General features: G+C 71.8%; 53 protein-coding genes, 1 tRNA gene and 1 riboswitch (1 of these 55 cut by a window edge). Of the genes, 30 read left to right on the top strand and 24 right to left on the bottom strand.

Features of this window, described 5'->3' with window-relative positions:
- Window positions 1-32: 32 nt before the first annotated feature.
- On the top strand, window positions 33-1,055 hold the full coding sequence (locus tag ACIP82_RS00520; protein ID WP_400649320.1) for an EamA family transporter: 1,023 nt from the start codon (window positions 33-35) through the stop codon (window positions 1,053-1,055).
- On the opposite strand, the gene ACIP82_RS00515 is transcribed toward ACIP82_RS00520, so the two are convergent.
- Both ACIP82_RS00515 and ACIP82_RS00510 read right to left on the bottom strand, forming a co-directional pair.
- The gene (locus ACIP82_RS00515; RefSeq protein ID WP_363606569.1) at window positions 1,024-1,173 is read right to left on the bottom strand and encodes a hypothetical protein; all 150 of its coding nucleotides are present in this window, start codon (window positions 1,171-1,173) and stop codon (window positions 1,024-1,026) included. The two genes, ACIP82_RS00520 and ACIP82_RS00515, sit on opposite strands and share 32 nt — an antisense overlap.
- A gap of 43 nt (window positions 1,174-1,216) precedes the next feature.
- A complete protein-coding gene (locus tag ACIP82_RS00510) occupies window positions 1,217-1,849 on the bottom strand; it encodes an AAA family ATPase (RefSeq protein ID WP_400649317.1) in 633 nt (210 codons plus the stop codon).
- Window positions 1,850-2,205: 356 nt separating this feature from the next.
- On the opposite strand from ACIP82_RS00510, the gene ACIP82_RS00505 reads away from it, so the two are divergent.
- Together ACIP82_RS00505 and ACIP82_RS00500 are read left to right on the top strand one after the other, a co-directional pair.
- Window positions 2,206-3,000: a phytanoyl-CoA dioxygenase family protein gene (locus tag ACIP82_RS00505; protein ID WP_400649315.1), complete on the top strand. Its 795-nt coding sequence runs from the start codon at window positions 2,206-2,208 to the stop codon at window positions 2,998-3,000.
- Window positions 3,001-3,093: 93 nt separating this feature from the next.
- Complete coding sequence (locus tag ACIP82_RS00500; protein WP_400649313.1) at window positions 3,094-3,696, top strand: DUF6309 family protein; 603 nt, start codon at window positions 3,094-3,096, stop codon at window positions 3,694-3,696.
- An 8-nt stretch (window positions 3,697-3,704) separates the two neighbouring features.
- Here ACIP82_RS00500 and ACIP82_RS00495 read toward each other — a convergent pair whose 3' ends face one another.
- The gene (locus tag ACIP82_RS00495) at window positions 3,705-4,454 is read right to left on the bottom strand and encodes an SDR family oxidoreductase (RefSeq protein ID WP_400649311.1); all 750 of its coding nucleotides are present in this window, start codon (window positions 4,452-4,454) and stop codon (window positions 3,705-3,707) included.
- A gap of 175 nt (window positions 4,455-4,629) precedes the next feature.
- Between ACIP82_RS00495 and ACIP82_RS00490 the strand changes: the two genes are divergently transcribed.
- Window positions 4,630-5,994, top strand: a complete 1,365-nt coding sequence (locus tag ACIP82_RS00490; RefSeq protein WP_400649308.1) for an aspartate aminotransferase family protein — start codon at window positions 4,630-4,632, stop codon at window positions 5,992-5,994.
- A gap of 52 nt (window positions 5,995-6,046) precedes the next feature.
- Here the strand turns inward: ACIP82_RS00490 and ACIP82_RS00485 are convergent, their stop codons facing one another.
- Window positions 6,047-6,610, bottom strand: coding sequence for an EF-hand domain-containing protein (locus ACIP82_RS00485; RefSeq protein ID WP_363606576.1), 564 nt, complete (start codon window positions 6,608-6,610; stop codon window positions 6,047-6,049).
- 154 nt (window positions 6,611-6,764) lie between these two features.
- Between ACIP82_RS00485 and ACIP82_RS00480 the strand changes: the two genes are divergently transcribed.
- Window positions 6,765-7,427 (top strand): NUDIX domain-containing protein, encoded by a 663-nt coding sequence (locus tag ACIP82_RS00480; RefSeq protein ID WP_363606577.1) that lies wholly within the window; start codon window positions 6,765-6,767, stop codon window positions 7,425-7,427.
- Window positions 7,428-7,527: 100 nt separating this feature from the next.
- On the opposite strand, the gene ACIP82_RS00475 is transcribed toward ACIP82_RS00480, so the two are convergent.
- The 6 genes from ACIP82_RS00475 to ACIP82_RS00450 all read right to left on the bottom strand — a co-directional run bounded on the left by ACIP82_RS00475 (window position 7,528) and on the right by ACIP82_RS00450 (window position 14,447).
- Window positions 7,528-7,920 (bottom strand): cytidine deaminase family protein, encoded by a 393-nt coding sequence (locus tag ACIP82_RS00475; RefSeq protein WP_400649305.1) that lies wholly within the window; start codon window positions 7,918-7,920, stop codon window positions 7,528-7,530.
- Between the two features lie 200 nt (window positions 7,921-8,120).
- Window positions 8,121-8,639 carry a hypothetical protein gene (locus tag ACIP82_RS00470; protein ID WP_363606580.1) on the bottom strand — a complete coding sequence of 173 codons (519 nt, stop codon included), beginning with the start codon at window positions 8,637-8,639 and terminating at the stop codon, window positions 8,121-8,123.
- A gap of 103 nt (window positions 8,640-8,742) precedes the next feature.
- The gene (locus tag ACIP82_RS00465) at window positions 8,743-10,440 is read right to left on the bottom strand and encodes a dipeptide ABC transporter ATP-binding protein (RefSeq protein ID WP_400649302.1); all 1,698 of its coding nucleotides are present in this window, start codon (window positions 10,438-10,440) and stop codon (window positions 8,743-8,745) included.
- Between the two features lie 29 nt (window positions 10,441-10,469).
- Window positions 10,470-11,462 (bottom strand): ABC transporter permease, encoded by a 993-nt coding sequence (locus tag ACIP82_RS00460; protein ID WP_363606582.1) that lies wholly within the window; start codon window positions 11,460-11,462, stop codon window positions 10,470-10,472.
- A 121-nt stretch (window positions 11,463-11,583) separates the two neighbouring features.
- Window positions 11,584-13,341 carry an ABC transporter substrate-binding protein gene (locus ACIP82_RS00455; protein WP_400649299.1) on the bottom strand — a complete coding sequence of 586 codons (1,758 nt, stop codon included), beginning with the start codon at window positions 13,339-13,341 and terminating at the stop codon, window positions 11,584-11,586.
- A 92-nt stretch (window positions 13,342-13,433) separates the two neighbouring features.
- Window positions 13,434-14,447, bottom strand: coding sequence for an ABC transporter permease (locus tag ACIP82_RS00450; protein WP_400649297.1), 1,014 nt, complete (start codon window positions 14,445-14,447; stop codon window positions 13,434-13,436).
- 305 nt (window positions 14,448-14,752) lie between these two features.
- Window positions 14,753-14,848: riboswitch (ZMP/ZTP riboswitch) on the top strand.
- A gap of 29 nt (window positions 14,849-14,877) precedes the next feature.
- On the opposite strand from ACIP82_RS00450, the gene ACIP82_RS00445 reads away from it, so the two are divergent.
- Window positions 14,878-16,350: a glycine hydroxymethyltransferase gene (locus tag ACIP82_RS00445; protein ID WP_400649295.1), complete on the top strand. Its 1,473-nt coding sequence runs from the start codon at window positions 14,878-14,880 to the stop codon at window positions 16,348-16,350.
- Window positions 16,351-16,400: 50 nt separating this feature from the next.
- Here ACIP82_RS00445 and ACIP82_RS00440 read toward each other — a convergent pair whose 3' ends face one another.
- Window positions 16,401-17,828, bottom strand: coding sequence for an aldehyde dehydrogenase family protein (locus ACIP82_RS00440; protein WP_400649293.1), 1,428 nt, complete (start codon window positions 17,826-17,828; stop codon window positions 16,401-16,403).
- Window positions 17,829-18,078: 250 nt separating this feature from the next.
- Window positions 18,079-18,585 carry a DUF6624 domain-containing protein gene (locus ACIP82_RS00435; protein ID WP_400649291.1) on the bottom strand — a complete coding sequence of 169 codons (507 nt, stop codon included), beginning with the start codon at window positions 18,583-18,585 and terminating at the stop codon, window positions 18,079-18,081.
- A gap of 406 nt (window positions 18,586-18,991) precedes the next feature.
- Between ACIP82_RS00435 and ACIP82_RS00430 the strand changes: the two genes are divergently transcribed.
- Window positions 18,992-19,993 (top strand): class I SAM-dependent methyltransferase, encoded by a 1,002-nt coding sequence (locus ACIP82_RS00430; RefSeq protein WP_400649288.1) that lies wholly within the window; start codon window positions 18,992-18,994, stop codon window positions 19,991-19,993.
- A gap of 89 nt (window positions 19,994-20,082) precedes the next feature.
- On the opposite strand, the gene ACIP82_RS00425 is transcribed toward ACIP82_RS00430, so the two are convergent.
- The 3 genes from ACIP82_RS00425 to ACIP82_RS00415 are packed head-to-tail and all read right to left on the bottom strand — an operon-like array spanning window position 20,083 to window position 21,010.
- Entirely contained in the window at window positions 20,083-20,280 is a 198-nt protein-coding gene (locus tag ACIP82_RS00425; RefSeq protein WP_400649286.1) for a hypothetical protein, read from the bottom strand.
- Window positions 20,277-20,561 (bottom strand): hypothetical protein, encoded by a 285-nt coding sequence (locus tag ACIP82_RS00420; protein ID WP_400649283.1) that lies wholly within the window; start codon window positions 20,559-20,561, stop codon window positions 20,277-20,279. Before ACIP82_RS00420 ends, ACIP82_RS00425 begins: the two co-directional genes overlap by 4 nt.
- Window positions 20,558-21,010, bottom strand: coding sequence for an ATP-binding protein (locus ACIP82_RS00415; protein WP_363611681.1), 453 nt, complete (start codon window positions 21,008-21,010; stop codon window positions 20,558-20,560). The genes ACIP82_RS00420 and ACIP82_RS00415 overlap by 4 nt, the downstream gene beginning before the upstream one ends.
- Window positions 21,011-21,321: 311 nt before the next feature.
- On the opposite strand from ACIP82_RS00415, the gene ACIP82_RS00410 reads away from it, so the two are divergent.
- The 5 genes from ACIP82_RS00410 to ACIP82_RS00390 all read left to right on the top strand — a co-directional run bounded on the left by ACIP82_RS00410 (window position 21,322) and on the right by ACIP82_RS00390 (window position 25,164).
- The gene (locus tag ACIP82_RS00410) at window positions 21,322-22,167 is read left to right on the top strand and encodes a helix-turn-helix domain-containing protein (protein WP_400649280.1); all 846 of its coding nucleotides are present in this window, start codon (window positions 21,322-21,324) and stop codon (window positions 22,165-22,167) included.
- A gap of 29 nt (window positions 22,168-22,196) precedes the next feature.
- Window positions 22,197-22,382, top strand: coding sequence for a DUF397 domain-containing protein (locus ACIP82_RS00405; RefSeq protein WP_400649277.1), 186 nt, complete (start codon window positions 22,197-22,199; stop codon window positions 22,380-22,382).
- A gap of 167 nt (window positions 22,383-22,549) precedes the next feature.
- Window positions 22,550-22,753, top strand: a complete 204-nt coding sequence (locus ACIP82_RS00400) for a DUF397 domain-containing protein (RefSeq protein ID WP_400649275.1) — start codon at window positions 22,550-22,552, stop codon at window positions 22,751-22,753.
- Window positions 22,754-22,875: 122 nt separating this feature from the next.
- Complete coding sequence (gene lysA / locus ACIP82_RS00395) at window positions 22,876-24,231, top strand: diaminopimelate decarboxylase (RefSeq protein WP_400649272.1); 1,356 nt, start codon at window positions 22,876-22,878, stop codon at window positions 24,229-24,231.
- A gap of 9 nt (window positions 24,232-24,240) precedes the next feature.
- Window positions 24,241-25,164 (top strand): LysR substrate-binding domain-containing protein, encoded by a 924-nt coding sequence (locus ACIP82_RS00390; protein ID WP_363611696.1) that lies wholly within the window; start codon window positions 24,241-24,243, stop codon window positions 25,162-25,164.
- A 72-nt stretch (window positions 25,165-25,236) separates the two neighbouring features.
- Here the strand turns inward: ACIP82_RS00390 and ACIP82_RS00385 are convergent, their stop codons facing one another.
- The gene (locus ACIP82_RS00385) at window positions 25,237-26,874 is read right to left on the bottom strand and encodes a M4 family metallopeptidase (protein ID WP_400649271.1); all 1,638 of its coding nucleotides are present in this window, start codon (window positions 26,872-26,874) and stop codon (window positions 25,237-25,239) included.
- A 563-nt stretch (window positions 26,875-27,437) separates the two neighbouring features.
- Here ACIP82_RS00385 and ACIP82_RS00380 point away from each other — a divergent pair.
- Entirely contained in the window at window positions 27,438-27,587 is a 150-nt protein-coding gene (locus ACIP82_RS00380) for a hypothetical protein (RefSeq protein ID WP_400649269.1), read from the top strand.
- A gap of 202 nt (window positions 27,588-27,789) precedes the next feature.
- On the top strand, window positions 27,790-29,046 hold the full coding sequence (locus ACIP82_RS00375; RefSeq protein WP_400649267.1) for an LGFP repeat-containing protein: 1,257 nt from the start codon (window positions 27,790-27,792) through the stop codon (window positions 29,044-29,046).
- 686 nt (window positions 29,047-29,732) lie between these two features.
- Here ACIP82_RS00375 and ACIP82_RS00370 read toward each other — a convergent pair.
- The 7 genes from ACIP82_RS00370 to ACIP82_RS00340 all read right to left on the bottom strand — a co-directional run bounded on the left by ACIP82_RS00370 (window position 29,733) and on the right by ACIP82_RS00340 (window position 37,298).
- A complete protein-coding gene (locus ACIP82_RS00370) occupies window positions 29,733-30,650 on the bottom strand; it encodes a serine hydrolase (RefSeq protein ID WP_363611704.1) in 918 nt (305 codons plus the stop codon).
- Window positions 30,647-32,287, bottom strand: coding sequence for an amidohydrolase family protein (locus ACIP82_RS00365; RefSeq protein WP_400649264.1), 1,641 nt, complete (start codon window positions 32,285-32,287; stop codon window positions 30,647-30,649). Before ACIP82_RS00365 ends, ACIP82_RS00370 begins: the two co-directional genes overlap by 4 nt.
- Window positions 32,287-33,051, bottom strand: a complete 765-nt coding sequence (locus ACIP82_RS00360; RefSeq protein ID WP_363611780.1) for an amino acid ABC transporter ATP-binding protein — start codon at window positions 33,049-33,051, stop codon at window positions 32,287-32,289. Before ACIP82_RS00360 ends, ACIP82_RS00365 begins: the two co-directional genes overlap by 1 nt.
- 23 nt (window positions 33,052-33,074) lie before the next feature.
- Window positions 33,075-34,100: an amino acid ABC transporter permease gene (locus tag ACIP82_RS00355; protein ID WP_400649261.1), complete on the bottom strand. Its 1,026-nt coding sequence runs from the start codon at window positions 34,098-34,100 to the stop codon at window positions 33,075-33,077.
- 8 nt (window positions 34,101-34,108) lie between these two features.
- Window positions 34,109-34,996 (bottom strand): ABC transporter substrate-binding protein, encoded by an 888-nt coding sequence (locus ACIP82_RS00350; protein WP_363611710.1) that lies wholly within the window; start codon window positions 34,994-34,996, stop codon window positions 34,109-34,111.
- A 210-nt stretch (window positions 34,997-35,206) separates the two neighbouring features.
- Complete coding sequence (locus ACIP82_RS00345; RefSeq protein WP_363611712.1) at window positions 35,207-36,865, bottom strand: APC family permease; 1,659 nt, start codon at window positions 36,863-36,865, stop codon at window positions 35,207-35,209.
- A 348-nt stretch (window positions 36,866-37,213) separates the two neighbouring features.
- A tRNA-Leu gene (locus ACIP82_RS00340) sits at window positions 37,214-37,298 on the bottom strand.
- A 360-nt stretch (window positions 37,299-37,658) separates the two neighbouring features.
- On the opposite strand from ACIP82_RS00340, the gene ACIP82_RS00335 reads away from it, so the two are divergent.
- On the top strand, window positions 37,659-38,144 hold the full coding sequence (locus ACIP82_RS00335) for an ATP-binding protein (RefSeq protein ID WP_400649257.1): 486 nt from the start codon (window positions 37,659-37,661) through the stop codon (window positions 38,142-38,144).
- A 7-nt stretch (window positions 38,145-38,151) separates the two neighbouring features.
- On the opposite strand, the gene idi is transcribed toward ACIP82_RS00335, so the two are convergent.
- Window positions 38,152-38,817, bottom strand: coding sequence for an isopentenyl-diphosphate Delta-isomerase (gene idi / locus ACIP82_RS00330; RefSeq protein WP_400649256.1), 666 nt, complete (start codon window positions 38,815-38,817; stop codon window positions 38,152-38,154).
- Window positions 38,818-39,141: 324 nt separating this feature from the next.
- Between idi and ACIP82_RS00325 the strand changes: the two genes are divergently transcribed.
- From ACIP82_RS00325 to ACIP82_RS00255, 15 genes are all read left to right on the top strand, one after another.
- The gene (locus tag ACIP82_RS00325) at window positions 39,142-39,897 is read left to right on the top strand and encodes a phosphocholine cytidylyltransferase family protein (protein ID WP_363611716.1); all 756 of its coding nucleotides are present in this window, start codon (window positions 39,142-39,144) and stop codon (window positions 39,895-39,897) included.
- Window positions 39,885-40,946, top strand: coding sequence for an iron-containing alcohol dehydrogenase family protein (locus ACIP82_RS00320; protein WP_400649253.1), 1,062 nt, complete (start codon window positions 39,885-39,887; stop codon window positions 40,944-40,946). The genes ACIP82_RS00325 and ACIP82_RS00320 overlap by 13 nt, the downstream gene beginning before the upstream one ends.
- A gap of 103 nt (window positions 40,947-41,049) precedes the next feature.
- Window positions 41,050-41,787, top strand: coding sequence for a CDP-alcohol phosphatidyltransferase family protein (locus tag ACIP82_RS00315; RefSeq protein ID WP_400650278.1), 738 nt, complete (start codon window positions 41,050-41,052; stop codon window positions 41,785-41,787).
- Window positions 41,788-41,843: 56 nt separating this feature from the next.
- Window positions 41,844-42,689 (top strand): glycosyltransferase, encoded by an 846-nt coding sequence (locus ACIP82_RS00310; RefSeq protein WP_363611787.1) that lies wholly within the window; start codon window positions 41,844-41,846, stop codon window positions 42,687-42,689.
- A gap of 186 nt (window positions 42,690-42,875) precedes the next feature.
- Complete coding sequence (locus ACIP82_RS00305) at window positions 42,876-43,817, top strand: ABC transporter permease (protein WP_400649252.1); 942 nt, start codon at window positions 42,876-42,878, stop codon at window positions 43,815-43,817.
- Window positions 43,810-44,619, top strand: a complete 810-nt coding sequence (locus ACIP82_RS00300; RefSeq protein WP_363611722.1) for an ABC transporter ATP-binding protein — start codon at window positions 43,810-43,812, stop codon at window positions 44,617-44,619. The genes ACIP82_RS00305 and ACIP82_RS00300 overlap by 8 nt, the downstream gene beginning before the upstream one ends.
- Window positions 44,620-44,940: 321 nt before the next feature.
- Window positions 44,941-45,861, top strand: a complete 921-nt coding sequence (gene hpnC, locus ACIP82_RS00295) for a squalene synthase HpnC (protein ID WP_363611724.1) — start codon at window positions 44,941-44,943, stop codon at window positions 45,859-45,861.
- Between the two features lie 41 nt (window positions 45,862-45,902).
- Entirely contained in the window at window positions 45,903-46,760 is an 858-nt protein-coding gene (gene hpnD, locus ACIP82_RS00290) for a presqualene diphosphate synthase HpnD (RefSeq protein WP_363611789.1), read from the top strand.
- Window positions 46,761-46,887: 127 nt separating this feature from the next.
- Window positions 46,888-48,321: a hydroxysqualene dehydroxylase HpnE gene (gene hpnE / locus ACIP82_RS00285; protein ID WP_363611726.1), complete on the top strand. Its 1,434-nt coding sequence runs from the start codon at window positions 46,888-46,890 to the stop codon at window positions 48,319-48,321.
- Between the two features lie 128 nt (window positions 48,322-48,449).
- On the top strand, window positions 48,450-49,538 hold the full coding sequence (locus ACIP82_RS00280) for a polyprenyl synthetase family protein (protein ID WP_400649247.1): 1,089 nt from the start codon (window positions 48,450-48,452) through the stop codon (window positions 49,536-49,538).
- A 7-nt stretch (window positions 49,539-49,545) separates the two neighbouring features.
- Window positions 49,546-51,639 (top strand): squalene--hopene cyclase, encoded by a 2,094-nt coding sequence (gene shc, locus ACIP82_RS00275; protein ID WP_400649244.1) that lies wholly within the window; start codon window positions 49,546-49,548, stop codon window positions 51,637-51,639.
- Complete coding sequence (locus ACIP82_RS00270) at window positions 51,636-52,337, top strand: 1-hydroxy-2-methyl-2-butenyl 4-diphosphate reductase (RefSeq protein ID WP_363611730.1); 702 nt, start codon at window positions 51,636-51,638, stop codon at window positions 52,335-52,337. The genes shc and ACIP82_RS00270 overlap by 4 nt, the downstream gene beginning before the upstream one ends.
- A gap of 2 nt (window positions 52,338-52,339) precedes the next feature.
- Window positions 52,340-53,365: an adenosyl-hopene transferase HpnH gene (hpnH, locus tag ACIP82_RS00265; protein WP_363611732.1), complete on the top strand. Its 1,026-nt coding sequence runs from the start codon at window positions 52,340-52,342 to the stop codon at window positions 53,363-53,365.
- A gap of 102 nt (window positions 53,366-53,467) precedes the next feature.
- Complete coding sequence (gene dxs / locus ACIP82_RS00260; protein WP_363611734.1) at window positions 53,468-55,378, top strand: 1-deoxy-D-xylulose-5-phosphate synthase; 1,911 nt, start codon at window positions 53,468-53,470, stop codon at window positions 55,376-55,378.
- On the top strand, window positions 55,368-56,544 hold the 5' portion of the coding sequence (locus ACIP82_RS00255) for an aspartate aminotransferase family protein (RefSeq protein ID WP_400649241.1). 230 nt of this gene lie beyond the right edge of the window; the window shows 1,177 of its 1,407 coding nt (coding positions 1-1,177); it begins with the start codon at window positions 55,368-55,370; its stop codon lies beyond the right edge, outside the window. Before dxs ends, ACIP82_RS00255 begins: the two co-directional genes overlap by 11 nt.

The following is a 56,544-nucleotide window of genomic DNA, read 5'->3' as shown; positions in this document are numbered from 1 at the left end:
TGTTTCGTCAGCACCGTCCAAGGGGGACACCCATGACAGCACCCGTCTCACCCAAGTCCGCGACGGACTCAGCCGCCCCCGGGGCCGCCCGGCTGGGCGGGGCGGTCTGGGGAGCGCTCGCCCTGGTGTACGTGGTGTGGGGGTCGACCTATCTGGCGATCCGGATCGCGCTGGAGACGATGCCCTCCTTTCTCTCCGCCTCGGCGCGCTTCCTCTGTGCCGGACTGCTGCTGGCCGTCTTCGTCCTGGTCCGCCACGGGCGGGCCGGCCTGCGGGTGAACCTGCGGCAGCTGGGCTCGTCCGCGCTGGTCGGCGGCCTGCTGCTGACCGGGGGCAACGGGCTGGTGGTGCTCGGCGAGAACTCCGTCCCGTCCGGACTGGCCGCCCTGCTGGTCGCCGCCGTCCCGCTCTGGATGGTGCTGCTGACGGCGGCGAGCGGCGACCGTCCGAAGCCCGCCGAACTGGCCGGTGTGCTGGTCGGCCTGGCCGGGCTGGCGGTGCTCTCCGCGCCCGCGATCGGCGGGGACATCGCGCCCGCCGGGGTGATCGTGGTCATCTGCGCCACGCTGGCCTGGGCGGCCGGCTCGTTCGCCGCCAAACGGATCGCGATGCCGGGCAACGTCCTCGCCGCGAGCGCGTACCAGATGCTCGCGGGCGGCCTGGGCAACCTGCTGATCGCCCTGGTCCGCGGCGAGCAGCGCGGCTTCGACCCGGGCGCCGTCTCCGGCCGCTCCTGGCTGGCGCTCGGCTACCTGGTGGTGGCCGGTTCGCTGGTCGCCTTCACCGCGTACGCCTGGCTGCTGCGGTCCGCGCCACTGACGCTGGTCGCCACCTACGCGTACGTGAACCCGGTGGTGGCGGTGCTGCTCGGCTGGCTGATCCTGGCCGAGCCGCTGACCGGCCCCACCCTGCTGGGCGGGGCGATCGTGGTCGCGGGCGTCTGCCTGGTGGTGAGCGTCAGCCGGGCGCCTTCTCCCCGCAGGCCGTCCCGCCGGACGCCCGCCGATCCCGCCGACCGGATGCCTACCGGTCGGACGCCTGGCCGCCGGCGGTGAGCTCCACCGCCGGGTCCGGGCCGGTGGTGAGGGAGCGGGAGGAGACGATCTGCCGCAGGTGGGCGTAGGGGCTGGTCAGGTCGACCACCGGCCCCGGGTCGTAGGTGTCGCGGCCCATCGCGACGGTGCCGAAGCAGTCGTTCGCGGCCTCTCAGCCGGAATCAGCCGAACCGGATCTGCCGGACCCCCGTCCACGCCCGGCGCAGCCTGCCACGGAGCTCGCCGTCCGTGTTGGGCGCGAGCGTCAGCCCGGCCGAGGCGGCGATGCGGTCGGCGACCCGCGCGACGGGGAGGTGGTCGGTGTGGAGGTGCTCGCCGAACGCGTCGCCGTTGAGCCGCTCCAGACAGTGGTCCAGCTTGGCGACGGCGAAACTCTCCCGGCGCAGCGGCGCGTCCTTGCCTCCGACCAGCCGGACGGCATGCCCGAAGTCGCGCTCGCGCAGCCGCCGCAGCACCGTCTCCCGCTCGGCCAGCAGGGCGAAGTGTCGTACGTCATGGCCGCGTTCGCGCAGCCGTCCGACGGTGTCGGCGAAGTACGCAGGCTCGACGACGGTCATCGGCACGATCACCGCCCCTCGGTACTCGGTCAGCGTGCGGTCCAGCACCTCGTACACGCCCTGCCGCCAGGCCGGCAGGTCCTGGAAGTCGCCCCGCAGCGGCTTCGGCAGCATCCGGTGCAGCCCGAACCCGACCTCCTCCGGGTCGCAGATCACGCTGCCGGGGAGCCGGCGCCGGAGCTCGTGCGCCGTCTGTGTCTTGCCGCCGCCGAAGGGCCCGTTGATCCACAGGAGCATGCCCGGCACCCTACGGGAGCCCGCCGGGTGGCGTCGGGGGGATTCCCGGCTGTCGTCTGCGCGGGCCAATTCCTTTGATTCGGCCGGGTTCGGCGTATCCGCGCAGACGGGATAGCGTCCGTATTCCGGAACATTCGGTCCGGTCCCGGCCAGAACGAAGCTATTCGGTCATTGTCCCGATTCATGGCATGGGCATGCAGGGTGTGGGATATTCCTAGTAGCTGTTCGGTTGACTCCAAGTAACGCCATGGTGCACGCGTCATGGCAAGACGTTCCCAGGGCCTCTCCGGGCAGCGGTCGCGGTCGCGGCCGACGGGGAGGTCGAACGGCACCGACAACCCTCTGGAGCCTGGAGAATGGACAACCACGGCACCACCATCGCGCTCGACACCGCACAGGTCACGCGGTTCTTCGAGCTCGGCTATCTCGTGCTCCCCGCCTTCCTGCCGTCGGATCTCGTCGCCCGACTGGAAACCGAGGTCGACCGCTGGGTCGACACCGGTCTCCGGGACCGCTCGATCGCGGCCTGCCTCGACCCGGAATCGGCCGGAACCCCCGCCGTCCTGGAGATCGAGCTGGCCGCCCACGGCGAACTGGTCGGCCACCCGCCGCTGCTCTCGACAATCTCCCGGCTGATCGGCCCGGATTTCGTCTTCCACCACATGCACAGCAATCGCCAGGCCCCGGGATCGGCCGGCAAGGAATGGCATCACGACTACGAGCAGGGCCCGCACGCCGACCGTTCGAAAGTCATGGTCCACGCGCTGCACTATCTCGGCGGACTCGACCCGACGGTGGGCGCGCTCGCGGTACTTCCCGGCTCGCACCGGGAACTGGCGGGAAAACGCGCCAGAGCCCATCTCGGCACCGCGGAACTCCCCGGCGAGGCGGTGATCGACGACCTGCCGCCGTGCTCCACCGTGCTCCTCCACTCGGCGCTCTTCCACGCCCGCCGTCCCTCACCCGCAGGTCAGCGCCGTGAGCGGTACATGGTGGACAGCTCGTACTGTCAGTGTGGTGTCAGCTGGCCGCCGGTCAAGCCCTACTGGCGCCACCTGCTCGCCCGGGGCAGGGCACTCGGGCTGGACGGCGGCCGGTGGCCCGAGCTGTTCGCCGAGCGGCACTTCACCGAGTACGTCAGGCCGAACTGAACCGGGCCGCCCCCGAAGCGGGCCACCCCCGCATCCGAAGGGAGCCACCACGAAACCGAACCGCTGCGCCCCGACCCCGAAGGGACCCGCCCGATGAGAATCGTCTCCAGGCTCGACTTCGAGACCGTGCTGCGCCTCTACCGGCAGGAGCACCCGGCGGACCGGGTACACGAGGAGAACTCCAACAGCGACGGCGACGCCCATCTGCTCAGCGCCGAGAAGCTGTTCGGCAGCTGGGGGAAGGTCCGGCTCGACCGGGCGGAGGTGCTGGACACCGTGCTGCCGTGGCACCTCGGCGAAGGCGGCGAGCTGGAGCTGGTCTCCCCGGCCGGGCTGACCGTCGCCGAGACCGTGGCCCGGCTGCGCGAGCTGGGCGACGGTTACGCCCGGTCGAACCCGTGCTGCTGGCGCAAGCTGCTCCGCCAGGCCGAGCAGCCCTTCACCCCGGTCTTCCTGAGCACCTCGGCCATCGGCAGCACCGACTACCAGGGACTGCTGCGACCGGACGGGCTCACTCATCTGGACGGACTGCACCGCATGATCGCCTGGGAGCTGTCCGGCCGGCTCGGCCCGGGCGTCGAGATCGAGGCGTACGTCGCGGGCCTGCCGGCCCCGGCCCCGGACCGGACCTCGCCCCTGGCCCCGGCCCGACCGGAGTCGGCCGAGGCCGGGTACGGCGCCCGACAGGGTCCGTAGGAGACGCCCTACCCCCGGCCGACGTACGGCATGGCGCTCGGCATCACGGTGACCGAGGGGATGTTCACCCCCAGGGGCAGGGCCGCCATCGCCACCACCGTCTCCGCGACGTGCCGCACGTCCATCGTCGGCTCGACCCGGAGGCTGCCGTCGGGCTGGCGGGCGGCGGGCTGCTCCCGGCCGACGGGCGTCACATTGCCGATGTCGATCTGGCCGCAGGCGATGTCGTGGCGGCGCCCGTCCAGGGAGAGCGACTTCGTCAGCCCGGCCACCGCGTGCTTGGCGGCGGTGAAGGCGATCGAGTCGGGGCGGGGGACATGGGCCGAGGGCGCGCCGTTGTTGATGATCCGGCCGCCGCGCGGCGACTGCTCCTTCATCATCCGGTACGCGGCCTGGGCGCAGAGGAAGCTGCCGGTGGCGATGGAGCCGAGGACGCGGTTCCAGTCCTCGACGGCGACGTCCTCGGTGGGGATGTACGCCATGGTGTCGGCCGCGTTGTTGAACAGCAGGTCGATCCGGCCGAAGCGGAGCGCGACCTCGCCGAACAGCTCACGCACGGCCGCCGGGTCGGTGATGTCCGTGGGCACCGGCACCAGCCGGTCCGCGAGGGAGGGGTCGGCGAGCCGGGCGGTCTCCTCCAGCGCGTCCTTGCGGCGGCCGGCCAGGACGACCGACCAGCCGTCCGCCGCCAGTGCCAGTGCGCAGGCCCGGCCCACACCACTGCCGGCTCCGGTCACCACGGAGATCTTCGCGACCACGGAATCAACCCCTTGTACATTCCAGGTGCATGACGAGAGATCAGTTTTTGGACGGCGGCCTTCGCCGTCAAGAGCGCCCATCAGGTCAACGAAACGCCGCACCACCGAGTGGTCCGGACCCTCCGGACCACGGGATCCGGGCCACCGGACCGAACCACATGGACAGGAACAGCGGATGACCACTCAGCACACCTTCGACGCCACCGACCCCGGCATGCCGGCGGGTCCGCGGACCGGCACCAGCCGCGCCCTGTTCGAGCGGGCGAACAAGTCCCTGGCAGGCGGGGTGAGTTCCTCCTCGCGGATCACCTCCACCGGCCCGCATCCGTATCCCCTGTACATCGAGCGCGGCGCCGGGGCGCACATCTGGGACGCCGACGGCAACGAGTACGTGGACTTCCTGATCTCCTACGGCAGTGCCGTCCTCGGTCACGCCGACCCGGCCCTGGCCCGGGTGCTCGGCGGGGTTCTGGCCACCGGCACGATGTTCGGCACCTGCAATCTGCCGGAGATCGAACTGGCCGAGCAGATCCAGAAGATGGTCCCCTGTGCGGACCTGGTGCGCTACGCCAACTCGGGCTCGGAGGCGATCCAGGGAGCGGTCCGGGCGGCCCGCGGTTTCACCGGGCGGTCCAGGATCCTGAAGTTCGAGGGGCACTACCACGGGTGGACGGACGTGCTCGCGGTCTCCAACCGGCCCACCGCCGCCGAGGTGGGCCCCTACGACGCGCCGTCGGCCCTCCCGCACTCTCCCGGCATCCCGGCGGGCGTCGTGGACGACGTGGTGGTCTGCCCGTGGAACGACCCGGCGGCGCTCCGTGCGGTACTGGACGCGCACCGGGACGAGATCGCGGCGGTGATCTGCGAGCCGATCGTCGCCAACAACGCCTGTACCATGCCGGATCCGGGCTTCCTGGAGACCCTGCGGGAGGAGTGCACCCGGCGCGGGCTCGTCCTGGTCTTCGACGAGGTCTGCACGGGCTTTCGCACCGGTCCCGGCGGCGCGCAGTCCCTGTTCGGTGTCGTCCCCGACCTGGCCGTCTACTCCAAGGCGCTGGGCGGCGGACTGCCCATCGCCGCCTTCGCCGGGCGCGCGGACATCATGGGCGAGGTCGCCGCCAACCGGGTCAAGCACGGGGGCACCTACAACGGTTCACCGCTCTGCGCCACCGCCGCCCTGGCCACGCTCACCCGGCTCGCCGACCCGGCGGTCACCGAGCGGATCGACTCGGCCGGCCGGCGCATCATGGAGGCGGTCCGCAGGGCCGCGCACGACCACCGCGTCCCGTGCGCGGTGCAGGGCGTCGGCGCGATGTTCCAGGTGGTGTTCACCGCCGACGGCTCGCCGACCCGGCAGTACCGCGACACCCTCGCGCTGGACCAGCGGCGCTACGACGCCTTCCGGCACGCCCTGTTGGTGCGCGGTATCCACGTCAACGCGTACGGGCTGGCCTGCTGGTTCGTCTCGGCCGCGGTGACCGACGAGGACGTCGAGGCCACCTGCGCGGCGATCGACGAGGCGTTCGCGACGATCCGCTGAGACCTGGCCGGCCCCCGCTCGTCCGCCCGGCACGGCCCGCGGACGCCCGGGACTACCCGGGGAACGGGGGCCGGCCCGCCCACCAGTTGCCGGGGGCCTGCGGGTCGCGGCCGGACCAGTACTCGATGATGCCGTCGGTGAACTCCGCCGCCGACAGGCTCCCGTCGCCGTCCCGGTCGAGCCGGCGGAACGCCTCGTCCGCGTCCTGGCGGTCGAGGCCGGGGAAGTGGCCGCGCTGGAAGAGGAAGAACTCGTCCGCGTCGACCGTGCCGCTGCCGTCGGTGTCGGCGATCGCGAGGAAGGCCTCGGCCAGCGCCCCGAGGCTCGCCCGCGCGGCGGCGGGGTCGTCGGCGAGCGTCCGGGTCGACTCGATGAACTGCGTCCGGGTGATGGCGGTCGTCCCCGCCGGCAGCTGCGCGAGGTGCAGGTCGTGCCAGATCGAGAGGTACGCGGCGACGATTCGCTGTTCGGCCTCCGACCTCTCCGGATACCCGAGCGACAGTGCCACGGACCGGCCCATCAGGATGTGGTCGTGCGCCGTCAACTGTCCGTCGCCGTCCGCGTCGAGATGGTCGAACCCGTGGCCGATCTTCGCGATGAGCAGTTCCTCGGACAACGTTCCCCCTTGCCTGCGGTAACACGACGCCTGCACGCTAACCCCTCCGGCGGGACGGGCGCAGCCGAACATCCGGCCCCGGGGCGCCGGGGAACCGCCGCTGACCGGCGCGGAGGCAGGCCCGGTTCCCCGCCGAATACCCCTGAAAGGATGAATGTCGAACACCTCCACCGCCGGTGGGGCGTTCACCCTTCAACGCATCCGGGAGCGGCCGCTCGGCACGGCGAGCGGCTGGCTCGACATCGCGTTCGAGCGGCGGGCGCCTTTCCGGACGGGAGGCCTCTTTCGTGTTCAAGTAGGAGTCGTGTCAAGCGCGCTGATGGTCAATCAACAGTTGGCGCCCTGGTACGTTCAGGAAACCTGTGCCAGATGTCCCATTACGGAAGAGGCCATGACCAGCGAGCCATATGTCCCGCCCAGGTTCCCGATCTCGATCAAGGGTGTTGTGCTCGACGACGAGGGGCGCGTCCTCCTGCTGAAGAACGAGCGGGCCGAGTGGGAACTGCCCGGCGGAAAAATGGAGTCCGGCGAGGCGGCACCGGACCGCGTCGCCCAGGAGATCCTCGAAGGGAGCGGGTGGCGGGCCGAGGCCGGCCCGGTCCTCGACGTGTGCACCTACCAACCCCTGCCCGGGCGCTACGTTTTCATCGTGACGTACGGATGCCATCGGCTCGACGGCGCCAGTGCCCCGCCGGTCGTCAGCGGCGAGCGCAGGGAGGCCAGGCTCTTCCGGCGGGACGAAGTGCCGAGCCTGGTCATGTCGGACGGCTACAAGGCGAGCATCGAGCGGTGGTACGAGCACTCCGACCGAAGGTGACGCGGGGATCCCGGTACCGTCCGCGCCCTGGTGTGGCCCCGCCCCGGGTCGGGGCCACGGAGGAGTCGGCGGCCGCCCCGGAGCGGGAGCGCGCTACGCGCTAGGCCTGGTGGTCCGCCCAGATGTACGCCTCGGGGAGCAGGTCGAGGACGGGGACGGTGCGCAGCGCGTCGTTCGGGCCGACGATGACGTTGATGGTGGGGAAGTAGTCGAGCAGCACCTGGCGGCAGCGCCCGCACGGGGAGATGACGCCCCGCTCCCCGTCGGCGACGGCGACGATCTCCGTCAGGTCGTACGCGCCCTGGGCCGCCGCCGCTCCGATGAGGACGAGTTCGGCGCAGGGGCCGCCGGTGAAGTGGTAGGCGTTCAGGGCGGTGACGATCCGGCCGTCGGCGTTGCGGGCGGCAGCCGCGACGGTGTGGTTGTCGGCCCGGGCGTAGGACCGGACCACCTGGGTGGCGGCGTCGACGAGTTCGTGGTAGGGGGCGGTCATGGCGGTCGGCTCTCCTCGGCGGTCGGGGGTGCGGCGGGATACGAGCATGACCCTTCAGCCCTTTGACGTGCCAACGATTAACGCCGGTGCCACCTTCGTTCTGCGTCCGTGACGGTTCGCCGGCCTCGGTCTGGTGGAGGAGGTGTCCGCGGACGCCTGCATTCCGCTGCCGGCCACCGACCCGCTGCCGTAGGCGTGGCTCAGCCCGCGTTCCGTAGTGCCGCCTGGGCGAGCCGTTCCGCCAGTTCGCCGAAGGCGGCGCCCAGTTCCTCGTCGGCGACGCCGGTCGCGTAGCCCTGGAAGGCCAGCGCCGCCTGGGCCTGGACGGCGGGGGTGGCGTAACCGGGGTCGATCGGGTAGGGCGCGTCGGGCTGCCAGGGGAGCGGCCAGTACTTGGGCCAGGGGATCGCCCGCTCGGGCGGGGTGGGGCACCAGTCGTCCCCGGCCTCGGTGAGGATGGCACGGGCGTTGCCGCCCGAAAGCCGGGCGGTGATGGCGGCGTTGGCCACCGCGCCGACGGTGGCGGCGACGGCGAACCGCAGCTCGGTCGCGCCGGGCGGGATCGGTTGCGGGTTGAGCGCCGGCTGGTGGTGTCCGGCCGGGTGGACGTGCCAGGTGGGGCCGAGGACGGGCAGGTGCGGGCGGATGCCGTCCAGGGCCTCCGGGTGGAGGCGGCCCAACAGCTGGATCAGGGTGGCGGATTGGCTGACGAGGGTCATCGGGAACCCCTTCCTTCCGGACGGACGACCACCCCGGAGGAGTGATCACTGCCGGTAGCCGATCGTAGGCGCAGCGGATCGGGGAAGGGGTGGCGACACACCCTCAGTGCGCGGCGGCCAGCAGCTCCCTGGTGTAGTCGGTGTGCGGGGCGGTGAACAGCTGGTCGCGGTCGGTGCTCTCGACCAGGCGGCCGCCGTGCATCACGGCCACCCGGTCGCAGAAGTGCCGGACCACGGCGAGGTCGTGGGAGACGAACAGGAAGGCGACGTCGAGGCGTTCGCGCAGCTCCATCAGTAGGTTGAGCACCTGGGCCTGCACCGAGACGTCCAGTGCGGAGACCGGCTCGTCGGCGATGATCAGGCGCGGCTCGGGGGCGAGCGCGCGGGCGATGCCGATCCGCTGGCGCTGGCCGCCGGAGAACTCGTGCGGGTAGCGGTCCAGATGGGCGGCCGGCAGGCCGACCTGCTCCAGCAGTTCGGCGGACCGCTCGCGGCGCTCGGGCGCGGACAGGGCGGTGTGCAGACGCAGTGGGGTGTCGAGGGTCTGGGCGACGGTGCGGCGCGGGTTGAGCGAGGCGTACGGGTCCTGGAAGACCAGCTGGATCTCCCGGCTGAGGCGCCGGCGCAGCGCCCGTTCGGGGGTGGTGGCGTCCACGCCGTCGTACCGCACCCGCCCGCCGGTGGGGTGCTGCAGTCCGGCCAGGACGCGGGAGGTGGTGGACTTGCCGGAGCCGGACTCGCCGACCAGGCCGACCGTCTCGCCGGGGGCGATCCGCAGGCTGACGCCCTCCACGGCCCGGACGGGCTCACCCGGGCGGATGCCGGGGAAGCGGCGGCGGCCGGGGAAGTGGACGCTGAGGTCCTCCACCTCGACCAGCCAGCGACCCGTTCCCGTCGGCCCTGCCGGCCCCACCGCCCCGGCAGGCCGCCGACCGGCGAACGAGAACGACGGTGACGGATCGTCAACCGTCGGCAGCGGCGTGCCCGGTACCGTCTCCAGCGTGAGCGCCGCGCCGACCAGGGCGCGGGTGTACGGCTGCCGCGGGGCGGCCAGCAGTTCGGCGGTCGGCGCGGACTCCACCTGCTCGCCGCCGCGCAGCACCAGCGTGCGGTCGGTGGTGCCCGCCACCACGCCCAGGTCGTGGCTGACCAGCAGCACGGCCGTGCCGTGCTCGCGCTGCAACTCGCCCAGCAGGTCGAGGACCTGCCGTTGGACCCGGGCGTCCAGCGCGGTGGTCGGCTCGTCGGCGATCAGCACGTCCGGGTCGTTCATCAGGGCCATCGCGATCATCACGCGCTGGCGCATGCCGCCGGAGAACTGGTGCGGGTAGTCGCGGGCCCGGCCGGCCGGGATGCCGACTCGGTCGAGCATCGCGGCCGCCCGCCGCCGGGCCTCGGCGCGGTCGGCGCCGGGGTGGTGCAGCCGGTACATCTCGGCGAGTTGGGCGCCGACGCCGTGGAACGGGCTGAGCGAGGTGAGCGCGTCCTGGAAGACCAGTGCCGCCCGGCCGCCCCGTACGCCGCGCAGGACGGACTCGTCGGCGTCCACCAACTCGGTGCCGCCCAGCCGGACGGAGCCGGTGACGGTGGTGGTGCGCGGGTCGTGCAGGCCGAGCACGGCGAGCCCGGTCGCGGACTTGCCGGAGCCGGACTCGCCCACCAGGCCCAGGACTTCACCCCGGGCGAGGTCGAAGGAGAGCCCGCGGACGGCATGCACGGGGGCGCCGCCGCGCGGATCGGCGAAGGTGACGGACAGGTCGCGGACGCTGAGCACCGGGTCGGGGGAGGAAGGGGCGTTCACGGTCGGGGACTCCACAACGTATGGGCGGGTCAGCTGAGGCGGATGCGGGGGTCGAGCCAGGCCACCACCAGGTCGGCCAGCGCGACGAACAGCACCACGAAGCAGGCGGCCAGCAGGACGGCGCCGACCACGGCGGGCAGGTCCTGCCCGGAGACGGCCTCCGCCGCGAAGGTGCCGACGCCGTTCAGGCCGAACACCGTCTCGGTGATCACCGCACCGCCCAGCAGCGCGCCGGCCTCCAGACCGAGCAACTGCACCAGCGGTCCGGCGGCGCCGCGCGAGGTGTACTTGAGGTGGGCGCGCAGCCGGCCGAGGCCCTTGCCGCGCGCGGTGCGGACGTACTCCTCGTTCATCGTCTCCAGCAGCTGGGAGCGGGAGAGCCGGGCGAACACGGCGGAGTTGACGAAGCCGAGGACCAGCCAGGGCAGCAGCATCCCGCCCGCCCAGGCGGCCAGGTCCTTCGCCGGCGGGGTGTAGGAGGGCAGTGGCAGCAGGCCGGTCGAGTAGACCAGCGCCCACTGGGCGACGTACCCGAGGAAGTAGATCTGCACGCTCGCGCCGACCAGGGTGAAGCCGGAGAGCAGCCGGTCGGTGCGGGTGCCGTGGCGCAGCGCGGAGACGAAGCCGGTGCCGAGACCGAGCACCATCAGGACGACGAGTGCGCCGGCGGTGAGCGAGAAGGTGACCGGCAGGTGGTCGGCCAGCGCCTCGGTGACGGGCTGGTGGAGCCGGTAGGAGTAGCCGAGGCACGGCGCGTCGCAGTGGATGACGGAGCCGTCGACATCGCTGATGTCCCGTCCGGCGACCACCCCGGCCAGGTAGTCGGTGTACTGGGTCAGCAGCGGCTGGTCCAGTCCCATGCTCTGGCGGACCGCCGCGACCTGGCCGGTGTCGCAGCGCGGGCCGCAGGCGGCGCGGGCCGGGTCGGCGGGGGCGGCGTAGAAGAGGGCGAAGGCGGCGGCGGAGACCGCGACCAGCACGGCGAGGGCCTGGAGGGTCCGCCGCAGGGCGAAGGAGAGCATGGCCGGTCCGGGGTCGAGGAGGAGGGAAACAGAGGGGGCAGGGGAGACGACGGAGACAGGGAGCGGGGAGGGGCCCCGCCCCGGCCCCCGCGCGGACGGCGGGGGCCGGGGCGGGCGAGGCTCAGGACTTCAGGTAGAGCCAGGCCAGGCTGACCGACCCGTAGATCGGGTGGATGAACGCCCCGCCGATGTTGCTGCCGCGCAGCTGGTTCATGTTGGGGTAGGCGAAGGGCAGCACCGGCAGGTCCTTCATCACGGTCTGCTCCAGCGCGTACAGCTCCTTGGCCTTCTGCCGGGGCTCGCCGATCTGGTTGATCCGGTCGATCTCCTTGTCCACCTCGGCGTTGTGGTACCGGGCGGCGTTGAGGTCGCTGTTGGCGCGGCCGTCGAAGGAGAACGGGATCAGCGTGGACGGGGTCGGCCAGTCCACCGAACTGGTCTCCTCGAACAGGTCGTACGGGGAGTCGGCGCGGTGTGCCTCGTCCAGCAGGGCCTTCGGGTCGACCGGCTTGGGCACGATGGTGATGCCGGCCTTGCCGAAGCCCTCGACCAGCACCTGGGCGACCCGCTGCCCGGTGGGCGTGTTGGCGTACGCGTAGGTCAGGCCGGCCGGCGGCTGCTTGGCCTCGGAGAGGGCCTGCTTGGCGGCCTCCGGGTCGCCCTCCGGCTTGGCCGGGTACAGGTCGTAGGTCTGCCAGTCGACCAGCGCGGGCGAGCTGAGCGTGCTGGCCAGCTCGCCGATCCGGGTGCCGCCCTGGACCTGGCGGGCCTGCTGGCGAGGGTAGGCGAGGTGGAGGGCCTTGCGGACCGCGACGTCCGGCACCCGCTCGTTGTTGATCATCAGCTGGGTGACGAAGGCGCCCTGGCGGCCGGAGACGACCAGTTCCTTCGCCTTCGGGTCGGTGTCGACGGTCTGGTACAGCTCGGGGGAGAGCTGGGTGGCGACCGTGGTGGCGTCGGCGCCGCCGTCGCGGCCGGAGAGGATCTCCTGGTTGAGGTTGAGCGCCTCCTTGCCGAAGGTGAAGACGAACTTCTCCGGGTACTGGTTGCGGATCGGGTCGGTCTCCGCCTTCCAGTGCGGGTTGCGCTCCAGCACCAGCCGGGTGTTCTGGACGTGCTCGGCGATCCGGTACGGGCCGCTGGCGAACGGCAGCCGGTCGTAGTCCGTACCGGTGTCCTTGTCCTTGCGCACCGGCGAGGAGGAGGACTGCGCGGCCATGTACGGGACGTCGGCCTGCGGCTGCGGGAAGTGGAAGACGACGGTGCGCTCGTCCGGGGTCTCGATCGCGGCGAGGTCGCCGTCCTGCGGGCCGGAGTACTTCTTGCGGGCGTCCTCGTAGCTGGCCTCGCCGGTCAGCCACTGCGGCCAGTACGGCGGGCCGACCTCGTAGCCCTTGCCGAAGCTGCGCTCGATGCCGTACCTGACCTGCTGGGAGGTGATCGGCTGGCCGTCCTCCCAGGCCAGGCCCTCCTTGAGCTTGTACGTCCAGGTGCGGCCGCCGTCGGCGGAGGTGCCGGTGTCGGTGGCGAGGTCGCCGACCAGCCTGGCCTTGCCGTCCACCACCTGGTACTGGGTCAGCTGGCGGCCCCAGAGCAGCGAGGTGTTGTAGGTGGCGCCCGCGTACACCTTCTGCGGGTCGAGGTGGCGGAAGTCGGTGGTGTTGTAGACGTTCACCGTGCCGCCCTGGCGGGCACCGGGGACGGCGGGGGCCGGGCCGGCGCTCTCCTTCTCGGTGCCGAGCGCGGCGGTCAGCGGGGAGGCGTCCTTGGCGGCCGGACCGCCGGCGGCGGCACCGGAGCCCGCGCCCGCCCCGGCCGAGCAGGAGGTCGCCAGCAGCGCGGTGGCGACGACGGCGAGGGACGGTTTGATCCAGCGCATGGCGAATCTCTCCTTGCCCCGGTGGCCGGGGCTGGTAGGTGACATGAGGAGCGGCGGGAAGAAGAAGACGGAGAAGGCCGGCGGGCCGGGTCTCAGCGGGCGGCGCGCGGATCCAGGGCGTCCCGGACGGCGTCCCCGAGCAGGTTGAAGGCCAGCACGAAGAGCAGCAGCGCCACGCCCGGGAAGAACATGTAGGTCGGGTCGGCCTGGAAGACCTCGGAGCCGCGGGCGATCATCCGGCCCCAGTCCGGGATCGGCTCGGTGATGCCGACACCGAGGAACGAGAGCACCGCCTCGGAGGCGACGAAGGTCGGCACCGCCATCGTGGCGTGCACCAGAAGCTGCGCCCGGACATTCGGCAGGAGTTCGCGGACGACGATATGGAATCCGCCGGCGCCGAGCGCCCGGGCGGACTGCACGAAATCCCTTTCCCGAAGCGACCGGACGGAGGCGCGCAGGGAAAGCGCGAGCGGAATCCAGCCGAACGCGGAGAAGACCAGGATCAGCACCAGGAACTGCATCCACTCCGGTTCCGCGGTGCCGGGATCGACCAGCCGGGACTGGATGATCGGGCTGAGCGCGAGCAGCAGGAGCAGGGTGGGGAAGGCCAGCAGCACATGGGAGAGGAAGCCGAAGAGCCGGTCGGTGACCCCGCCCAGGTAGCCCACGGCGACGCCGACCAGCACCCCGAGGGTGGTGGTGATGACCGCCGAGGCGAAGGCGATCAGCAGCGAGGTGCGGATGCCGTACAGCAGCTGGGTGAACACGTCCCGGCCGAGGCCCGGCTCCAGGCCGAACCAGAAGTCGCCGGAGATACCGCCGTTGGGCAGCATCGGCAGCCCGCCGTCGCTGAGCAGGCCGGGCGTGTTCTGGCCGTAGTGCTCGACCGGGTTCTTGCCGTACAGGGCGGCGATCAGCGGCGCGGCGAGCGCGAGCAGCAGGAAGAGCAGGACGACGGCGAGGGCGGCGGCGCCGACCCGGTCGCGGCGGATCCGGCGCAGCGCAGCGCGCAGCGGGCGGTCCTGCGGAGCGGGGGGCCGGGCCCGCGGCGCGTCCGGGGCGCCCGGAGCGTCGGGCGTGCCTGCGACTGTCTCGACCACTGCCATGAGAGGCGTACTCCCCGAATTCTCCGCCGCCCCGTGGGTGAGGGTGCGCTGGTGTGCATTTCCGGACCGGCCTACGGGGGTTTCCCGGCGGCCTGCCGAACGCCATCAGATCGGACACCACCGGACTTCCGCAAATCATTCCCGGCGGAACTCCGGGGCAATGTTTCGGGAATTGTGACGGCTTCATTCCGCTGCAATACTGCCGTTGCACTAGAACGCCCGTAAGGGGGCAAACCGGGCGATGTGCAGGGTGTCGTCCCGCATTCTGAGATCTCCGCCACACCCGCTGGGGCGTTGATACGATCCCAGGGAGCCGCGACTGGCGCGCACGGATGGAATCGACCATCGGGAAGCGGCTCCGTGCCGACGCACGTCAGTTGCCGAGCGCCTGGGCCGTCCGTACTCGTCCGCCTGCCACGAGGAGACCGCCTTGGCCACCCCTGCCACCCCCGCGACGCCGCACACCACCGCGAGCGCCGCCGCCAACACCGCGTTCCGCAGCGCCCTCGACGTCGTCCGCGACGTGGAGCCGCGGATCGCCGCCGCGATCGGCCAGGAGATCGAGGACCAGCGCGCCTCGCTCAAGCTGATCGCCAGCGAGAACTACGCCTCCCCGGCCGTCCTGCTCGCCATGGGCAACTGGCTCAGCGACAAGTACGCCGAGGGCACCGCCGGCCGCCGCTTCTACGCCGGCTGCCGCAACGTCGACACCGTCGAGACGATCGCCGCCGAGCACGCCCGCGCGCTCTTCGGCGCCGACCACGCCTACGTCCAGCCGCACTCCGGCATCGACGCCAACCTGACCGCCTTCTGGGCGGTGCTCTCCCAGCGGATCGAGAGCCCGGCCCTCCGGCGGGCCGACGTCCGCAACGTCAACGACCTCACCGAGCAGGACTGGGCCGAACTCCGCCACGAGCTCGGCAACCAGCGGATGCTCGGCATGTCCCTGGACACCGGCGGCCACCTCACCCACGGCTTCCGCCCCAACATCTCGGGCAAGATGTTCGAGCAGCGCAGCTACGGCACCGACCCGGCCACCGGCCTGATCGACTACGACGCGCTGCGCGCCACCGCCCGGGAGTTCCGCCCGCTGATCCTGGTGGCCGGCTACTCGGCGTACCCGCGGCTGGTGAACTTCCGGACGATGCGCGAGATCGCGGACGAGGTCGGCGCGACCCTGATGGTCGACATGGCGCACTTCGCCGGGCTGGTCGCCGGCAAGGTGCTCACCGGTGACTTCGACCCCGTCCCGCACGCCCACATCGTCACCACCACCACCCACAAGTCGCTGCGCGGCCCGCGCGGCGGCATGGTCCTCTGCACCTCCGAGCTGGCCGAGCACGTCGACCGCGGCTGCCCGCTGGTGCTCGGCGGCCCGCTGTCGCACGTGATGGCCGCCAAGGCGGTCGCCTTCGCCGAGGCCCGCCGCCCGGAGTTCCAGCTGTACGCCCGCCGGGTGGTGGACAACGCCCACGCCCTCGCCGAGGGCCTGCTGCGCCGTGGCGGCAAGCTGGTCACCGGCGGCACCGACAACCACCTCGTCCTCGCGGACGTCTCCGGCTACGGCCTGACGGGCCGTCAGGCCGAGGCGGCGCTGCTGGACTCGGGCATCGTCACCAACCGCAACTCCGTCCCGCAGGACCCGAACGGCGCCTGGTACACCTCGGGCGTCCGGCTCGGCACACCCGCGCTCACCACCCGGGGTCTGGGCGTCGCCGAGATGGACGAGATCGCCGGCCTGATCGACACCGTGCTGCGCGGCACCACCCCGGCCGTCGGCCGCACCGGCGCCTCCTCCAAGGCCCAGTACACCCTGGACGAGTCGCTGCGCGACGGCGTCGCCAAGCGCGCCGCCGATCTGCTCGCCGGCTTCCCGCTCTACCCGGGCGTCGACCTGTCCTGATGGGCGCGCGGGGGGTGCGGGCCCGGCCGGGCCCGCACCCCACAAATCGGCTAGTACTGAAGCGACTTGTACTGCAGGAACTCCTCCAGCCCGTGTCGCCCCAGCTCCCGGCCGAGCCCCGAGTTCTTGTAACCGCCGAACGGCGCCAGCGGGTTGAAGCGCCCGCCGTTGAGGTCCACCTGCCCGGTGTCCAGGCGGCGGGCGAACGCGGCAGCGGTGTCGGTGTCCGCGGCCCAGACGCCGCCGGCCAGTCCGTACTCGGTGCCGTTGGCCAGTTCGGCGGCGTGCTCCTCGTCACGGTAGGCGAGCACGGCCAGTACCGGGCCGAACACCTCCTCCTGGGCGACCGTCATGTCGGCGGTCACATCGGCGAGTACCGTCGGCCGGACGTAGAAGCCGGTGGCCAGGCCCTCGGGGGCGTCGGCGCCGCCCGCGACGAGCCGGGCGCCCTCGGCGAGCGCGCCGGTGATGTAGCCGCGCACCCGCTCCCGCTGGCGGGCGTTGACCACCGGCCCGATCCGGGTCTGCGGGTCCGCCGGGTCGCCCGGGGTGTACTTGGCGGCGGCCCGCTCGGCGATCGCCACCGCCTCCTCGTACTGGTCCTGGTGGACCAGCAGCCTGGTCCACGCGCTGCACGTCTGGCCGGAGTTGGCGAAGACGTTGGCCACGTTGACGTTGACCGCCCGGGTGAGGTCGGCGCCGGGCAGCACCACATTGGCGGACTTGCCGCCCAACTCCAGTGCCACCCGCTTGATTCCGCGCCCCGCGGTCTCGGCGACCGCCCGGCCGACGGCGGTCGACCCGGTGAACGAGACCACGTCCACGCCCGGGTGCCCGGCGAGCGCCGCCCCCGCGACCGCGCCGGTGCCGGTCACCAGGTTGAACACCCCCGCCGGGAAGCCCGCCCCGTGGACGAGCCGCGCGAACAGCCGGGCCACCAGCGGGGTGTCCTCGGCCGGCTTGAGCACCACCGGACAGCCGGCGGCCAGCGCGGGGACGACCTTGGCCACGATCTGGTGCAGCGGGTAGTTCCACGGCGTGATCGCCGCGACCACGCCGGCCGGTTCGGCGAGCACCACGGAGTTGCCGATCCGCTCCTCGAACGGGTACTCCGCGAGCAGCGTGAGGTAGGAGCCGGTGACGGCCAGCGGCAGCCCGGCGTGCACGGCGGTGGCGAAGCCGACCGGCGCGCCCAGCTCGGCGACCACCGTCTCGGCGATCTCCTCCTGCGCGGCGGCCAGGCCGTCCCGCAGCCGGGTCAGCGGCGCCAGCCGCTCCTCACGGGTGGTGGCGGCCCAGGCCCGGGCCGCCCGTCGGGCCGCGGCGACGGCGGCGTCCACATCGGCCGCGCCGCCGGCCGGGACGGCGGCGAGCGGCTGCTCGGTCGCCGGGTTCAGCACCGGGATCGACCCGGCGTCGAGGGAGGGCCGCCAGGCGCCGTCGATGTACTGGTCGCCGTACTCCGCGTACTGCTGCACCGGTTGGGTCCTCTCGTCTTCTCGGCCGCTCGATGGGCGGCGCTGGTCAGGTGCCAGTCAAGGCGGACCGGGTGCGTCGGCGCAAGAGTCGATCATGTGACCGACCGGCGTGCGGGCGGTGTTCGCACGCCGGCCGGGCGCCGTTCGTACCGTGGCCGGGCAGGGTTCGCACCCGGACCGGCCGCGGTGGTGTCCTCCCTGGTCGGGCCAGGTGTCGGCGCGGCCGTCGGGGGCGCCCCCGGCCGGGTGCTCAGCGCGGTGCGAACCGCGCGGTGTACTCCTCGAACGGCTCGATCCCGACCTCCGCGCGCCGCTCGTCCAGCCGCTCCGGGTCCTCGCACGGCCAGGGCACCGGCCGGCCGTCCGCCACCGCGCCGATCTGGGTGCCGTACCGCTGCTCGCGGCCCTCGTTGACGGCCAGCCGGTCGGCCAGGAAGGCGAGGTCCCGCGCGCTCGCCGCGCCGGCCGCGACCGCCTCCGTCATCAGCGCCACGGCCCGCCGCTGCACGTCGAGCTGGCGGTCCGCGTGCTGTGCGACCAGCCAGGCGGCGCGGGCGGCGTCCGTGCCGACCAGCGGTTCGGACGGCCAGCCGTGCTCCGTCATGATCTCGTTCAGCCGGTCGCCGTGCCGGGCGGTCAGCCGCCGCCAGACCGCCTGCTCGGCGAGGTCCGGGCTGTTGGCGAGGTGGGCGGCGCCCTGGTCCTCGGCCGCCATCCGCAGCAACTCCTCGGCCAGTGCCCGCTCCGGTGCCTTCATCCGCTCCGCTCCCAGCTCTCCGGGCCCCTTCCGGCGGGGCCGCCCGCCACCACCGTAGGCGCGGCCGGCGCGACGAAGATCGTTCCCGTTGATGGTGACAGCCCGGGCACCGGGGCGGCAGGATGGAGGAACCGGTCCCGCCGGATGATGCGTTCACCACGCGGCCATGAAGTGGCGAGTTGCGAAACTCTTCTGTCCGAAACCTCCTCACGGCTGATCAGTCGGCGGTAGATTGCAGCGAACTCGGGCGCGCGGGAATACCGTTGGCAACCGGTCCGAGCGGTGTGCCCGTGTCGGGCCGGAGGCTGCCCCGGACGGCCGGCGGGGAGAGCCTCCCCGCCGACCCGTGGATCCGCGTCAGAGAGATCGTTCGCAAGGGTCGTCCGTACCGCGTAAGGAGCATCCCGTGACCGACGCCGCGTTGACCGCCGAGCAGCAACGGCCCGCAGAGCCGGCCTCGCTCAATGACGTGCCCGGCTGGTTCTGGGAGCACGACCGGCACCTCTTCGAGTGGTTCCTGAACCGGCAGGAGAAGGCCGGGGTCACCGGTGACCTGCTGGAGATGGGTGCCTACCTGGGGCGCAGCGCGATCGTGATCGGCTCGCACCTCCAGCCCGGGGAGGCCTTCACGGTCTGCGACCTGTTCGACTCGGACGCCCCGGACGACGAGAACGCGGCCGAGATGGACGCGTCCTACCGGAAGACGCTGACCCGCTCCGCGTTCGAGAACAACTACCTCGCCTTCCACGACCGGCTGCCGGAGATCATCCAGGCGCCCACCTCGACCCTGGCCGGCGGCCGCATCCCGGCCGGGGCGTTCCGCTTCATCCACATCGACGCCTCGCACCTGTACGAGCACGTGGTCGGCGACCTCCAGGTGGCCCGGACGGCGCTCCGGTCGGACGGCGTGGTGGTCCTGGACGACTACCGCTCGCAGCACACCCCGGGGGTCGCCGCCGCCACCTGGGAGGCGGTGTTCAACCACGGCCTCAAGCCGATCGTGCTGACCGAGGGCAAGTTCTACGGCACCTGGGGCGACCCTGAGCCGGCCCAGCGCGACCTGCTGGACCGGATCGGCCTCGCCAAGGGCTGCGAGCTCGCCAACGAGGCGCTGAACGGGCAGCGGGTGCTGCGGATCTTCGGCACCTCGGAGGGCATCGGGCCGGTCCCGGCCTCCCGCCACCACGACCGGCTGGCCGCCGAGGCCGCCCGCCGCGAGGCCGAGCGGACCGCCGACGAGGCCCGCCGCGAGCTGCGGCGCGAGCAGGAGCAGGCGGCCAGGGACCTCGCCGACCGCCGGGCCCGCGCCGCCGAGCGCCGCCGCCCGGCCAACGTGGCCAAGCGCGTCGCGGGTGACCTGCTCCCGCCGGTGGTCACCTCCGTGATCCGCCGCGCCCGCCAGGGCTGACGGCCGGGCTTCAGTACCTGCCGTTTCGCACACAGCCGCGTGGCCCACCCGGGCCGCGCGGCTGTTGCGCGTTCCTGCCCGCCGATCGGTCAGTGGGGTCCGTTGGCGATGCTGTCCCGCAGCCGCTGCCTGATCCGTTCCGAGGCCTCGGGCAGCCACTGAGCCAGTTCGGCTTCGAAGCGGCGGCGTTCGGCACGCAGGAGGCGGGCGAGCGGCGACCGTGAGCAGTGGAGGAACCACCGGTTGCCCGGTTCGTGGCGGAGCCAGGAGTGCACGCGGCGGATCACCGGTCAACTCCCGGGACGGTCCAGCGGATGCGCAGGTGGTGGGCGCTTTCGGGGAGGATCACCGGCAGGGACAACGGGCCGGTGTGGTCGAGGTGTTCGACGATGAACCGTTCGGCGCTGGGGCCGGTGAGGTAGCGCTCGAACCACTCCCACTGGGGTCTGCCGAGGGGGCGGAACTGGAGGGAGAACCAGAGCGAGGAGAGGGCTTTGGGGAGGAGGAAGTAGGTCGTCGGCGGCATGATGCCGGTGATCTCGGCGGTGACCAGGCGGTTGTCCCTCACGCGGCACTCTCCTCGGAGCCGGCCGCGGACTCCGGGGTGATCTCAGCCCAGATGATCTTTCCCACGTGTTCGCGCGGGCAGCAACCCCACTGCTGGGAGAGCGACTTGACGAGCAGGAGACCACGCCCCGACTCGTCCTCTCCGGAAGTCGTGCGGAGGATCGGCCCGCGTTCGGCCCGGGCGTCGTGCACCTCGATGCGGAGGCGGGAGCCGTCGACGGAGAGCGCCAGCCAGATGCGGTTGCCGGGCGGCGTGCCGTGGACCACGGCATTGGTGACGAGCTCCGAGACCAGCAACAGCCCGGCGTCGGCGAAGCGCTGGCCGTGGGGCAGGCCGGCGAGCAGCTTTTCGAGCGCTCGCCGGGCCTCCTCCGGCGAGCGCTTGCTGCGCGGCAGCCAGCAGCTGGTGGAGGCGGAGGGCGGGGGAGGGCAGTTGAGGGCTTCGGGCATGGCGGAGCCACCTTCAGGGAGTGGGGTAATAGGTGACGGCGACGGCCGGGCGGTGCTTCAGGGTGCCAAGTGCACTGGCATGGGGGTGCTGGCGAGCATGGCGCAGACTCCGGCATGATGTGACCGTCTGTCAGCCTTCCGTTACGGAAAGCATGGAGCATGGCTCGGGGTATTCGCAAGCCATGTCGAGCGAATATGAAAACTTTCACTCTATCGGGCAAGGTGCCACCTCTAGGCTCACGGTGGTGGTGGCGGAGCATCACCAAAGCCATGCACACTGGTCCATGGACAGCTCTGGAGGGTTTACGTAGATGGCAGTTGCAGTGCCGGCCGTGCGCTACCGGCGCATCGCGGCCGAGCTGAGAAGGCTCCGCGAGCTCAAGAACCTGTCAGCCGAAGAGGTGGCAGCCCAGGTCGACGGCGTCAACCTGGTGAAGCTCAGTAGGTATGAGAACGCTCGCGTCCAGCTGAAGCCGGACGTCGTCCGTTCGCTCCTCGACTTCTACCAGTGCGACGAGGAGTTGAAGGAAGTCCTCGTCGAGATCCTCCGGGACAAGCGTCGACCGGGGTGGGTGGCCGGCTATGAACAACTGAACCCGCTCTACACAGACCTGATTCGGCTGGAAGAGACCGCAGTCGGCAGTAAGTCCTACGAGTCGGCCTATATTCCGGGTCTGCTCCAGACCCGCCAATACGCCCACGCCATCATCTCCAGCGGCGTCCTCGCGAAGCCCAGTGTTGAAGAGCGGGTTGAAGTCCGAATCAACCGGCAATCCGTCCTCACCCGGTCGGAGAGCCCACTGAAGTTGTGGGCGGTGATCCACGAGTCCGCGCTGACCATGGGCGCGGCAGAGGGGGTGATGGTTGACCAGCTCGACAAGCTGCTTCAGTTCAGCAGGCTCCCGAATGTCAACATTCAGATCATGCCGGCGATGGCTCCGCCGCACCCTGGCATGGCTGGTCCCTTCGCCTTGCTCGAGTTCCGGCAGCGGGATCTCGACCTCGTCCTACTCAGCGGAATGCTGAGCAGTGACTGGGTGGAGGACCCGGACCATGTGGATATCTACAGAGCGGCCTTCGACGAGATCATGGCGACCGCCTTGGATCTCGACCAGTCGCTCAACCTCATCACAGAGAAGAGAGACAAGCTCAAGTGACCCACTTCCCCGTTGCCTCCGCCCTTCCCGTGAAGTGGAAGAAGGCGGCCGCCAGTAACCCGAACGACAACTGCGTCGAGTGCGGCACTTTGCAAGGCGCCGTCATGGTCCGCGACAGCAAGGACGCCAGCGGCCCCGCCCTCGCCTTCCCCGCCGAGACATGGCGGGCGTTCGTGGCCGGCGTCCGTGTCGGTGACTTCCCGGCCGACTGCTGACCCGCCCGGCTTCAACAGCCCCTGCGCCGAACTGGGCGCAGGGGCTGTTGTGTTGCTTCGGCGTGGGGTGCGACGCTGTATCGACGTTGGCAGTCGACGCGGCTCTCGTTCAACCGCGTGCTCTGAGAACTCCTCCGTGGAGAAGGAAAGAGACAGGGAGAGTGAGCATGATCGAGCTGGTAAGCCCGTTCAAGAAGTCTTCGTACTCCACCCAGGCAGGGGAGTGCGTGGAGGTAGCGGACTTGGCGGACGGTGGCCGGGCCGTCCGCGACAGCAAGGACGCCAGCGGCCCCGCTCTCGCCTTCCCCGCCGACGCCTGGCGGGCGTTCGTGGCCGGCGTCCGAGCCGGGGACTTCCCCGCCGAGCACTGACCCACCCCGCCCCTCCCCCCGAGCATCGAAATCGGTACGGCTCAGGGGTCGAAGAATCCGCTTTCCCGGTCCCTCCCCGCCCCCCGAGGATGGCAGGTGAACCAGCCTGCCCGGGAGGAATCGTGTCGCCACTGTCGCCAGCCCAATCAGCCCTCGGCCCGGGGCTGTTGCCGCTCACCGCCGAGGCCGGACCCGATGGGCTGGCCGTCGGCGGGCTCCTGCTCGACGATCTCGCCGAGCAGTACGGGACCCCGCTCTTCGTCTACGACGAGGAACACCTGCGCCGGCGCTGCCGCGAGGCCGTCGCCGCCTTCGGGCCCGGCAACGTCGCGTACGCGTCCAAGGCGTTCCTCTGCACGGCTATGGCCCGCCTCGCCCATGAGGAGGGCATGCTGCTGGACGTCGCCTCGGGCGGCGAACTGCGGGTCGCCCTGCACGCCGAGGTGCCGCCGGACCGGATCGTGCTGCACGGGAACAACAAGAGCGACGCCGAGCTGCGCACCGCGATGGCCGTCGGCCTGCGCCACATCGTCGTGGACAGCTTCGACGAGCTGGACCGGATCGAGCGGCTGCACGCCGAGGAGGGCCTGCCGCCCGCCCGGGTACAGCTGCGGGTGGCGCCCGGGGTGGCGGCCGGCGCCCATGCGGCGATCCAGACCGGCGGGCACGACTCCAAGTTCGGCTTCGGCCTCGCCGACGGCACCGCCGACGCCGCCGTGCTCCGGGCCACGAACTCCCCGGCCGTCGTCCTGGAGGGCGTCCACGCGCACGTCGGCTCCCAGGTGCTGAACGCCGCCGAGCTGGCCAACGGCGCCGCCGCCCTCGCCCGCTTCGCCGTCGCCCGTGGTGTGCGCCGGCTGACCGTCGGCGGCGGGCTGGGCGTGGCCTACCTGGGCGGGCAGAGCGCGCCCTCGTTCGCGGCCTGGGCCGAGCGGGTGCACGCGGCCGTGCGCGGCGCGGGCTGGACGGGAGAGGTGGGCGTGGAGCCGGGCCGTTCGATCGCCGCGCGGGCCGGGCTGACCCTGTACCGGGTCGGCACGATCAAGGACATCAAGGACGTCCGGACGTACGTCAGCGTGGACGGCGGCATGAGCGACAACATGCGCCCCGCACTGTACGGCGCCTGCTACGAGGCGTTCCTGCCGCGCTGCCCCGAGGCGCCCCGCCCGCTGCGGGCCCGGCTGGTCGGCAAGCACTGCGAGAGCGGCGACGTCATCATCGACAACGCGGCGCTCCCGGCCGACCTGAGCGTGGGGGACCTGCTGGCCACCCCCGTCACCGGCGCCTACGGCTACGCGATGGCGTCCAACTACAACAAGCTGCCCCGCCCGGCGGTGGTCTTCGTCCGCGACGGCGCGGCCCGCCTCGTCGTACGGCGCGAGACCGAGGAGGATCTGCTGCGCCTGGACGTCGAAAACGGACCGGATGATTCCGAAAACCTGGCCCTGGTGGCTGCGCGACGGTCGCATGCGTCCTAATCTGGCCCGATGCTGAACAGCGCCCGTCTGCTCGTCCTGCTGGAGATCGCCCGCCGGGGCACCATCGTGGCCGCCGCGCAGGCCCTGCACCTGAGCCCGTCCGCCATCTCGCACCAGCTCGCCCGCCTGGAGCAGGAGCTGGGGGTCGCGCTGGTGGAACGGGCGCCGCAGTCGCTGCGGCTGACCCCGGCGGGCGAGCGGCTCGCCGACCACGCGCAGGCGATCGCCGATCTGATGGCCGTCGCCCAGGACGACCTGCGGGCGCATTCGGAGGGCACCGCGGGCGTGCTCAGGCTGGGCTTCTTCGCGTCCGCGGGGCTGGATCTGCTCCCGCGGGCGCTGGCGGCGTTCGCGGTCCGGCACCCACAGGTCGAGCTGGAGCTGATCATGGGGCAGCCGCACGAGCTGATTCCCGATCTGGAGGCGGGCCGGCTGGATGCGGCCGTCGTCTTCGAACACCCGCTGGACCCGTGGTGCCGGCAGGCGGCGGTGGACGTCCAGATGTACTTCGACGAGCCGCAGCTGGTGGTGGTGCCGCTGCGGCACCGGCTCGGGCGGCGCTCGCTGGTGCGGCTGGCCGAGCTGGAGGGCGAGAGCTGGATCGGCACGCACGGCGGCAGCACCGGTGAGCCGGTGCTCGAACGGGCCTGCGCCGCCGAGGGGTTCCGCCCCCGGGTGCGCTGCCGCAGCGACCACTACCAGGTGACGATCAACCTCGCGCGGGCCGGGATGGGCGTCGCGCTGATCCCGGCGCTGGGCGTGGCCGACAGTTCCGGGGTGCACGTCTGCCGGCTCGACCACCCGCGGCTGCACCGGCGGATCGGGGTGGCCACCCGGGCCACCAACCGCAACCCGGTGCTGCGGGCCTTCCTCGTCGAACTGCGCGCGGCCGCCGGGGAGGTCAGGTCACTGCTGGAGCTGCAGTGGTCCTGACCGCCCCGGCGGCCTCAGGCCCTATACCCGTCCGACGCCCTGGCCGTCCGGCGCCCAACCCGTCCGACACGCCTAGTTGACGTTCACCGCGCTCCAGGTGGCCGCCACCGCGTTGTACTCGGCGCCGCCCTGGCCGTACAGGTCCGCCGCCGCGCTCAGGGTGGCCGCGCGGGCGCCCGCGTAGTCGGTGGTGGAGGTGAAGTAGACTGTCAGCGCGCGGTACCAGATCTGCGCGGCCTTGTCCCGCCCGATGCCGGCCGGCGTCGAGCCGTCGGCCGTCGGGCTGTTGTAGCCGAAGCCGTTGACGGTCTTCGCACCGCTGCCCTCGGACAGCAGGTAGAAGAAGTGGTTGGCCACGCCCGACGAGTAGTGCACATCCAGGTTGCCCACGTCCGCCGACCAGTAGTCGGCCGACTGGCCGTCCTTGGAGGGCTGGTCCATGTAGCGCAGCGGGGTGCCGTCGCCGTTGAGGTTGATCAGCTCGCCGATCCAGTAGTTCGGCGGGTTGGAGGGCAGGTCGGCGTACCACTCGACCATCGTGCCCATGATGTCGGAGGTGGCCTCGTTGAGGCCGCCGGACTCGCCCGCGTAGTTGAGGCCGGCGGTGGCGGCGGTGACGCCGTGGGTCATCTCGTGGCCGGCCACGTCGATCTCGGTCAGCGGGTGGCTGTCTCCCGAGCCGTCGCCGTAGGTCATGCAGAAGCAGTTGTCGTCCCAGAACGCGTTGGTGTAGTTGGTGTCGTAGTGCACGCGGCTCGCGGCGCCGACGCCGTCGTTGCGGATGCCGTTGCGGGTGAAGGCGCTCTTGTAGAAGTCCCAGGTGGTCGCCGCGCCGAACTGGGCGTCCACGGCGGCCGATTCGCGGTTGGAGACGGTTCCGTCGCCCCAACTGTTGGTCGGGTTGGCGAACAGGGAGCCGTTGCCGGCGGTCCCGTTGTTCATGTCGCTGGTGGACTGGCCGCCACGGGTGTCGTCCTGGAGCCGGTACTGGCCGCCGCTCTGGACGGTGTTCAGCTGGACGCTGCCGACGAAGACGCCGTTGCCGGGACCGGAGACGGTCTGCACCTGCTCGTGGCTGGAGAGCACCTGGCCGGTGGTCGCGTCGGTGACCAGCAGCTGTCGGCTCGGGGTGCGGTTCGCGCGCACGCCCTCCACGACGGTCCGGTACGCGAGCCGCGGTTTGCCGTCGCTCGCCCACACCACCAGCTCCGGCGTGCCGGTCCGGTGCACCTGGGTCAGCGGGGACTCGTCGGCGTCCCCGGTGATGCCGACGGTGGCCCGTATCGCGCCGGTGGCCTGCGCGGCGGCCTGGTCGACGGGGATCCGCGGGGTGAGGCTCGGCAGGCTGATCCGCGCGGAGACGGCCTTGTCGACCTTCTTCACCGAACCGTCGGCCTTCTGATGGACCACCAGATCGCCACCGAGCACCGGCAGGCCGGCGAAGGTGCGCTCGAAACGGAGGTGGCGGGTGCCGTCGGCGTCCACCACGGCGTCCTTCGCGACCAGCTTCTCCTGGCCGCCCAGCGCGAGGGCCTTGGCCAGCGGTCCGGCCTGGCCGTTCGCCAGCGCGATCATGGCGGCGTGCTGCCGGGCGGCCTGCGCCTGGAGGGCGGGGGCCGGGCCGGCCTGGGCAGTGGCGCTCACCTGGACGACACCGGTGAGCAGGGCGGTGGCGGAGAGCACGGCGACGGTCGCAAGCTTTCGCTTCACGTGCGAGTCCTTCCGGGAAACCGCGTCGGTACGCGGTCGCACCACGTCCCCGGGGCCGGGTCGGCACCTGTGGGGCGGAACGGGCGCTGACGTGCTGCGCCCCGTACGGTCGAGCGGCAGAGCACCGGGGGTGGGGGTGGTGGCTACCGAACGGGACTGGCGAGAAGCATGACAATCCGGCATTCGAAATGACAGGCCCGGCTCAGGCATTGGCCAGGTCTCGCCAGCCGGGGAAGGCCTCCGACGGGGTGACAAAACGGGTCAAACACACCCGCTTTGCCGTGGGTTTCCGTGCGAACCGCACCGCCCCGCCTGCGCCGGTATCTGATCCATCGTCAGACATTCGACGATCATGATCGAGCTGGCGCCGTTTTACACGACTGTAGAACTTCCGATACGGAGTCTTGACGTCCGCTTGGCGAGGTCCCGCCACCGGCCGCCCTTGTCCACCGTCAGGACGTCTGCTACACGCGCGGTTCCGGAGTCGGACCGCGGTCGTGGGCGGTCGGCGAGCTACGGTCGTCGCCGGATGCGGCGGTGGTGTTCGGGCAGGGGAGGTCGGCATGGCCGAGATCGAGGTCCCGGGGCCTGAGCCGGAGTGGGAGACGGCTCCGTCGCACCAGGGCGGGAAGCGCAATCCTGCGTTCCGGCAGAGCATGTGGGAGTTCGCCGCCATTGCGGTGATCTTGCGAGGACGTCACCCGTTTGAGTGAGTTCGCAGTCATGCGGCTGTGGTCGATGAAGCCTTGCGAGGACGATCGACCTTGGACCGCCCGATTCTGCTGAATTCCCAACAGGGTTAGGTCAATGATCGACGTCGGCAGGACAGGACGGAGGCCCCGATTGACGACCTCAAAGACCACGCACCGGCGTTCCTTCGGTAGGATCGCGCGCTTGTGTCGCATGGTCGTTGCAGTGGCGATTGCGATGCTCTCGATCGGCGCAGGCAGCGTCGCGCGGTCTGCCCCACTGTCTCCGGCGCCGTCGCAACCGGGTGTTGCGGCGTCGCCTGGCTGCGAGACATTCTTCCCGTCGCCCTACGAGGTGTGCGGCGCGATCCTGGACAAGTACAAGGCGCTGGGTGGCCCACAGAGTTTCCTACTGCTGCCGAAGTCCAACGAAAGGCCGGCGCCGGACGGCGCCGGGGCGTTCTCTGAGTTCGTGGGCGGCAACATCTACTGGTCGCCCTCAACAAGCGCGCACCCTGTCGCTCATGACTTCCTCACCAAGTGGGGACAGTACGGGTACGAGGCCGGGTTCATGCGATACCCCACCACCGACGAGATCGTGCTTGGCGACGGCGTCAGCCGCCGTCAGGAGTTCGAGGGTGCGTCTATCTACTTCAGCTTCGTCACCGGTGCGCACGAGGTGCACGGTCTGATTCGGCAGGCATGGGTTGATCTCGGGGCAGAGACCAGCTTCCTGGGCTTCCCCACTTCCGATGAACAGGACACCCCACCCCAGCACAGCCCCTGGGGCGGCCGCGAGAGTCTGTTCCAGACCGGAGTGGTCACCGCGAACCTCACCAACAACTCCACCCACGTCGGCAACTGGTCGATTTATCCCACGCCGGCTCCGGCAGGGCTGACGCGAACCATGCCGACGGCGGACCGCCTGCCCGCCCTGCGTGCACAGGACCTACCCGAAGCCACGGTTCCGACCGGTCGTGCGGTCAAAGCGGGCGACGGGTGCCCGGAGGGAACGACCGATTACAGCAAGATCAACAAAACCGAATGGAACTGCGAGAGCGTCTCGGAGGACCTGAGCTACTACGAGGTGATGCTTCGCAAGGGTGAGGCGCGCGGAGCGCGTATCGATGACGACAGTGCTGAACCGGCCAAGACGGCGGGATTCGGACGGCTGCACGCGGGCGAGGACCACAACATCGGGCCCCACACGATCCAGCTCATTGCGCGAGACTCGCAGTACTGCTCGCCGCTGGGCTACCAGAATCGATGCTCGTACACGATGGCGTTCCATTTCGACAAGGACTTCATCGACAACATCACCGTAGTCGTCCAGCAGCACGCAGACACCGAAGGCAGGTCACCCGACAGCCATGACCTCGGAGTCGTCACCGCGTACTGCGGGATCGGTAATCCCGCCGACCACCGCAGGGGCTACTGTCGCGATGACATCCCCCCGCCGTTCAACGGCGGCAAGAAGCACTGACACACCCGCAGCCGTCGCCGGGACAAACGGGCTTCAGCACCCTGTGGAAATCTGTGGTGGTGCCCGGAACCGGGGCGTGTACGGCGTTCAAGGCCCGGAACCCTGGAACGCGATCCCTCGAAATATCCCGAAGCGGAGACGAGCTTGCGGGATTCCCTGCCAGCAGGGGTTTGGACCTTTCTCGCCGTATTTGATGCAGAGCGCGAAAACCGTGGTCAACCAACGCTGGAGTTCGACACGGAGGTGCTGACATGGGGGTCCCGGGGGTGGTAGCCCGGGCCCCCATGCTATTGGCTCGCTGCCTTGCGGTCTGGGCAAGTCCCCGATTATCCATCAGATGGACCGCCTCGGAGCGCCGGGCACGGCGTCTGCAACAGCACAGCGGCCTATTACTTGAGCCCGGTGAACCCATGCGGTCACAGCACTGGACGAGCAACTCCGACGCCGGACCGCGGTCGTGGGCGGTCAGTGAACCGGTGACGAGCCGGCCGGTGGCGCGGTCGTGCCGGACCGCCCGGGTCGCCGCCGGGCGGTCTCCGGCCGACCGGGCGATGACGCCTCCGACGCTCCGGCCGCCGTGCCGTTCGAGGCCGAACCGGCCTTCGCGGGTGCCGTTGACGGACTCGATCAGCCGGCGGACGGACTTTCAGCAACCCCCGCCGGGACGTGGGGCGCCCCGACCCGGCTCACGCCCCGACGCGAGGCCGTACCGGCCGTAGCGCGCAGGCGGCCAGCGCCCGCCCCACCTCGCGGATGGCGTGCACCGCCGCCCGCTCGGTGCTGGGGCCGAGCGCCGTGTCCCAGTGCGCGATCACCGCGTAGGCGATCCGGCGCGCGCCCACGACGACACCCGCGTCCGCCCGTACCCCGGTGTCGGTGCCGGTCTTGTTGGCCACCAGCAGGCGGCCCGGCAGCGGCTCGGGGAAGCAGGGCGCGTACGGGTCGTGGTCGATCAGCGCGGGGACCAGACCGTGGTCGGTGTTGGACCGCATCCAGTCCAGCAGCCGGGCCGAGGCGGCCGGCGAGGCCATCTCGCCGCGCACGGCCAGCGCGACCAGCCGGGCGAGGTCCCCGGCGGTGCCGGTGGCGAACACCGGCGGCACGCCCGGCCCGCGTTCGTCGCGCACCCGGTCGTGCAGGGTGAGCCGGGCCAGCCCCAGCTCCCGGGCCAGCCGCCCGGTGGCGGGCAGGCCGACCAGCCGCAGCAGCGCGTTGGTCGCGGTGTTGTCGCTGACCGAGGCGGTGAGCCAGGCCAGGTCCTCGACCGTCCAGCCGGGGCGGCCGAGCCGCCGCAGCAGCCCGGTGCCGCCCGTCACATCGGTGTCGGTGATCTCCACCGGCCGGCCGGCGTGCAGTTCCCCGGTGTCCAGCCGCCGGGACACCTCGGCGAGCAGCAGCAGCTTGGACGCGCTGGCGACCGGCAGCACGACATCGGCGTCCACGCCGACCGTCCCGTCACCCCCGAAGCCGCCACCACCGTCGTCGAACCCGCCGCCGCAGCCGAACCCTTCGCCGACGGCGTCCACGTCCACGGCGGCGACGGCGAGGGTGAGCGGCAGGGCCGCCGCACTGCGGGCGGCGGCCGCCACCTGGGCGAGACTCATCGGACCCGCACCACCTCTCCGGCCCGCACCGAGGTGGGCCGGCCGTCGCGCACCGCGATCCGCCCGGCCACCACGACCGTGTCCACGCCCTCCGGTGCCAGCAGCGGCCGCTCGAAGGTGGCGGCGTCCCGGACCGCGTCCGGGTCCAGCACCACCAGGTCGGCCACCGCGTCGTCGCGGATCACCCCGCGGCCGGTCAGCCGGAACCGTTCGGCGGGCAGCCCGGTCATCTTGTGCACCGCGAGTTCCAGCGGCAGCAGCCCTTCGTCGCGGCCGTAGTGGCCGAGCACCCGGGCGAAGCTGCCCGCCCAACGGGGGTGCGGGCGGCCGGGTTTGGGCACCCCGTCCGAGCCGATCATGGACAGCGGGCTGGCCAGGACCCGGCGGACGTCGTCCTCGCGCATCGAGTGGCTGATGATGGTCACCTCTCCCTGCGAGTCCAGCAGCAGGTCGCAGACGTACTCCACCGGGTCGATCCCGCGGTCGGCCGCCAGGTCGGCGATCCGGTGGCCCTCGGCCGAGCGGCGCGCCGGGGCGGCGGCCACCGCGATGAGGTCCCAGCCGCCGTTGCCGACGGTGTTCTCCCAGCCCGCCACGCCCTGCGCGATGTCCGTCCGGATCCGCTCGCGCACCTCCGGCCGGCGCAGCCGCTCCAGCAGCGCGGCCACCCCGCCCTCGCTGGTCCACGGCGGCAGCATGGCGTGCAGCACGGTACTGCCCGCGGTGTACGGATAGACGTCGCAGAGCACGTCGATCCCGTCCGCGCGGGCCTGCTCCAGCCGGGGGAGGGTGCGCAGGGTCGCGCCCCAGGCGTGCCGGCCCGCGGTCTTGTGGTGCGACACCTGGAGCGGCGCGCCGGACCGCTCGGCGATCTCCAGCGCCTCCTCCAGGGCCTTCTCCACCTGCGACATCTCGTCCCGCAGATGGGTCACGTACGGCTTGCCGTGCCGCGCGGCGACCCTGGCCAGCGCGACGATCTCCTCGGTGTCGGCGTAGGTGCCCGGCGGGTAGATCAGCCCGGTGGAGAGCCCGGCCGCGCCCTGGGCCAGGGCCCGGTCGAGCAGTTCGCACATGGCGGCCAGCTCCTCGGGCCGGGGCGGGCGGGCGTCGAAGCCCATCACCCCGGCGCGCAGCGTGCCGTGACCGACCAGCGAGGCGATGTGGTTGCGCCGCAGCTCGGGCCGCTGGCCGGCGGCGAAGGCGTCGAAGTCCTCGGCCGGCCGGACCGGCCCGATGCCGAAGGTCACCCGCAGGTGTTCGGCCAGCTCGGGCAGCCGCTGCGGCAGCGCGGGGAAGAGACTGCTGCCGCAGTTGCCACTGATCTCGGTGGTGACGCCCTGGAGCAGCGGGGCCAGCCGCAGCTCCTCGACGGCGTCGTCGTCCGCGGCCGTGTGCGCGCCGACCGGTGCGGCCAGCGCGTCCGAGTGGGTGTGCACATCGATGAAGCCGGGGGTGACGACCCGTCCGGTGGCGTCCACCGTCCGGGCCGCGGCCACGGCGGTGCCCGGCGGCAGGACGGTGACCCGCCCGCCGGAGACCGCGAGGTCGGCCGGACGGGCGGCGGCGCCGGTGCCGTCCACCAGGGTGCCGCCGCGGACCAGCAGTTCCACGTCGGAGATGCCCACGATCGCCCCCATCACAGCACCGTCGAGAGAAAGGCCCGGGTGCGCTCGTGGCGCGGGGCGGTGAACACCTCGTCGGGCCGGCCGGCCTCGACGACCGCGCCCTGGTCCATGAAGAGCACCCGGTCGGCGACCTCGCGGGCGAACCCCATCTCATGGGTGACGACGATCATCGTCATCCCGCTGCGGGCCAGGTCGCGCATCACCCCGAGCACCTCGCCGACGAGTTCGGGGTCGAGGGCGGAGGTGGGCTCGTCGAAGAGCATCACCGTGGGCTCCATGGCCAGCGCGCGGGCGATCGCCACCCGCTGCTGCTGGCCGCCGGAGAGCTGGCCCGGGTAGTGGTCGGCGCGGTCGGCCAGCCCGACCCGGCGCAACAGCTCGCGGGCCTGCTGCTGGGCCTCGGCCCGGTTGCGGCCCTTGACGGCGACCGGGCCCTCCATCACGTTCTGCACGGCGGTACGGTGCGGGAACAGGTGGAACCGCTGGAACACCATGCCGATCCGCTCGCGCTGGCGGCGGATGTCCCGGGGCCGCCGCTCACGCAGCCTGGCTCCGGCCGGGCTGCCGTGCGGCTCGTAGCCGACCAGCTCGCCGTTGACCGCGATCCGCCCGGCGTCGATCTTCTCCAGGTGGTTGAAGCAGCGCAGCAGGGTGGACTTGCCGGACCCGGAGGGCCCGATCACACAGAGCACCTCCCCGGCGCGGACCTCCAGGTCGATGCCGCACAGCACCTCGGTTTCGCCGAAACGTTTCCGCACGCCGCGTGCCGAGAGAATCAGGTCATCGTCCGTCGCGACCGTCACTGGTCCGCCCCCTTCGTCTTCTCCGCCGTGTTCGCCGCGGCGGGCTTCTTCGCCCTGAGGGCCTTCCCCGGCGCCCCCTGAGCCCTGGTCCGCCCCGGTACGAGGTTCCCCAGCACCCGCCGCCGCAGCGGCCGGGCGGACACCCCGGGGCTGAACCGCCGCTCCACCGCGTGCTGGGCGACGCTGGCGATGGTGGTCAGTACCAGGTACCAGATCGACGCCACCACCAGCAGCGCGATCACCTCGAAGTTGGCGAGGTAGAGGTGCTGGGAGACGGTCATCAGATCGGCGCCGGCGATGACCGAGACCAGCGAGGTGGTCTTCAGCATCGAGATGAACTGGTTGCCGAACGGCGGGATGATCACCCGCATCGCCTGCGGCAGCACCACCCGGAAGAGGATCTTCGGGTTGGACATGCCCAGCGCGGCGGCGGCCTCGCGCTGCCCCGGGTCCACGCTCTGGATGCCGGCCCGGACGATCTCCGACATATAGGCGCCCTCGTTGATCGACAGGCCCAGCAGCGCCGCCACGAACCCGGTGATCAGGGTGTTGGACTGCCAGCTGACCAGCTTGGGTCCGTCGAACGGGATGCCGATGCTGATCTCCGGGAAGAGCAGCGCCAGGTTGAACCAGAAGATCAGCTGCACCAGCAGCGGCGTCCCCCGGAAGAACCAGGTGTACGCGCCGGCCGTCATCCGCAGCACCGGGCTGTCGGACAGCTGCATCACCGCCGCCACCACACCGATCACGATGCCGACCAGCTGCGAGATCAGGGTGAGCTGGACGGTCACCCAGAGCCCCTCCAGGATCACGCTGTCGAACTGGTACTCGGCGATGATGTCCCAGTGCAGGTTGGGGTTGACGATGACCGTGTAGGCCAGCCAGACCGCGATGAACGCGGCGGCCAGCACCGCCAGCCAGCGCCCCGGCCGGGGGCGTCCGGTCACCTGGAGGGTCAGGTCGTCCTCAGCCGGCGCGGCGCCGGAGCCAGGGAGCGCGGCTTCTCTCATATCGGTGCTCATCGCCGTTCTCACTGCCCGGCGGTGTTGACGGTGGCGCGGGTCACGGCGCTGCCGCCGACCTCGTACTGGTCCAGGATCTTCCGGTAGTCACCGGACTCGATCAGCTCCTGGAGCGCGCCCTGCACGGCGTCCCGCAGCCCGCTCTCCTTCTTCGCCACCGCGATGCCCCACGGCGCCGTCCCGTACTGCTCCGGCAGCACCTGGTAGGAGCCGTTCTTCTGGACGAACATCTGCGCCACCGGGTAGTCCACGATGGTGGCCACCGCCCGTCCGCTGTCCAGCTGGAGCAGCCCGGTCGGGGCGTCCTCGCTCTGCGAGATGTTCATCTTGGTGGCGCACTTGGCGTTCTGCTGCTCGCCGATGTCCAGGTTGGAGCTGCCCTTGGCGAGGACCACGGCCTTGCCGCACAGGTCCTCCAGGGACTTGATCCCCTCCGGGTTGTCCTTCTTGGTCATCACGACGCCGCCGGTGCGGAAGTAGTCCACGAAGTCGACGGCCTGGCGGCGCTGCTCGCTGTCGGTCATCGAGGACATCACCAGGTCGAACCGGCCGGCCTGGAGGCCGGGGATCAGCCCGTCGAAGGACGCGTTGGTCATCTCCAGCTTGAGCCCCAGCCGCCCGGCGATCGCCGCGGCCAGGTCCGGGTCCACCCCGGTCAGCTCGGTGGTCCCGGGCTTGTACATCTCCATCGGCGGGTATCCGACGGCGGTGGCCACTCTCAGCACACCGGCCTGCTTGAATTTCGCGGGCAGCGCCTCGGCGCCGCTCTTTCCGGCGGCACCCTGGGCCCCGGCCGGAGCCGGAGCGGTGCCCTGGTCGGAGCGCCCGCAGGCGGTGGCCGCCAGGGCCACCAGAGCCAGCGCGGCCAGACAACGCAGAGGACGGGGGCGGTTCATGGCATCTCCCTCGGGCGGTGACGGTGCGCCGATGCTGGCAGCCCGGTCCCGGTGAACGGAAGATGATGAAGCTATTGCTCTCTGACCAACGAATTTCGTATTGCTCCCCCCCCGGGGTTCAGGCCTCCACCCCGCCTCCGGGAAAACGCGACGTGCCGGCCGAGAGGCTCGGCCGGCACGTCGCCGGGTACCGCGGTTCGGAGCGGCGGCTCAGGCGCGGGCGCCCTCCGTGGCGTCGGCGGCGTGCGGCGTGTCGCCCGTCCCGCCCTCGGCGGTGAGCTCATGCTTGACGGCGTCCAGCGAGGGGTTCTGCCAGGCGCTCCGCAGGCCCCAGCGGTAGAAGGCCAGCGCGAGCACGGCGACGATCAGCAGGTCCCAGCCCTCGGGCAGGTAGCCGTGTCCGCCGAAGTCCGCGCTGCCGGCCCAGGAGACCCCGGCCATCACGAACAGGTAGGCGATCATCCAGACGCCGGCCTTGAGGTGCGGCTTGAGCTCGGCCCACGGCTTGCGCAGCTCGTACCAGGCCCAGATCGGCAGCCCGGCGGCCATCAGCAGGATCACCTTGCCGGTCAGCGGCCAGCGCGCCCAGTACAGCACCAGCGAGCCGAAGACCATGGCGGTCGGGGCGATCACCGGCATCGCGCGGAGCCTGACCGGGCGGGGCAGCTCGGGGGCGAGCCGGCGCAGCGCCATCACGGCGACCGGGCCGGTGATGTACGAGATCACGGTCGCCACCGAGACGATCTCGGCCAGGGAGCCCCAGCCGCGGAAGACCGCGAGGAAGAGGAAGGCGATGAGGAGGTTGAGCAGCAGCGCCGGGCGCGGGATGCCGGTCTTGGGGTCCACCCGGCCGAAGACGGCCGGCAGGTGGCCGTTCTCCTGCACCCCGTGGATCATGCGCGAGGTGGTGGCGGCGTAGATCATGCCGGTGCCGCTGGGCGAGACGAAGGCGTCCGCGTACAGCAGCAGGGCGAGCCAGTTCAGGCCCCAGGCGATCGAGAGGTCGGCGAGCGGCGAGGTGTAGGCGAGGCCGCCCCAGCCCTGGGAGAGGTCCGCCGTGGGGACGGCGCCCAGGAACGCGATCTGAAGCACGACGTAGATCACCAGGGCGATCAGGATGGAGCCGATCACCGCCATGGGCAGCGACTTGCCGGGGTTACGGGCCTCGCCGGCCAGGTTGAGCGGGGACTGGAAGCCGTTGAACGCCCAGACGATGCCGGAGACGGCGACGGCCGTGAACACCGCGCTCCAGCCGTTCGGGGCGAAGCCGCCGTGGTCCTGGAAGTGCGAGGTGTCGAAGTGCGCCAGCAGCAGGGCGCTCGCGGTCAGCGTGGGGACGACCACCTTGAACACGGTGATCGCGGTGTTGGTCTTGGCGAAGAGCGTGATCGCGAACCAGTTGAGCGCGAAGTACCCGACCAGCAGCACGCCGGCCACGGCCACCCCGCTGACGGTGAGCTCCTGTCCGTTGAAGAGCCCCTGGGCCCAGCCGAAGTGCCAGGAGCTCATGTACTGCACGGAGGCGGTGGCCTCGCCGGGGATCACCGAGACGATGGCGATCCAGTTGGCCCAGGCGGCCAGGTAGCCGGCCAGTGAGCCGTGCGAGTACTGGCCGTACCGCACCATGCCGCCGGCCTTGGGGAACATCGACCCCAGCTCGCTGTAGGTGAGCGCGATGGTCAGCGCCACCGCTGCCCCGATCACCCACGCGACGATCGAGGCCGGTCCGGCCAGGCGCGCGGCGCGCTCGGCGCCGAACAGCCAGCCCGAGCCGATGATCGACCCGAGGCCGACGGCCGTGAGGCTGATGGTGCCGAGCGAGCGGCGGTAATGCGTATGGGATGCCGTCCTCGGCGCGGGCGCGCTCAACGTATCGGTCCTCTGTCTCATCAGGTCCGGACAAACGGACACAGCTTATGGTGGGAAATCGGGCGAAATCCTCAGATAAAGCTCAAATGGCGCAATTGTTGCCATCTTGTGTCCGCCACCCGGGTGCTTTCGTGGTACGGGCGGGCTGCCGCCGAACGGGCGTGCCACGCACTGCCCTTGGCCGTCGGCGACGGCGTCGGCAGCGGCGTCGACGACCGGGCCGGCCGTGAAAACCGGGCCGACTGCCGCGACGACGGCTGTGACAACGGCCACGGCCACTGCCACGAGGCCGGGAAAACGAAAATTCCCCGCAGGTGCTCTTACGAGCTCCCACGGGGAATCACTCTGTGTCCGAGGGGGGACTTGAACCCCCACGCCCGATAAAGGGCACTAGCACCTCAAGCTAGCGCGTCTGCCATTCCGCCACCCGGACAGGGTGTGTGCTTCGGGGTCTTCCTGCTCGCCCCCTCGGCGACAGAGAGAACATTACCAGGGTTCTGGAGCGCTTCTCACCTGCGTTTCCTCGGTGCGGGCCGATGGGGACGGCAGGGCCGGCTGGGCTGGGAGGGATGGGTCGAGGGCCTGATCGAAAGCGGGGCGAAGCGGTGGTTCGGGTGAACCAAGCGGTCGGGTTGGGGGCGGACGGCGGTCGGTACCGGACGGGAACGGTCCGACCCGGGCAAGTTGTCGACGGAGCCGCGTCCCCGTGGACGGCTCTCCTAGCCTCTGTGAACCGAGGGCGCCATGAGCGGAACGCCTGATTCCCGGCGTCGCGGACGAAGGGCGGCTGGACGTGGAGCAGATCAACGGGGCGGCGAAGGCCGAGCCGAGACGCGGGGAGAACGGGCCCGTCGAGGGGGTGTGGCGGTTCCCGGTGCCGGCGGTGGAGGCGTCGGTGCCCCGGACCAGACACGCGGTGCGCGACCGGCTGCTGGCCCAGGGCATGGCGGGGGTGCGCTACCAGGAGCTGGTGGACGACCTGCTGCTGATCGTCTCGGAGCTGGTCGGCAACGCGGTCACGCACGCCGCGCGGCTCTCGCCGGAGGTCACCACCGAACTGTCGGTCCGGGAGGGCTGGGTGCGGGTCTCGGTCGAGGACGGTGACCCCTACCGGCCGAAGGCCCTGGAGAGCGACACCGGGCGGACCGGCGGGCGCGGGCTGCTGCTGGTGAAGAGCGTGACCCTACAGGCCGGCGGGGTCTGCGACGTGGAACGGACGGGGGAGGGCGGCAAGGTGGTCTGGGCCTCGCTGCCCATCCCCCGGGAGGAGACCGCGTAGCGGCCGGCTACCAGTCGCGGCCGGCGATTTCCCGGATGCCGGGCAGGGCCGCCTCGAAGACGGTCTCGAACCAGACCGAGAACGGGCGCTCGGCCCGCAGCTCGCGCAGCTCCTGCGCGGTCACGAAGGCGAAGTCGTCGACCTCGTCCGGGTCGGGCTCGACCGGGGCGGTGATCAGCCCGACGAACAGGTGGTTCCACTCCCGCTCGATCAGGCCGGAGGTCTCGTCCGGCAGGTCGTAGCGGACGGTGCCGGCCTCGCAGAGCAGCGCGGGTGCGGCGCCCAGCTCCTCCGCGGTGCGGCGGGCGGCGGCGACGAACGGCGGCTCGCCGGGGTACGGGTGGCCGCAGCAGGTGTTCGACCAGACGCCGGGGGAGTGGTACTTGCAGAGGGCCCGGCGCTGGAGCAGCATCCGGCCCTGGCGGTCGAAGAGGAACACCGAGAAGGCCCGGTGCAGCCGGCCGGGCTGCTGGTGGGCCCAGAGCTTCTCGGCGGTGCCGGTCGTGACGCCCTCGTCGTCGACCAGCTCCAGCAGGATCTCGGTGCCCGATCCCGCCACGGCCGAGGCCCGGGGGCCGGCCGTCACCACGGTCTCCACGTCGGTCTCCACGTCGAGACCGGTGTCGATCTCGGAGGTGAAGTGCGTCGGGTCGGTCGGCGGACTCTGGGGCATGAGGCCTCTTTCGGGAGCAACGGGAGCACCGGTGCCGGCGTCATGCTCCAGTCTGCCGTATGGGTGGCGGTCCGGACGGGTCCCACGCACAACGAGGTCGATCATGACCGTTCCCGACCGCTTCCGAGCACGCGGACAGGGCAGCTCCCCGTCCGCGCAGCCCCCCGGCCGCGTTCGGGCCGGTCGCCCCGGTCGCCTACCATCACATACGACACGGTGCCCGCATCTGCGGCGGCACCGGCGCGCCCGCCCACCCGGCCGGCCCAGCAGGCCGCCCGGCAGCAGGCGCAGCAGCGCACTGCACGACGGATCAGGAGACCCCGCATGATCGGCCTCGTTCTGGCAGCCGGCGCCGGCCGCCGGCTGCGCCCGTACACCGACACGCTGCCCAAGGCGCTGGTGCCGGTCGCCGGGGAGCGGACCGTCCTGGACCTCACTCTCCGCAACTTCGCCGAGGTCGGCCTCCGGGAGGCGGCGATCGTCGTCGGCTACCGCAAGGAGGCGGTCTACGACCGCAAGACGGCGCTGGAGGAGAAGTACGGCGTCCGGCTCACCCTGGTCGAGAACGACAAGGCCGAGGAGTGGAACAACGCCTACTCCCTCTGGTGCGCCCGCGACCTCTTCGCCGAGGGCCTGCTGCTGGCCAACGGTGACACCGTCCACCCGGCCTCCGTCCAGCGGACCATGCTGGAGGGCAACCAGCGCCTCACCGAGGCGGGCGCCGCGCCGGGCATCCTGCTCGCCCTCGACACGGTGAAGAAGCTCGCCGACGAGGAGATGAAGGTCGTCGTCGACCCGGCCGCCGGCATGCGCCGCATCACCAAGCTGATGGACCCGGTCGAGGCCAGCGGCGAGTACATCGGCCTCACCGTGATCAACCCGTCCGCCGCCGCCGACCTCACCGACGCGCTGCGCGCCACCTACGAGCGCGACCCGCAGCTGTACTACGAGGACGGCTACCAGGAGATGGTGAACCGCGGTCTGCGGATCGACGTGCAGCCGATCGGTGAGGTGTCCTGGGTCGAGGTCGACAACCACGACGACCTGGCGAAGGCGCGGGAGATCGCGTGCCAGTACTGACGAGGCTGGTCCCGTCGCCGGTCTTCGTCGAGATCCGTCCGGGCGCGCTGGACACACTCGGCGGCATCCTCGCCGACCAGCGGCTCTCCGCCTCGGGCCGGATCGCGGTGGCGATCAGCAACGGCTCGGGGGCGGTGCTGCGGACGCGGCTGGAGCCGGCCCTGCCGGGCGCCGACTGGTACAACGTCGACGACGGCAGCCTGGACAGCGCGGTGCGGCTGGCGGACGAGATCCGCGGCGGGCACTACGACGCGATCGTCGGACTCGGCGGTGGCAAGATCATCGACGCCGCCAAGTACGCCGCCGCCCGGGTCGGCCTGCCGCTGGTCGCGGTCGCCACCAACCTCGCCCACGACGGCATCTGCTCGCCCGTCTCCACGCTCGACAACGACGCCGGCCGGGGTTCGTACGGGGTGCCCAGCCCGATCGGGATCGTGGTCGACCTCGACGTGATCCGGCAGGCCCCGCCGCGCTTCGTGGCGGCCGGGATCGGCGACGTCATCTCCAACATCTCGGCCTGCGCGGACTGGGAGCTGTCCCAGGCCGTGACCGGCGAACCGGTGGACGGACTGGCCGTCGCGATGGCCCGCTCGGCCGGTGAGAACCTGCTGCGCCATCCCGGAAACCTCCAGGACCAGGACCTCCTTACAGCCCTCGCGGAAGCCCTGGTACTGTCCGGCATCGCGATGAACATCGCGGGCAGCACCCGGCCCTCGTCGGGCGCCTGCCACGAGATCTCGCATGCCCTGGACGTGCTGTATCCCAAGCGGTCCGCCCAGCACGGCGAACAGGTCGGCCTCGGGGCCGCCTTCGCCAGCTTCCTGCGGGGCGAGCACGAGCTGACCGGTCTGATCGTGGAGCGCCTGGCGTACCACGGACTGCCGGTGACCGCCGCTCAGATCGGCTTCACCGAGGCGGAGTTCACCGAGGCGGTGCACTACGCTCCGAACACCCGTCCGGGCCGCTTCACCATTCTTGAGCACCTCGACCTCTCCCCATCCGCAATCAGGGACGCGTACGCCGACTATGTCCAAGCCGTCAACAGCTGACCGCCCGACCGGACCCTCCGCCGGCGGCCCCGACCGGCCCCCGGTGGACCTGACCCGCCGCCCCTCGATCGAGGAACTGCGCGCGGTGATCCACCCGGAGGGCATGCTCCAGCGCCGCAGCGCCGAGCACTGGGCCGGCCGCCTGTACATGCGGAAGATCTCACTGCGGATCACCCGTGTGCTCTCCACCAAGACGGCGATCACGCCCAACGGCCTGACCTACCTGATGATGTTCACCGGCGTCCTGGCCGGTGCCGCGCTGATCGTCCCGGGTATCACCGGCGCGATCCTCGGCGCCCTGCTCATCCAGGTCTACCTGCTGCTGGACTGCGTGGACGGCGAGGTGGCCCGCTGGCGCCGGCAGACCTCGCTCACCGGCGTCTACCTGGACCGGGTCGGCCACTACATGTCCGAGGCCGCCCTGCTCACCGGTCTCGGCCTGCGTGGCTGCGACCTCTTCCACCGGGCGGGCGGCGCGGCGCACTGGGAGTGGGCCTTCCTCGGCACGCTCGCCGCGCTCGGCGCCATCCTGATCAAGTCCGAGACCGACCTGGTGGACGTGGCCCGCGCCCGCAGCGGTCTGACGGCGGTCGAGGACAGCGCCTCGGTGCCGCGCTCGTCCGGGGTGGCCAAGGCCCGCCGGGCGGCCTCCTTCCTCAAGTTCCACCGGCTGGTGGGCGCCGTCGAGGCCTCGCTGTTCATCCTCGCGGCGGGTGTCGCCGACGCCGTCCACGGCGGGCTGTTCTTCACCAGGCTCGCGGTGGTCGTGCTGGCCGCCATCGCCATGCTGCAGACCGTGCTGCACCTGCTGAGCATCGTCCTCTCCAGCAGGCTGCGGTGACCGCGGTGAGCGGCCCGGCCGCGGACACCTTCCGGCTCGGCGCGGTGATCATCACCATGGGCAACCGCCCCGCCGAACTGAACGCCCTGATCGAGTCGGTCCGCGCCCAGGAGGGCCCGGAGGTCGAGCTGGCCGTGGTCGTCAACGGCGCCCCGATGCCGCCGCTCCCGGCGGGCGTGCGCGCCGTCGAACTGCCGGAGAACCTCGGCATCCCGGGCGGCCGCAACGTCGGCATCGAGCTGTTCGGCCGCGACGGCCGGGACGTGGACGCGGTCCTCTTCCTGGACGACGACGGCCGGCTGCCGGGCACCGATTCGGCCCGGTTGCTGCGCGAGGCCTTCACCGCCGATCCGGAGCTGGGCATCGTCAGCTTCCGGATCGCCGACCCCGACACCGGTGTCACCCAGCGCCGGCACGTGCCCCGGCTGCGCGTCGGCGACCCGCTGCGCTCGTCCCGGGTGACCACCTTCCTGGGCGGCGCCGCCGCCGTGCGCTGCACGGTGTTCGAGCAGGCCGGCCAGCTGCCCGCCGAGTTCTTCTACGCGCACGAGGAGACCGACCTCGCGTGGCGCGCGCTGGACGCCGGCTGGGCCGTCGACTACCGGGCCGACGTGGTGCTGCACCACCCGACCACGTCGCCCGCCCGGCACGCCTCGTACTTCCACAATGTGGCCCGCAACCGGGTTTGGCTCGCGAGGCGGAACCTTCCGGCCCTGTTGGTGCCTCTCTACCTGGGAACCTGGTTTCTGCTCACCCTGGCCCGACGCCCCTCCCCGGAGGCGCTGAAGGCCTGGTGGGGCGGGTTCCGGGCGGGCTGGCGCGAACCGTGCGGTGCGCGGCGGCCCATGCGATGGCGTACCGTTTGGCGACTGACCAGGCTGGGCCGGCCACCGGTCATCTGATCCGTCCGATGACCGTACCGCCGGTCGATCGGGCGGTCGTACTGCCGTACGGTCGGCCGATCGCTGCGGCCGGTGACCACACACCGGCCGGATTCCCCCCGTGATCCCAGTGGATCCCCCTCGGCGCACGGCCGGCGGACCCCCGCCGACCGGCCGCCCCGACCCGATCCCGCGCGAAGGACGAATGTGTCGACAGTGAGTGAACCCGTCAGCCTCTCAGCCCCGAGGGGGGCGGACGCGGGCCTGACCCCCAAGCAGCTTGCGGACAAGTACGGCTTGGCGGTGAGCGGCAGACGGCCCGGTCTGGTCGCCTACACCAAGCAGCTCTGGGCCCGGCGCCACTTCATCTGGGCCTTCGCCACCGCCCGCCTGGTGGCCCAGTACACCGACGCCAAGCTCGGCCAGCTCTGGCAGGTCGTGACGCCGCTGCTGAACTGCGCGGTGTTCTACCTGGTCTTCGGTGTGATCCTGAACAACAAGGACGGATTCCCGAAGTACGTCGCGTGGCTCTGCATCGGCGTGTTCGTCTTCCAGTTCACCCAGAGCGCGGTGCAGTCGGGCACCCGGGCGATCTCGGACAACCTGGGCCTGATCCGCGCGCTGCACTTCCCGCGCGCCTCGCTGCCGATCGCCTTCACCGTGATCCAGCTGCAGCAGCTGCTGATCTCGATGGTCGTGCTGGTCGTGGTCGTGCTGGTCACCGGCGTCAAGCCCAGTGTCACCTGGGTGCTGGTCCTGCCGGCGCTGCTCCTGCAGTCGATGTTCAACACCGGTGTCGCGCTGATCATGTCCCGGATCGGGGCCAAGACGAGTGACATCTCGCAGCTGATCCCGTTCGCGATGCGGGCGTGGATGTACCTGTCCGGCGTGATGTACAGCATCCAGGACAAGATCGACAGCTGGCCGCCGTTCTGGCAGACGCTGATGCAGGTCAACCCGGCCTCGGTCTACATGGACCTCATCCGGCACGCCCTGGCACCGGAGATCTACAACAAGCACGTCTACGGCGCCAACGCCCAGGAACTGCCGGCCCACCTGTGGAAGTACGGCATCGGCTGGGGGCTCGGAATGCTGCTGATCGGATATGTCTTCTTCTGGAAGGCCGAGGAGGAGTACGGCCGTGGCTGACACCGACCTGAGCAAGAACCTCTCGATCAACGACGCGGACGTGGCCCGCGAGCCCACCGTGGTCGTCGACGACGTGCACATCGTCTACCGGGTGCACGGCGCGGGCTCCGGCAAGGGCAGCGCCACCTCCGCGATCAGCCGGATCATCAGCCGCAAGCGCGCCTCCGGCGTGCGCGAGGTGCACGCGGTGCGCGGGATCAGCTTCACCGCGTACAAGGGCGAGGCGATCGGTCTGATCGGCTCCAACGGCTCCGGCAAGTCGACCATGCTGGCGGCCATCGCCGGTCTGCTGCCGACCGAGAAGGGCGGCATCTACACCAACGGCCAGCCCTCCCTGCTGGGCGTCAACGCGGCCCTGATGAACGAGCTCACCGGCGAGCGCAACGTCGTGCTCGGCTGCCTGGCGATGGGGATGTCGCCGGCCGAGGTGCGGGCGCGCTACGACGACATCGTCGACTTCTCGGGCATCAACGAGAAGGGCGACTTCATCTCCCTGCCGATGCGCACCTACTCCTCCGGCATGGGCGCCCGTCTGCGGTTCTCCATCGCGGCGGCGAAGACCCACGACGTGCTGCTGATCGACGAGGCGCTGGCCACCGGCGACCAGGCGTTCCAGCAGCGCAGCAAGAACCGCATCACCGAACTGCGCAAGGCCGCCGGTACGGTCTTCCTGGTCAGCCACGACAACAGCTCGATCCGCGAGGTCTGCGAGCGGACGATCTGGATCGAGCACGGCGAGCTGATCATGGACGGGCCGACCGAGGAGGTCGTGGGCCGCTACGAGCGCGGCGAGCGCCCGTAACGCCCACCGGGCCCCGTACGGGAGGGCCGGTACCGGGAACCACCCCCGGCACCGGCCCTCCCGCCGTCTGCGCGCCTCCGGTACGCCCCCGGGCGGCCCTCGGCCGGCCGGGTGAGCGCCCCTGCGCCGGGCGGGGCGCCCTTCTCCCGCGCGGCGGGTGGTGTCAGGCTGTAGACGCGGGGGTTGTGTGCTGGACGTGACGCCATACTCGGACGCGTGTCCGAGTCGGACCGGTGATCCAGAGCGGTGTAGAACGGGGGAGTGACAGCAGTGTCGGCTTCGGCCCAGCCCAGTAGTGAACCAGCGGACCGTTCGACGGGGGTGACGCTGGACAAGGCGGCCGCGGAGAACTTCCCGGTCGCCCCGTTCTTCCTGCCCGCCGCCTGGCGCGACGACCTGATGGCCGTCTACGGCTTCGCCCGCCTGGTGGACGACGCCGGCGACGGCGACCTGGCCGACCCGGCCGGCGCGGCCCGGCTGCTCGGGGTGGCCGAACAGCCCCCCGCCGCCCCTTCGGCCCAGCCCGGCCCGGCCGAGACCGCCTTCCGGCTCGCCCTGCTCGACGGGCTGGAGCGGGACCTCGACCGGGTCTTCGAGGCCGCCCTGCACCCCGGGACCGCCGAGGCCCCCCGCCACCCCCTGCTGCGCGCCCTCGTCCCGCTGGTCGACCGGCACGGCCTGACCCCGGAGCCGTTCCGCCGCCTGATCGAGGCCAACCGGGTGGACCAGACCACCGCCCGCTACGCCACCTACCAGGACCTGATCGGCTACTGCACGCTCTCCGCCGACCCGGTGGGCCGCCTGGTGCTGGCCATCGCGGGCGTCTCCACCCCCGAGCGGATCCGGCTCTCCGACGAGATCTGCAGCGCCCTCCAGATCGTGGAGCACCTCCAGGACGTCGCCGAGGACCTCGCCCAGGGCCGGATCTACCTCCCGGAGGAGGACCTGACCCGGTTCGGCGTCACCGAGGAGGAGCTCGCCGCCCCCGCCGCGAACGGCGCGGTGCGCGAGCTGATCGCCTTCGAGGCGGACCGGGCACGCACCCTGCTCGACCACGGCGCGCCATTGGTAGGTACGGTTCGGGGGAGGCTTCGACTGCTCCTGGCGGGATTCACCGCAGGCGGCTACGCGGCCCTGGCGGCCATCGAGGCCGCCGGGTACGACGTACTCGCCCAGCAGGCGAAGCCTGACAAGCGCCGCCTCGCAGCGAAGGCGGCGGCCATCTTCGCGAAGGGAAGGTGAACGCCCGAGTGGCGGCATCACCACTGGCGTCGGCGCAGGTCATGGCGGCATACCGGTACTGCGAGGCAGTCACCGGGCTACAGGCGCGCAATTTCAGCTACGGCATCCGTCTGCTGCCGGAGCCCAAGCGGCTGGCCATGTCGGCCCTGTACGCCCTGGCCCGCCGGGTCGACGACATCGGCGACGGGGACCTGCCCGCCGACCGCAAGGCCGAGGCCCTGCTGCGCACCCGCGGGCTGCTGGGCGAGATCCGCGCCGGGGCGGTCGCCGAGGACGACACCGATCCGATCAAGGTCGCCCTGGCGGACGCCGCCCGGCGCTTCCCGATCCCGCTCGGCGGCTTCGACGAACTGATCGACGGCGTCGAGATGGACCTCAAGGGCGCCGAGTACCAGACCTACGAGGAGCTGAAGGTCTACTGCCGCTGCGTCGCGGGCGCGATCGGCCGGCTCTCGCTCGGCGTGTACGGCTGCGACGACCCGGAGCGCGGTGCCCGCTACGCGGACACCCTGGGCCTGGCGCTGCAGCTCACCAACATCCTGCGCGACCTGCGCGAGGACGCCCTGAACGGCCGCGTCTACCTGCCCGCCGAAGACCTGGCCAGGTTCGGCTGCGAGCAGGGCTTCGCGCTGCCCAGGCCGCCGATCGGCGCCGACTTCACCGGCCTGGTGGCCTTCGAGGCCGCCCGCGCCCAGGCCGCGTTCGAGGAGGGCCTGCGGCTGCTGCCGATGCTCGACCGCCGCAGCCGGGCCTGTACCGCCGCGATGGCCGGGATCTACCACCGGCTGCTCGGCCGGATCGCCGCCGACCCGGAGTCGGTCCTGCGCGGCCGGGTCTCGCTGCCGGGCTGGGAGAAGGCGTATGTGGCGCTTTCCGGGCTCGCCGGGGGGCGTTCTTGATTCTCGCCACAGTTCTGTCACGCTGTGTCAGCGGGGAATCACTTATGGGTAGAGCCGTGTTGACCACGACTGTGCTGGCCACAACGACCGCCACCGGGCGGTCCAGCGAATGCGAGGGGGAGGGCCGATGACCGGGCGAGCCGATGCCGCGCGCCCGGCCGCCGTCGTGGTCGGCGGCGGCCTGGCAGGGATCACCGCCGCACTGCGGCTGGCCGAGGCGGACCACCGGGTCACCCTGGTCGAGGGCCGCCCCCGGCTGGGCGGGCTGGCCTTCTCGTTCCAGCGCGGCGAGCTGACCGTCGACAACGGCCAGCACGTCTACCTGCGCTGCTGCACCGCCTACCGGGGCCTGATCGACCGGCTCGGGGCGAGCCGGCTGGTCCACCTCCAGGACCGGCTCGACGTCCCCGTCCTGGGCGTCTCCGGGCCCGACGGCGCCCCGGTGCGAACCCTGGGCCGACTGCGGCGGGCCGGGCTGCCCGTTCCGCTGCACCTGGCCGGCAGCCTCGCCCGGTACCCGCACCTGGGCCCGGCCGACCGGGCCCGGGTGGTCCGCGGCGCGCTCGCCCTGAAGGGCCTGGACCTCGCCGACCCGGCGCTGGACGGGCTCTCCTTCGGCGCGTGGCTGCGCCGCAACGGGCAGAACGAGCGCACCCTCGCCGCCCTGTGGGACCTGGTCGGCGTCGCCACGCTGAACGCCCGGGCCGACCAGGTGTCGCTGGCGCTGGCCGCGATGGTGTTCAAGACCGGGCTGCTCTCCGACCCGGGCGCCTCCGACATCGGCACGGCCGCCGTCCCGCTGGGCGCGATCCACCACGACGCGGCGCTCGCCGAGCTGGAGCGCGCCGGCGTGCGGGTGCTGCTGCGCGCCCGTGCCGCGGAGCTCAAGCCGGCCACGCCTCAGCACGCCGTCCGGCTGGAGAGCGGCGAGCTGCTCACCGCCGACACCGTCGTCCTGGCCGGCGCCCAGGACACCGCTGCCGCCCTGCTGCCGCCCGACGCCATCGACGGGCAGCGGCAGCTGGCCGACTTCGGCACCGCGCCGATCCTCAACGTCCACGTGGTCTACGACCGCACGGTGCTGCGCCGCCCGTTCTTCGCGGCGCTCGGCTCGCCGGTGCAGTGGGTGTTCGACCGCACCGCGCACTCCGGACTGGCCGGCACCGAGTCGGGCCGGGCGCACCCCGGAGCCCAGTACCTGGCGGTCTCCCAGTCCGCCGTCCAGGACGAGATCGATCTGCCGGTCGCCGAGCTGCGCCGCCGTTACCTGCCGGAGCTGGCCCGCCTGCTCCCGGCCGCCGGCGGCGCCGAGGTGCTGGACTTCTTCGTCACCCGTGAGCGCACCGCGACCTTCGACCCGGCCCCGGGCACCGCGGCGCTGCGCCCGCACGCCCGGACCAAGGTCCCCGGGCTGCTGCTGGCCGGTTCGTGGACGGCCACCGGCTGGCCCGCGACGATGGAGGGCGCGGTGCGCAGCGGCCACGCCGCGGCCGACGCGGCGCTCGCCGGCGGCGGCACCAGGATCCCGGTGGACCGCGGCGACGGGAGGTGGCCCAGGTGACCACGGGCCCCGCCACCGGCGACCCCGCGAGATCCGGCGGTCCCACCGCCGGCCTCACCGGCCTCATCGACATCGCAAGCGCCCGGCCGCCCTTCGCGGCCCGGCACCATCAGGGAGAGGGAACGCACGTGGAGTCAAGCACCGGCACTGCCGTCGGAGGCACGGCGCACGCCGAACCGGTCTCGGTGCCCGAGCTGCTCGCCCGTAGCCGTACGCTCTGCACCCCACCGCTGCGGGCCGCCGTCGCCCGTCTGGCCGCACCGATGGACACCGTCGCGGCCTACCACTTCGGCTGGATCGACCGGGACGGCACGCCGTCCGCGGGGGACGGCGGCAAGGCCGTCCGCCCCGCTCTGGCCCTGCTCTCCGCGCAGGCGACCGGCGCCCCGGCGGAGGTGGGGGTACCCGGCGGGGTCGCCGTTGAACTGGTGCACAACTTCTCGCTGCTCCATGATGATCTGATGGACGGTGACGAGACCAGACGCCACCGGGCCACCGCCTGGACGGTCTTCGGTCCGGCCCAGGCGATCCTGGCCGGTGACGCCCTGGCGACGCTCGGTACGGAGGTGCTGCTCGACGCCGCCGTCACCGGTGGAGCGAGCTCCACCGACGCCGCCCGCGCCGTCCGGCTGCTCACCACCGCGACCCGCGGGCTCATCGACGGCCAGGCGATGGACGTGGCCTTCGAACAGCGGGACAGCGTCACCGTCGCCGAATGCCTGGAGATGGAGGGCGGCAAGACCGCCGCGCTCCTCGCCGCCGCCTCGGCGATCGGCGCCGTCCTGGCCGGCGCCGACGACCGGGTCTCGGACGCCCTCCAGCGCTACGGCCACCACCTGGGGCTCGCCTTCCAGGCGGTGGACGACCTGCTCGGCATCTGGGGCGCCACCGAGGTCACCGGCAAGCCGCACTGGGGCGACCTGCGCCAGCGCAAGAAGTCGCTGCCGGTCGCCGCCGCGCTCGCCGAGGGCGGCGCCGCGTCGCGCCGGCTCGCCGAGGAGCTGGCCGACCCCACCGGGCGCGGCGAGGAGAGCGAGCCCCAGCTCGCCGCCCGCGCCGGCCTGATCGAGGAGGCCGGCGGCCGTGCCTGGACCCAGGAGGAGGCCCGCCGCCAGCACACGACCGCCCTCGCCGCCCTGGACGAGGTCCCCATGCCCGACACGGTGCGCGAGCACTTCGTCGCACTCGCCGAATTCGTGGTGGTACGAGAGAGGTGACGTTACGTTGACAGCAACCGCGGACGGCCGGCTCGACCCTGAGTACGATTCCGAGCCGGTCGCGGTGGGCGACCGCCCCCCGGCGCTCCTGAGCGCCGGGCGGTGGCAGCCCGAAGGGACCGACCCGCTCCGGCCGGCCGACCGTCCCGACGAACAGCACACCGGGCCGGCCTCCGCCGAGGAGACGCTGGCCCGCGCCACCACCCACCTGCTCTCGCTACAGAGCTCGGAGGGCTGGTGGAAGGGTGATCTGGAGACCAACGTCACCATGGACGCCGAGGACCTGCTGCTCCGGCAGTTCCTCGGAATCCGAACGGCTGAGCAGACCAAGGCCACCGCCGAGTGGATCCGCTCCCAGCAACGGGAGGACGGCACCTGGTCCACCTTCCACGGCGGACCGCCCGAACTCTCCACCACCGTCGAGGCGTACGTCGCCCTCAAGCTCGCCGGCGACGACCCCAACGCCCCGCACATGCTCGCCGCCGCCCGCTACGTGCGCTCCGCCGGCGGCATCGCGGCCGCCCGGGTGTTCACCCGGATCTGGCTCGCGCTCTTCGGCTGGTGGCCCTGGGCACGGCTGCCCGAGATGCCGCCCGAGATCATGTTCCTGCCCAAGTGGCTCCCGCTGAACATCTACGCCTTCGGCTGCTGGGCCCGGCAGACCATCGTGCCGCTGACCATCGTCTCGGCCCACCGCCCGGTCCGCCCGGCCCCCTTCCCGCTCACCGAACTGCACACCGACCCGGAGCACCCCTTCCCGGACCGGCCGCTCGCCCCCGCCACCACCTGGGACGGCGTCTTCGAGCGCCTCGACAAGGTGCTGCACGCCTACCACCGCCGGGCGCTGCGCCCGCTGCGCCGGCTCGCCATCTCCCAGGCCTGCCGGTGGATCGTCGAGCGGCAGGAGGCCGACGGCTGCTGGGGCGGCATCCAGCCGCCCGCCGTCTACTCCCTGATCGCCCTGCACCTGGAGGGCTACGAGCTGGAACACCCGGTGGTGCAGGCCGGCCTGTCGGCCTTCGACCGGTTCACCGTGCACACCGAGGACGGCCGGCGCTGGCTGGAGGCCTGCCAGTCCCCGGTCTGGGACACCTGCCTGGCCACCATCGCGCTGGTCGACGCCGGGGTGCCGGCCGACCACCCCGCACTGGTCTCCGCGGTGGACTGGATGCTCGCGGAGGAGATCACCCGGCGCGGCGACTGGTCCGTGCAGCGGCCCTCGCTCGCGCCCGGCGGCTGGGCGTTCGAGTTCGAGAACGACACCTACCCCGACATCGACGACACCGCCGAGGTGGTGCTCGCACTGCGCCGGGTCGCCCACCCGAGCCCCGCCAAGGTGGCCGGAGCGGTGGACCGCGGCGTCGACTGGAACCTCGGCATGCAGTCCAAGAACGGCGCCTGGGGCGCGTTCGACGTCGACAACACCAGCACCCTGCCGAACAAGCTGCCGTTCTGCGACTTCGGCGAGGTGGTCGACCCGCCGTCCGCCGATGTCACCGCCCATGTGGTGGAGATGCTCGCCGAGGTCGGCAAGGGCCGGGACCCGCGCACCCGCCGGGGTGTGGAGTGGCTGCTGCGCAACCAGGAGGCCGACGGCTCCTGGTTCGGCCGCTGGGGCACCAACTACATCTACGGCACCGGTTCCGTCCTGCCCGCCCTGGTCGCGGCCGGCGTCCCGGACGAGCACCCGGTGATCCGCCGCGCCGTCCGCTGGCTGGAGGACCGGCAGAACACCGACGGCGGCTGGGGCGAGGACATGCGCTCCTACGAGGACCCGGCCCGCTGGGCCGGGCGCGGCGACTCCACCGCCTCGCAGACCGCCTGGGCGCTGATGGCGCTGCTCGCGGCCGGCGAGGGCCCGGACGGCCGGGCCAACCCGGCGGTCGAGCGCGGGGTGGACTGGCTGGTCCGCACCCAGCTGCCCGAGGGGACCTGGGACGAACCGCAGTTCACCGGCACCGGCTTCCCCTGGGACTTCTCCATCAACTACCACCTCTACCGGCTGGTCTTCCCGGTCACCGCACTCGGCCGGTACCTCCACGGCAGCCCGGCCACCGGCCGGGAGAACACCGGCGCCCCGACGATCGGGGCGGCCCGGTGAGCCGAGCCCCGCTGCTGGTGCTCTGCGCGCTCGGCCCCGAGGTGTGGGCCCTGCGGGGCGGGGACTGGCGCGGCGCGGCCGCCGGTCCGCCGGTCCTCGTCCGCACCGGGGTGGGCCGGCGGCGGGCCTCACTCGCCGTCAGAAGGCTGCTCAGCGCCGCCCCCGGCGGCTACGGCGCGGTCGTGGTGGCCGGCTTCGGGGCCGCCGTCGCGCCGGGAATAAGCCCCGGCGACGTCATCGTTGCGAACGGGGTGCGCGATGCCGAAGGGAACCTCTTCGCGGTCGACTCGGGTCCGGACCTCACCCGGGTCCTGAAGGCACGCGGTCTGACGGTCCACACCGGGGTGCACCACACCGCCGACCATGTGGTGCGCGGCATCGAACGGCGCGCCCTGCACCTGCAGGGCGCGCTCGCGGTCGACATGGAGGCCGCCGCGGTCACCGCGGCCCTCCAGGAGCTCCGCCCGACGCTGCCCGCGGCCGTCCTGCGGGTGGTCGTCGACACCCCCGAGCACGAACTGCTGCGTCCGGGCACTCTCCCGGCCGGACTGCGCGCCTGGCGGGCCCTGCGCGCGACCGTGCCCGCCCTGGTCGACTGGCACGAACAGAACCGGCCGCCGCGGGGGCGCCTACCGGGCCCGCCGTCCGGAATCCTCCACCACCCCACATCCTCGACGCTCCCTCAGGAGGCGAGCTAGCCATGGCCATGCCGTTGCGCCAAACCGTGCGGGTCGGCACCTACCTCATGCAGCAGAAGCTCAAGCGGCGGGACAAATTCCCGCTGATCGTCGAACTGGAACCGCTGTTCGCCTGCAACCTGGCCTGTGAGGGATGCGGCAAGATCCAGCACCCGGCGGGTGTGCTGAAGCAGCGGATGCCGGTCGCCCAGGCGGTCGGCGCGGTGCTGGAGTCGGGTGCCCCGATGGTCTCGATCGCGGGCGGCGAGCCGCTGATGCACCCGCAGATCGACGAGATCGTGCGGCAACTGGTCGAGCGCCGCAAGTACGTCTTCCTCTGCACCAACGCGCTGCTGCTGCGCAAGAAACTGGACAAGTTCAAGCCCTCGCCGTACTTCACCTTCACCGTGCACATCGACGGCATGCGCGAGCGGCACGACGCCTCGGTGGCCAAGGAGGGCACCTTCGACGAGGCGGTGGAGGCGATCAAGGAGGCCCAGCGGCGGGGCTTCCGGGTCACCACCAACAGCACCTTCTTCAACACCGACACCCCGCAGACCATCATCGAGGTGCTGGACTACCTCAATGACGAGCTCAAGGTCGAGGAGATGATGATCTCCCCGGCGTTCGCCTATGAGAAGGCCCCCGACCAGGAGCACTTCCTCGGCGTCGAACAGACCAGGGAGCTGTTCCGCAAGACCTTCGCCGGCGGCAACCGGCGGCGCTGGCGGCTCAACCACAGCCCGCTGTTCCTGGACTTCCTGGAGGGCAAGGTCGACTTCTCCTGCACCGCCTGGGGCATCCCCAACTACTCGCTGTTCGGGTGGCAGCGCCCCTGCTACCTGATGTCCGACGGGTACGTCCCCACCTACCGCGAGCTGGTCGAGAAGACCGACTGGGAGAAGTACGGCCGCGGCAAGGACCCGCGCTGCGCCAACTGCATGGCGCACTGCGGCTACGAGCCGACCGCCGTCCTCGCCACCATGGGCTCGCTCAAGGAGTCGCTGCGCGCGATCACCGAGACCATCAGCGCCAACCGCGGCCACTGACCGGCCGTCTGTGACCTCACGGTCCGGCCCGGGCCACCCGCCCGGGCCGGACCGCCCCGTCAGGGGGCACCACCGCACCGCTCCGAGTCGTGAGGTGAACACATGTCACTGCTCTCCAGCGTCAAGTCCCCGGCCGACCTGCGGGAGATCCCGGCCGCCGACCTCCCGCTGCTCGCCGACGAGATCCGCGCGTTCCTGATCGACGCCGTCACCAGGACCGGCGGCCACCTCGGCCCGAACCTCGGTGTGGTGGAGCTGACCATCGCGCTGCACCGGGTCTTCGACTCCCCGCGCGACCGGATCGTCTGGGACACCGGCCACCAGAGCTACGTCCACAAGCTGCTCACCGGCCGCCAGGACTTCTCCCGGCTGCGGATGAAGGACGGCCTCTCCGGCTACCCCTCCCGCGCCGAGTCCGAGCACGACCTGGTCGAGAACTCGCACGCCTCCACCGCCCTCTCCTACGCCGACGGCCTCGCCAAGGCCGCCCGGCTCCTCGGCCAGCACGACCGGCAGACCGTCGCCGTGATCGGCGACGGCGCCCTCACCGGCGGCCTCGCCTGGGAGGCGCTCAACAACATCGCCGAGGCCCGGGACCGGCCGCTGGTGATCGTCGTCAACGACAACGAGCGCTCCTACGCCAGAACCGTCGGCGGCCTCGCCCACCACCTCGCCACGCTGCGCACCACCCAGGGGTACGAACGCTTCCTCGCCCTCGGCAAGGAGGCGCTGCAGCGCACCCCGCTGGTCGGCCAGCCGATCTTCGACGCGCTGCACGGCGCCAAGAAGGGGTTCAAGGACGCCTTCGCCCCGCAGGGCATGTTCGAGGACCTCGGGCTCAAGTACCTCGGGCCGATCGACGGCCACGACCTCGGCGCCGTCGAGCAGGCGCTGCGCCAGGCGCGCGGGTTCGGCGGCCCGGTCATCGTGCACTGCCTGACCGTCAAGGGCCGCGGCTACCGGCCCGCCGAGCAGGACGAGGCGGACCGCTTCCACGCCGTCAACCCGATCGACCCGTACACCTGCCTGCCCGTCTCGCCCAGCGGCGGGGTCTCCTGGACGTCCGTGTTCGGCGAGGAGATGCTCGCACTCGGGGCGGAGCGGCCGGACGTGGTCGCGATCACCGCCGCGATGCTCCAGCCGGTCGGGCTCGCCAAGTTCGCCCAGGCGTACCCCGAGCGGATCTTCGACGTCGGCATCGCCGAGCAGCACGCCGTCACCAGCGCGGCCGGCCTGGCCACCGGTGGGCTCCACCCGGTGGTGGCGGTGTACGCGACCTTCCTCAACCGGGCGTTCGACCAGGTGCTGATGGACGTCGCCCTGCACCGGCTGGGCGTCACCTTCGTACTCGACCGCTCCGGGGTGACCGGTCCGGACGGGGCCTCGCACAACGGCATGTGGGACATGTCGATCCTGCAGGTCGTCCCCGGTCTGCGGCTGGCCGCCCCGCGCGACGCCGATCAGCTCCGCGCCCAGTTGCGGGAGGCGGTGGAGGTGGTGGACGCGCCGACCGTGGTCCGCTTCCCCAAGGCGACCATCGGGCCCGTCGTCCCGGCCCTCGAGCGGATCGGCGGCGTGGACGTACTGCTGCGGACCGGGCCGGAGCCCGAGATCCTGCTGGTCGCCGTCGGCACCACCGCGGCCGCCTGCCTGGACGCGGCGCGGCTGCTGCTCGCCGAGGGGTTCACCGCGACCGTGGTCGACCCGCGCTGGGTCAAGCCGGTCGACGAGGCGCTGCCGCTCCTGGCCGCGGCGCACCGGCTGGTCGTCACCGTCGAGGACAACGGCCGGACCGGCGGCGTCGGCGCCGCGATCGCGCAGACGCTGCGCGACGCCGACCTGGACGTTCCACTGCGGGTGCTGGGCCTGCCGCAGCAGTTCCTCGAACACGGCGCCCGCGGCGACATCCTGGAGGAGACCGGCCTGACCGGGACCGGGGTCGCCGCCCAGACCGCGGTCTTCGCCAAGAACCTGCTACCGACCCGAGGAGCGGACCAGCACCATGCCGGCTGACCCCGACAGCACCGAAGCACGCTTCGACCTCGCCGCCCTGCTCGCCGAACGCGGGGCCGAGCGTTACGAGTTGCACAGCCGCTACCTCAATCCGCAGCTGCCCCGGATGCTGCGCACCATCGGCTTCGACAAGTACTACGAGCGCGCCGAGGGCCCGTACTTCTACGACGCCGAGGGCCACGAGTACCTCGACATGCTGGCCGGCTTCGGCATCTTCGCGCTGGGCCGCCACCACCCGGTGGTGCGGTCCGCCGTCCAGCAGGTGATGGACCTCGACCTGCCCGACCTGGTCCGCTTCGACTGCTCGCCGCTGCCCGGGCTGCTGGCCGAGCGGCTGCTCTCCTTCGCGCCCGGGCTGGACCGGGTGTTCTTCGGCAACAGCGGCACCGAGGCCGTCGAGACGGCGCTCAAGTTCGCCCGGTACGCGACCGGGCGCAAGCGGGTGCTCTACGCCGACCACGCCTTCCACGGGCTGACCGCCGGGTCACTCTCCGTCAACGGTGAGAACGGATTCCGCAAGGGCTTCGACCCGCTGCTGCCGGACACCGCCGTTCCGCTCGGCGATCTCGTCACCCTGGCCAAGGAGTTGAGGAAAGGCGATGTCGCGGCGCTGATCGTCGAGCCGATCCAGGGCAAGGGCGTGCAGGCCCCCCCTCCCGGCTGGCTGCGCGCGGCCCAGGAACTGCTGCACGAGCACAAAGCGCTGCTGATCTGCGACGAGGTGCAGACCGGGATCGGCCGGACCGGTGAGTTCTTCGCCTACCAGCACGAGGAGGGGGTACTGCCGGACCTGGTCTGCGTCGCCAAGGCGCTCTCCGGCGGGTATGTGCCGGTCGGGGCGACGCTCGGCAAGAGCTGGATCTTCGAGAAGGTGTACTCCTCGATGGACCGGGTGCTGGTCCACTCGGCCAGCTTCGGCTCCAACGCCCAGGCGATGGCGGCCGGCCTGGCGACCCTGGAGGTGATGCGGGACGAGAAGGTGGTCGAGAACGCCCGCCGGGTCGGCGATCTGTTCCGGGAGCGGCTGACCGCGCTGACCGGGAAGTACGAGCTGCTGGCCGAGGTCCGGGGCCGGGGCCTGATGATCGGTATCGAGTTCGGCCGGCCGAAGTCGCTCAAGCTGCGCACCGGCTGGACGGCTCTCCAGGCCGCCCGCAAGGGCTTGT

Source organism: Kitasatospora sp. NPDC088548, from assembly GCF_044753005.1.
Taxonomy (GTDB): domain Bacteria; phylum Actinomycetota; class Actinomycetes; order Streptomycetales; family Streptomycetaceae; genus Kitasatospora.
Note: the sequence above shows the minus strand (reverse complement) of the source record. Positions and strands in the feature narration are given on the sequence as shown.

Bases quoted from the DNA above. Each gene is read 5' to 3' on its own strand.
- ACIP82_RS00325 (WP_363611716.1), top strand. From the start codon at position 39,142: ATGATCGGCCTCGTTCTGGCAGCCGGCGCCGGCCGCCGGCTGCGCCCG.
- ACIP82_RS00310 (WP_363611787.1), top strand. From the start codon at position 41,844: ATGGGCAACCGCCCCGCCGAACTGAACGCCCTGATCGAGTCGGTCCGC.
- ACIP82_RS00450 (WP_400649297.1), bottom strand. From the start codon at position 14,447: ATGGCAGTGGTCGAGACAGTCGCAGGCACGCCCGACGCTCCGGGCGCC.
- ACIP82_RS00510 (WP_400649317.1), bottom strand. From the start codon at position 1,849: ATGCTCCTGTGGATCAACGGGCCCTTCGGCGGCGGCAAGACACAGACG.
- ACIP82_RS00435 (WP_400649291.1), bottom strand. From the start codon at position 18,585: ATGAAGGCACCGGAGCGGGCACTGGCCGAGGAGTTGCTGCGGATGGCG.
- ACIP82_RS00410 (WP_400649280.1), top strand. From the start codon at position 21,322: ATGGCAGTTGCAGTGCCGGCCGTGCGCTACCGGCGCATCGCGGCCGAG.
- ACIP82_RS00480 (WP_363606577.1), top strand. From the start codon at position 6,765: ATGTCGAACACCTCCACCGCCGGTGGGGCGTTCACCCTTCAACGCATC.
- ACIP82_RS00380 (WP_400649269.1), top strand. From the start codon at position 27,438: ATGGCCGAGATCGAGGTCCCGGGGCCTGAGCCGGAGTGGGAGACGGCT.
- ACIP82_RS00470 (WP_363606580.1), bottom strand. From the start codon at position 8,639: ATGACCCTCGTCAGCCAATCCGCCACCCTGATCCAGCTGTTGGGCCGC.
- idi (WP_400649256.1), bottom strand. From the start codon at position 38,817: ATGCCCCAGAGTCCGCCGACCGACCCGACGCACTTCACCTCCGAGATC.
- hpnD (WP_363611789.1), top strand. From the start codon at position 45,903: ATGGCGGCATACCGGTACTGCGAGGCAGTCACCGGGCTACAGGCGCGC.
- ACIP82_RS00350 (WP_363611710.1), bottom strand. From the start codon at position 34,996: ATGAACCGCCCCCGTCCTCTGCGTTGTCTGGCCGCGCTGGCTCTGGTG.
- ACIP82_RS00400 (WP_400649275.1), top strand. From the start codon at position 22,550: ATGATCGAGCTGGTAAGCCCGTTCAAGAAGTCTTCGTACTCCACCCAG.
- hpnE (WP_363611726.1), top strand. From the start codon at position 46,888: ATGACCGGGCGAGCCGATGCCGCGCGCCCGGCCGCCGTCGTGGTCGGC.
- ACIP82_RS00500 (WP_400649313.1), top strand. From the start codon at position 3,094: ATGAGAATCGTCTCCAGGCTCGACTTCGAGACCGTGCTGCGCCTCTAC.
- ACIP82_RS00460 (WP_363606582.1), bottom strand. From the start codon at position 11,462: ATGCTCTCCTTCGCCCTGCGGCGGACCCTCCAGGCCCTCGCCGTGCTG.
- hpnH (WP_363611732.1), top strand. From the start codon at position 52,340: ATGGCCATGCCGTTGCGCCAAACCGTGCGGGTCGGCACCTACCTCATG.
- ACIP82_RS00415 (WP_363611681.1), bottom strand. From the start codon at position 21,010: ATGCCCGAAGCCCTCAACTGCCCTCCCCCGCCCTCCGCCTCCACCAGC.
- ACIP82_RS00475 (WP_400649305.1), bottom strand. From the start codon at position 7,920: ATGACCGCCCCCTACCACGAACTCGTCGACGCCGCCACCCAGGTGGTC.
- ACIP82_RS00505 (WP_400649315.1), top strand. From the start codon at position 2,206: ATGGACAACCACGGCACCACCATCGCGCTCGACACCGCACAGGTCACG.
- ACIP82_RS00520 (WP_400649320.1), top strand. From the start codon at position 33: ATGACAGCACCCGTCTCACCCAAGTCCGCGACGGACTCAGCCGCCCCC.
- ACIP82_RS00390 (WP_363611696.1), top strand. From the start codon at position 24,241: ATGCTGAACAGCGCCCGTCTGCTCGTCCTGCTGGAGATCGCCCGCCGG.
- ACIP82_RS00315 (WP_400650278.1), top strand. From the start codon at position 41,050: ATGCTCCAGCGCCGCAGCGCCGAGCACTGGGCCGGCCGCCTGTACATG.
- ACIP82_RS00490 (WP_400649308.1), top strand. From the start codon at position 4,630: ATGACCACTCAGCACACCTTCGACGCCACCGACCCCGGCATGCCGGCG.
- ACIP82_RS00370 (WP_363611704.1), bottom strand. From the start codon at position 30,650: ATGAGTCTCGCCCAGGTGGCGGCCGCCGCCCGCAGTGCGGCGGCCCTG.
- ACIP82_RS00355 (WP_400649261.1), bottom strand. From the start codon at position 34,100: ATGAGCACCGATATGAGAGAAGCCGCGCTCCCTGGCTCCGGCGCCGCG.
- ACIP82_RS00455 (WP_400649299.1), bottom strand. From the start codon at position 13,341: ATGCGCTGGATCAAACCGTCCCTCGCCGTCGTCGCCACCGCGCTGCTG.
- ACIP82_RS00515 (WP_363606569.1), bottom strand. From the start codon at position 1,173: ATGGGCCGCGACACCTACGACCCGGGGCCGGTGGTCGACCTGACCAGC.
- dxs (WP_363611734.1), top strand. From the start codon at position 53,468: ATGTCACTGCTCTCCAGCGTCAAGTCCCCGGCCGACCTGCGGGAGATC.
- ACIP82_RS00365 (WP_400649264.1), bottom strand. From the start codon at position 32,287: ATGGGGGCGATCGTGGGCATCTCCGACGTGGAACTGCTGGTCCGCGGC.